Origin of the sequence: Imperialibacter sp. (assembly GCF_040222385.1) — a bacterium.
GTDB lineage: Bacteria > Bacteroidota > Bacteroidia > Cytophagales > Cyclobacteriaceae > Imperialibacter.
Window position 1 is genome coordinate 1 of sequence record NZ_JAVKDF010000037.1, and the last position, 57,671, is coordinate 57,671.

The 57,671-nt window shown below is 45.9% G+C and carries 45 protein-coding genes (1 of these 45 running past the window's edge); 30 read left to right on the plus strand and 15 right to left on the minus strand.

The features are described from left to right. On the plus strand, nucleotides 1–1,981 hold a 1,981-nt coding region (locus tag RIG68_RS18910; protein WP_502880667.1), incomplete at its 5' end, for a WD40/YVTN/BNR-like repeat-containing protein. Nucleotides 1,982–2,180: 199 nt separating this feature from the next. Here RIG68_RS18910 and RIG68_RS18915 read toward each other — a convergent pair. From RIG68_RS18915 to RIG68_RS18940, 6 genes are all read right to left on the minus strand, one after another. Further along, the gene (locus RIG68_RS18915; protein WP_152001031.1) at nucleotides 2,181–2,744 is read right to left on the minus strand and encodes a TIGR00645 family protein; all 564 of its coding nucleotides are present in this window, start codon (nucleotides 2,742–2,744) and stop codon (nucleotides 2,181–2,183) included. Between the two features lie 116 nt (nucleotides 2,745–2,860). Next, nucleotides 2,861–3,253, minus strand: coding sequence for an RDD family protein (locus RIG68_RS18920; protein WP_152001030.1), 393 nt, complete (start codon nucleotides 3,251–3,253; stop codon nucleotides 2,861–2,863). Nucleotides 3,254–3,271: 18 nt separating this feature from the next. Continuing rightward, nucleotides 3,272–4,045: a TMEM175 family protein gene (locus RIG68_RS18925; RefSeq protein ID WP_350125801.1), complete on the minus strand. Its 774-nt coding sequence runs from the start codon at nucleotides 4,043–4,045 to the stop codon at nucleotides 3,272–3,274. An 86-nt stretch (nucleotides 4,046–4,131) separates the two neighbouring features. Next, nucleotides 4,132–4,428: an SCP2 sterol-binding domain-containing protein gene (locus RIG68_RS18930; protein ID WP_152001028.1), complete on the minus strand. Its 297-nt coding sequence runs from the start codon at nucleotides 4,426–4,428 to the stop codon at nucleotides 4,132–4,134. 12 nt (nucleotides 4,429–4,440) lie between these two features. Further along, nucleotides 4,441–5,532 carry a glutaminyl-peptide cyclotransferase gene (locus tag RIG68_RS18935; RefSeq protein ID WP_350125804.1) on the minus strand — a complete coding sequence of 364 codons (1,092 nt, stop codon included), beginning with the start codon at nucleotides 5,530–5,532 and terminating at the stop codon, nucleotides 4,441–4,443. A gap of 3 nt (nucleotides 5,533–5,535) precedes the next feature. Continuing rightward, a complete protein-coding gene (locus RIG68_RS18940) occupies nucleotides 5,536–6,096 on the minus strand; it encodes a DsrE family protein (protein ID WP_152001026.1) in 561 nt (186 codons plus the stop codon). Between the two features lie 134 nt (nucleotides 6,097–6,230). Here RIG68_RS18940 and RIG68_RS18945 point away from each other — a divergent pair, with 134 nt between their 5' ends. Beyond that, nucleotides 6,231–7,076, plus strand: coding sequence for a universal stress protein (locus tag RIG68_RS18945; RefSeq protein ID WP_152001025.1), 846 nt, complete (start codon nucleotides 6,231–6,233; stop codon nucleotides 7,074–7,076). A 78-nt stretch (nucleotides 7,077–7,154) separates the two neighbouring features. Here RIG68_RS18945 and kbl read toward each other — a convergent pair whose 3' ends face one another. Both kbl and RIG68_RS18955 read right to left on the minus strand, forming a co-directional pair. Next, the gene (gene kbl, locus RIG68_RS18950; RefSeq protein ID WP_350125807.1) at nucleotides 7,155–8,345 is read right to left on the minus strand and encodes a glycine C-acetyltransferase; all 1,191 of its coding nucleotides are present in this window, start codon (nucleotides 8,343–8,345) and stop codon (nucleotides 7,155–7,157) included. 6 nt (nucleotides 8,346–8,351) lie between these two features. Continuing rightward, nucleotides 8,352–8,630: a hypothetical protein gene (locus tag RIG68_RS18955; protein WP_350125810.1), complete on the minus strand. Its 279-nt coding sequence runs from the start codon at nucleotides 8,628–8,630 to the stop codon at nucleotides 8,352–8,354. A gap of 148 nt (nucleotides 8,631–8,778) precedes the next feature. Between RIG68_RS18955 and RIG68_RS18960 the strand changes: the two genes are divergently transcribed. Beyond that, a complete protein-coding gene (locus RIG68_RS18960) occupies nucleotides 8,779–9,717 on the plus strand; it encodes an NAD-dependent epimerase/dehydratase family protein (RefSeq protein WP_350125813.1) in 939 nt (312 codons plus the stop codon). On the opposite strand, the gene RIG68_RS18965 is transcribed toward RIG68_RS18960, so the two are convergent. Next, on the minus strand, nucleotides 9,704–10,879 hold the full coding sequence (locus tag RIG68_RS18965) for a T9SS type A sorting domain-containing protein (protein WP_350125816.1): 1,176 nt from the start codon (nucleotides 10,877–10,879) through the stop codon (nucleotides 9,704–9,706). The genes RIG68_RS18960 and RIG68_RS18965 overlap by 14 nt on opposite strands. A 394-nt stretch (nucleotides 10,880–11,273) precedes the next feature. Here RIG68_RS18965 and RIG68_RS18970 point away from each other — a divergent pair, with 394 nt between their 5' ends. From RIG68_RS18970 to RIG68_RS19050, 17 genes are all read left to right on the plus strand, one after another. Continuing rightward, nucleotides 11,274–12,056, plus strand: a complete 783-nt coding sequence (locus RIG68_RS18970) for an enoyl-CoA hydratase/isomerase family protein (RefSeq protein WP_350079036.1) — start codon at nucleotides 11,274–11,276, stop codon at nucleotides 12,054–12,056. Nucleotides 12,057–12,074: 18 nt separating this feature from the next. Then, nucleotides 12,075–13,583, plus strand: a complete 1,509-nt coding sequence (locus RIG68_RS18975; protein WP_350125820.1) for a lipopolysaccharide biosynthesis protein — start codon at nucleotides 12,075–12,077, stop codon at nucleotides 13,581–13,583. A 21-nt stretch (nucleotides 13,584–13,604) separates the two neighbouring features. Next, nucleotides 13,605–14,039, plus strand: coding sequence for a dUTP diphosphatase (gene dut / locus RIG68_RS18980; RefSeq protein WP_152001018.1), 435 nt, complete (start codon nucleotides 13,605–13,607; stop codon nucleotides 14,037–14,039). Nucleotides 14,040–14,131: 92 nt separating this feature from the next. Further along, the gene (locus RIG68_RS18985) at nucleotides 14,132–15,895 is read left to right on the plus strand and encodes a tetratricopeptide repeat protein (protein WP_350125823.1); all 1,764 of its coding nucleotides are present in this window, start codon (nucleotides 14,132–14,134) and stop codon (nucleotides 15,893–15,895) included. Next, complete coding sequence (lolB1, locus tag RIG68_RS18990; RefSeq protein WP_152001016.1) at nucleotides 15,885–16,652, plus strand: lipoprotein insertase outer membrane protein LolB1; 768 nt, start codon at nucleotides 15,885–15,887, stop codon at nucleotides 16,650–16,652. Before RIG68_RS18985 ends, lolB1 begins: the two co-directional genes overlap by 11 nt. Continuing rightward, the gene (locus tag RIG68_RS18995; RefSeq protein ID WP_152001015.1) at nucleotides 16,639–17,832 is read left to right on the plus strand and encodes a murein hydrolase activator EnvC family protein; all 1,194 of its coding nucleotides are present in this window, start codon (nucleotides 16,639–16,641) and stop codon (nucleotides 17,830–17,832) included. The genes lolB1 and RIG68_RS18995 overlap by 14 nt, the downstream gene beginning before the upstream one ends. 95 nt (nucleotides 17,833–17,927) lie before the next feature. After that, a complete protein-coding gene (locus RIG68_RS19000) occupies nucleotides 17,928–18,140 on the plus strand; it encodes a Sec-independent protein translocase subunit TatA/TatB (RefSeq protein WP_152001014.1) in 213 nt (70 codons plus the stop codon). Continuing rightward, nucleotides 18,137–19,570 (plus strand): Asp-tRNA(Asn)/Glu-tRNA(Gln) amidotransferase subunit GatA, encoded by a 1,434-nt coding sequence (gene gatA / locus RIG68_RS19005; protein WP_350125826.1) that lies wholly within the window; start codon nucleotides 18,137–18,139, stop codon nucleotides 19,568–19,570. The genes RIG68_RS19000 and gatA overlap by 4 nt, the downstream gene beginning before the upstream one ends. Before the next feature lie 10 nt (nucleotides 19,571–19,580). Then, entirely contained in the window at nucleotides 19,581–21,017 is a 1,437-nt protein-coding gene (locus tag RIG68_RS19010; protein WP_350125829.1) for a lytic transglycosylase domain-containing protein, read from the plus strand. Between the two features lie 78 nt (nucleotides 21,018–21,095). After that, nucleotides 21,096–22,193, plus strand: coding sequence for a DUF4837 family protein (locus RIG68_RS19015; RefSeq protein ID WP_350125832.1), 1,098 nt, complete (start codon nucleotides 21,096–21,098; stop codon nucleotides 22,191–22,193). Nucleotides 22,194–22,256: 63 nt separating this feature from the next. Next, complete coding sequence (locus tag RIG68_RS19020; RefSeq protein ID WP_350125835.1) at nucleotides 22,257–24,536, plus strand: NADP-dependent malic enzyme; 2,280 nt, start codon at nucleotides 22,257–22,259, stop codon at nucleotides 24,534–24,536. Nucleotide 24,537: 1 nt separating this feature from the next. Then, the gene (gene ruvA, locus RIG68_RS19025) at nucleotides 24,538–25,134 is read left to right on the plus strand and encodes a Holliday junction branch migration protein RuvA (protein WP_339814832.1); all 597 of its coding nucleotides are present in this window, start codon (nucleotides 24,538–24,540) and stop codon (nucleotides 25,132–25,134) included. 55 nt (nucleotides 25,135–25,189) lie between these two features. Then, nucleotides 25,190–32,338 carry a T9SS outer membrane translocon Sov/SprA gene (sov, locus tag RIG68_RS19030; RefSeq protein WP_350125838.1) on the plus strand — a complete coding sequence of 2,383 codons (7,149 nt, stop codon included), beginning with the start codon at nucleotides 25,190–25,192 and terminating at the stop codon, nucleotides 32,336–32,338. Between the two features lie 58 nt (nucleotides 32,339–32,396). Continuing rightward, nucleotides 32,397–32,777, plus strand: coding sequence for a glycine cleavage system protein GcvH (gene gcvH, locus RIG68_RS19035; protein WP_152000108.1), 381 nt, complete (start codon nucleotides 32,397–32,399; stop codon nucleotides 32,775–32,777). Between the two features lies 1 nt (nucleotide 32,778). Beyond that, nucleotides 32,779–33,168: a VanZ family protein gene (locus RIG68_RS19040; protein WP_350125841.1), complete on the plus strand. Its 390-nt coding sequence runs from the start codon at nucleotides 32,779–32,781 to the stop codon at nucleotides 33,166–33,168. Nucleotides 33,169–33,232: 64 nt separating this feature from the next. Further along, a complete protein-coding gene (locus RIG68_RS19045) occupies nucleotides 33,233–33,907 on the plus strand; it encodes an energy transducer TonB (RefSeq protein ID WP_152000106.1) in 675 nt (224 codons plus the stop codon). 160 nt (nucleotides 33,908–34,067) lie between these two features. Further along, nucleotides 34,068–34,910, plus strand: coding sequence for an energy transducer TonB (locus RIG68_RS19050; RefSeq protein WP_350125844.1), 843 nt, complete (start codon nucleotides 34,068–34,070; stop codon nucleotides 34,908–34,910). 16 nt (nucleotides 34,911–34,926) lie between these two features. Here RIG68_RS19050 and RIG68_RS19055 read toward each other — a convergent pair whose 3' ends face one another. The 3 genes from RIG68_RS19055 to RIG68_RS19065 are packed head-to-tail and all read right to left on the minus strand — an operon-like array spanning nucleotide 34,927 to nucleotide 40,172. Further along, nucleotides 34,927–35,793: a YicC/YloC family endoribonuclease gene (locus RIG68_RS19055; protein WP_350125847.1), complete on the minus strand. Its 867-nt coding sequence runs from the start codon at nucleotides 35,791–35,793 to the stop codon at nucleotides 34,927–34,929. Between the two features lie 57 nt (nucleotides 35,794–35,850). After that, complete coding sequence (locus RIG68_RS19060) at nucleotides 35,851–39,102, minus strand: translocation protein TolB (RefSeq protein WP_350125850.1); 3,252 nt, start codon at nucleotides 39,100–39,102, stop codon at nucleotides 35,851–35,853. After that, nucleotides 39,102–40,172 (minus strand): NAD(P)/FAD-dependent oxidoreductase, encoded by a 1,071-nt coding sequence (locus RIG68_RS19065; RefSeq protein WP_350125853.1) that lies wholly within the window; start codon nucleotides 40,170–40,172, stop codon nucleotides 39,102–39,104. The genes RIG68_RS19060 and RIG68_RS19065 overlap by 1 nt, the downstream gene beginning before the upstream one ends. Before the next feature lie 56 nt (nucleotides 40,173–40,228). Between RIG68_RS19065 and RIG68_RS19070 the strand changes: the two genes are divergently transcribed. The 8 genes from RIG68_RS19070 (at nucleotide 40,229) to RIG68_RS19105 (ending at nucleotide 49,678) form a co-directional block, all read left to right on the plus strand. Then, nucleotides 40,229–40,876: an MBL fold metallo-hydrolase gene (locus tag RIG68_RS19070; RefSeq protein ID WP_350125856.1), complete on the plus strand. Its 648-nt coding sequence runs from the start codon at nucleotides 40,229–40,231 to the stop codon at nucleotides 40,874–40,876. Further along, nucleotides 40,873–41,565: a CDP-diacylglycerol--serine O-phosphatidyltransferase gene (gene pssA / locus RIG68_RS19075; RefSeq protein WP_350125859.1), complete on the plus strand. Its 693-nt coding sequence runs from the start codon at nucleotides 40,873–40,875 to the stop codon at nucleotides 41,563–41,565. The genes RIG68_RS19070 and pssA overlap by 4 nt, the downstream gene beginning before the upstream one ends. A 74-nt stretch (nucleotides 41,566–41,639) precedes the next feature. Continuing rightward, nucleotides 41,640–45,029 carry a type IX secretion system sortase PorU gene (gene porU, locus RIG68_RS19080; RefSeq protein ID WP_350125862.1) on the plus strand — a complete coding sequence of 1,130 codons (3,390 nt, stop codon included), beginning with the start codon at nucleotides 41,640–41,642 and terminating at the stop codon, nucleotides 45,027–45,029. A gap of 10 nt (nucleotides 45,030–45,039) precedes the next feature. Next, nucleotides 45,040–46,311 carry a type IX secretion system outer membrane channel protein PorV gene (gene porV / locus RIG68_RS19085; protein ID WP_350125865.1) on the plus strand — a complete coding sequence of 424 codons (1,272 nt, stop codon included), beginning with the start codon at nucleotides 45,040–45,042 and terminating at the stop codon, nucleotides 46,309–46,311. 15 nt (nucleotides 46,312–46,326) lie between these two features. Continuing rightward, the gene (locus tag RIG68_RS19090) at nucleotides 46,327–47,595 is read left to right on the plus strand and encodes a M16 family metallopeptidase (RefSeq protein ID WP_350125868.1); all 1,269 of its coding nucleotides are present in this window, start codon (nucleotides 46,327–46,329) and stop codon (nucleotides 47,593–47,595) included. Between the two features lie 101 nt (nucleotides 47,596–47,696). Beyond that, nucleotides 47,697–48,398, plus strand: a complete 702-nt coding sequence (locus tag RIG68_RS19095) for an HAD hydrolase-like protein (RefSeq protein ID WP_350125871.1) — start codon at nucleotides 47,697–47,699, stop codon at nucleotides 48,396–48,398. After that, nucleotides 48,395–48,958, plus strand: a complete 564-nt coding sequence (locus tag RIG68_RS19100) for a phosphonate degradation HD-domain oxygenase (protein ID WP_350125874.1) — start codon at nucleotides 48,395–48,397, stop codon at nucleotides 48,956–48,958. The genes RIG68_RS19095 and RIG68_RS19100 overlap by 4 nt, the downstream gene beginning before the upstream one ends. Nucleotides 48,959–49,021: 63 nt before the next feature. Next, complete coding sequence (locus RIG68_RS19105) at nucleotides 49,022–49,678, plus strand: hypothetical protein (protein WP_350125877.1); 657 nt, start codon at nucleotides 49,022–49,024, stop codon at nucleotides 49,676–49,678. Here RIG68_RS19105 and RIG68_RS19110 read toward each other — a convergent pair. The 3 genes from RIG68_RS19110 to RIG68_RS19120 all read right to left on the minus strand — a co-directional run bounded on the left by RIG68_RS19110 (nucleotide 49,667) and on the right by RIG68_RS19120 (nucleotide 52,793). Then, complete coding sequence (locus RIG68_RS19110) at nucleotides 49,667–50,989, minus strand: DUF5690 family protein (RefSeq protein ID WP_350125880.1); 1,323 nt, start codon at nucleotides 50,987–50,989, stop codon at nucleotides 49,667–49,669. The two genes, RIG68_RS19105 and RIG68_RS19110, sit on opposite strands and share 12 nt — an antisense overlap. Nucleotides 50,990–50,992: 3 nt before the next feature. Continuing rightward, entirely contained in the window at nucleotides 50,993–52,123 is a 1,131-nt protein-coding gene (locus RIG68_RS19115) for a TIGR03364 family FAD-dependent oxidoreductase (protein WP_350125883.1), read from the minus strand. A gap of 85 nt (nucleotides 52,124–52,208) precedes the next feature. Further along, nucleotides 52,209–52,793 (minus strand): helix-turn-helix domain-containing protein, encoded by a 585-nt coding sequence (locus RIG68_RS19120; protein WP_350125722.1) that lies wholly within the window; start codon nucleotides 52,791–52,793, stop codon nucleotides 52,209–52,211. Between the two features lie 454 nt (nucleotides 52,794–53,247). Here RIG68_RS19120 and RIG68_RS19125 point away from each other — a divergent pair, with 454 nt between their 5' ends. Both RIG68_RS19125 and RIG68_RS19130 read left to right on the plus strand, forming a co-directional pair. After that, a complete protein-coding gene (locus RIG68_RS19125) occupies nucleotides 53,248–56,493 on the plus strand; it encodes a SusC/RagA family TonB-linked outer membrane protein (RefSeq protein ID WP_350125886.1) in 3,246 nt (1,081 codons plus the stop codon). Between the two features lie 37 nt (nucleotides 56,494–56,530). Then, nucleotides 56,531–57,671: the 5' portion of a SusD/RagB family nutrient-binding outer membrane lipoprotein gene (locus RIG68_RS19130; RefSeq protein WP_350125889.1), read on the plus strand. The gene runs 416 nt beyond the window's last position; 1,141 of the gene's 1,557 nt are visible here — the first part of the coding sequence; it begins with the start codon at nucleotides 56,531–56,533; its stop codon lies off the right edge, out of view.

The window sequence follows — 57,671 nt, forward strand, 5'->3', positions numbered from 1 at the left end:
GTATTATCCTGAGAATCTGCCTTTAGGGCAGTTTTATCACATCAGCGTGGATAACGATATTCCGTTCAATATATATGGTGGTTTGCAGGACAATGGATCTTGGACGGGGCCGAGCAGTGTATATGTCAGAGGACGGGGCGACAATAATAACCTCATATATAACTCCGAGTGGACTCGCATAGGCGGAGGCGATGGTTTTGATGTGATTCCAGATCTGGAAAACTCACGTTACGGATTTGCCCAATCACAAAAAGGAAATATTCAGCTATATGATAAGGTAACAGGAGACTCCGAATTTAGGCAGCCTGTGCATCCTGAAGGCACCTTTCTTAGATTTAACTGGAATGCCGGTGTAGCAAGGGATCCGCACAACGCCAACGGCGTTTATATGGGAAGTCAGTTTCTGCATTATTCGGCAGATAAGGGGAAGACCTGGGAGATTATCTCGCCCGACCTCACCACCAACGATCCAGCAAAGCAAAAGCAACTCGAAAGTGGGGGCATCACCTATGACGTAACTGGGGCAGAAAACCACACAACGATTTTGGCGGTGTCGCCAAGTAGCCTCAGCAAGGACATAATATGGGTGGGAACCGACGACGGCAATGTTCAGCTAACGAGAGACAAGGGAAAAAGCTGGACTAACGTTGCAGTGAATATTAAAGGCGTTCCTGCTGGCTCCTGGGTTAATCAGGTTCACGCATCCAGCTACAATGAAGGGGAAGCTTTCGTGGTGATTAACAACTACCGGAGGAACGATTGGACACCCTGGGTGTTTCAAACGAAAGACTTTGGAAAGACTTGGAAGCGCCTGGTAAATGAAAACTTCGTAAGAGGGTTTGTTCATTCCTTTGTGCAGGATCCGATTGAGCCCGGGCTTATGTTCGTCGGAACTGAATTTGGGCTGTATATGACAGTTGATGGGGCTGCCAGTTGGGTGAAATGGGAAAATGGCTACCCAACGGCATCAACAATGGATTTGGTCATTCACCCAAGGGATCATGACCTGGTGATTGGCACATACGGGCGTTCAGTATATGTGCTCGACGATATTCGTCCGATGAGAGCGCTAGCCAGCCAGGGAAAGCAATTGTTGGACAAGTCAATAGCGTTGTTTGATGTCCCCGATGCCTATGCGGCGAGCACAACCAGAGGAGCCAAAGGATACAGCGCCACTGGTGACGGGCTCTTTGCTGGTGAGAACAGACCTTACGGAGCGCTGATTTCCTTTTATTTGAAAGAGGTGGCCGGAAAAAGAGATAGTGTCAAGATAGAAATCCTCCAGGAGGGGAAGGCTGTTCGTACGCTGTATGCCAATGCCAAAAAAGGATTCAACCGAACCTCGTGGGATCTTCGGTACAAAGAGGTGAGAGAACCGGACACATCAAAGCCAAAGCCGGGAACTGCCGATGGTGGTGGCTTTACAGCCGTGCCCGGCACTTATACTGTGAAAGTGGTTCATGGTGAAGACATAGCGACAACAGAGGTAAAAGTTCTTGTTGATCCCAGAGTAACACCAATAACTCCTCAGGAACAAGAGAGAAAGCTGGCAATGATCGACCGTTGGGAGGCTTCCGTGAACCAGCTAACTGTTGCCGTGGATAACCTCAGGGAAGCCTTGGCTGCTGTTGAAAGAGTTGATAAGCTGCTGGCGGATAGAGAAGACGAAGCTTCTAAGGTGCTTAAAAGTGCCGGGAAAGACATCAAAGCAAAGGTGAAAGCACTAAGGGAGCCTATTTTTGGCAAGGAGGACATGCAGGGAATCTACAGAGACCCCACAACTGTGGAGGCGATCATCAACCTGGCAGCCAATCACCTTGGAGATACCTATATGATTGCCACCCCGACGCAGGAGACGATTTTGAGCCAGGCCGAAGAGGCCGTGAAATCGCCGATAGCCAACATTAGTAAGTTTGTGCAGACCGACTGGGAAGCCTATAAAGAAAAGGTAAAGGAGGAGCAGATTCAGCTAATCGAATGAAGATACCGCCTCAGGGTTGAGTAATGACTCAAGAGGAAAACGAGTTAGGTTGTTTCGGATATTCAATAATTTATCTAAATTGAATAGGTATTTAACCAACCTAATCTAAATGGGAGCCACCGAAAGGTGGCTTTTTTTGTGAAAAAGAAAGGGCGCTGAAGAATTCAGCGCCCTGACAAATATTTTAAATGGTTTCTTATTAGTGGCTGTCATCGCCCTCAGCAGCGCCATGACCGTGGTATGAGTGCTGGATTTTCTCAGTGTAGGCTAAAAGCAAAGCGGAAATGATGAAAGTTAGGTGGATGGCAATTTCGACTATGATACCTTCATTGCCTTCCATGTCTCTCGCACCTCTAACATCAATAAATGTTTTGAGCAGGTGAACACCTGAAATCGATGCCAACGAAGAAGCCAGCTTAATTTTCAACTTGCCAGCATCAAGGTCTTCAAGCCATTGAGGCTTATCTTCGTGGTGATCAACGTCAATTTTACTCGTAAAAATGGAGTAGCCACCAACAATGACCATCACAATGAGGTTCATTACCATGCTTATGTCTACTAAACCTAAAATGCCAAGCATCACCTGAGCCTCTGTATAGCTAACCACCCCGTCGTAGAGGTGATAGAGTTCTTCGAAGAACTTATATAGGTACATGAAAGAACCGAAGATAAGCCCCAGATACATAGGAGCTTGCACCCAGCGCCCCCAGAAAATGATCTTTTCAAAAAACTCTTCAAATTGCTTAACGCCTGATCTCGCCATGGTGAATAGATTTATTCCTTATATTAGGTGGGTCGTTTAAACCACAACGAAACTACGTTGTTTTATTAAATTTATCCAACTAATTATTTTACTTTTTGATTTAGCTGTTTGGGCGGTTATTCGGAACTCGACACCACTTTGCTTTTGGAGACGATGTCGTGAAATGACCTGGCATCACGCCGTAGGTAGATCATAAAAAAGCCAGCTGAAATGGGCAACAACGAAACCCATTTGCACAAATTTCTCACAACAGCATTTTTAAAACTAACAGGTCTTCCGTTGTCCATTCGGATGCTTAATCCCGCCATTTTTTTGCCTACAGTGGCTTTGAGTGCCGATGCCTCCATTCCCACAGCATAGCCATGGTACAATAAAATACAAACTGCCCAAAACCAGTTAGAGTCCGTTTCCCATAGCCCGTCGAGTATGAATAGAAACGGCAACAGGAAGGTGATATCGATGGACTGAGCAAGTAGCCTTTGGTCAAATGTGGCGGGGACAATAGACATAGTGAGAGGTAACCACACCTAGTTACTAGTGGCGCTTGAAGGGGGCTTATCAAATTTACGTCCTATGAAATAGGAGACAGGCCCAATCAAAGCGTAGATAACCCCGGCAAAAAGTCCGGAGAACTCCCAGTCGATCAGGAAGCCAAGTAAGGCAATGAACAATGAAATGAGGCCGATAGCAACTATGCCGGTGTAGTGAGCCACAATGGATTTGGTAGCGTGGAGCTCCGGTTCACTCAAGTTTAGTGATTCACTGTTTTTGATAGCGTGCCGATACATTAGAACGAACGTTATATATATCGACAGAAAGCCGCAGTCATAGATAATCATCAGCTCTGGCATATCGTTCCAGGGGATCATCTGCGTGCCCATTTGGTTCAACTCCCTGAAGTATTCATTGCTTATCAGCAACGCCTTGGCGAGAAGGGTGAAATAGGAGACCAGCCAGGTGCTGAGGAATTTGAGTGGGTATATAAAGAATAGTACGATGAGCATCATAAAGGTATTCAGCACAATGATTCTCATGTCTCTCAGTCCATAACGCATAAAGAACTGGTAATGGCCATGCCAAATCCACATAACCGCCCCCATACTTAAGGCAAAAGGAATTACATCTGAAATAAACAAGGTCAACTCATCGAAATTTCGGGGAGCCTGGGTAGACAAAAGAGACATAGTAATAGCCAGGGCAAACACGCAGTCGCTTAGCTGCTCCAGTCGGGAGGCATCACGACCTCTTGCCGTGAAAACACCATACATCGGTTCCCCTTTCTTCTTGACTAACTGTCTCATCTAACTATTGGGTTGGTTATTCCTCAAAATACAATGTCTCGCTTACTTTGTGCCGAAAACTTTCGGGGAAACGTTTCGGCCAACTATTAAAAAAGGGAGGTCAGTTTCATGGCAATGGTCATATCGCCTTCAATTTTCATCATACCTCCCATAAATGCGCTCATGGGATCCAGGTCTCCGTCAAGTAGCTTCACAAAGTCCTTAAGTTCCATTTTAATGGTACACTGTGCAGTCGTGTCGTCATTTGAAACCTTTGTTGGGGTTACGGTATCGTCCAAAAGAATAACCCCCTCCTGAAAAACAAATTTCACTGAGCTACCAATGGTTCCCCCGTTTTCTTTTGCCATTTCTACCACTCTGCCAGTTGCTATGTCCAGACTCATAATTTAATTGATTTAGGATTGAATTTTAAATAGTTCTATTTGATACAATTTGGGCCACCATTTGCCGGTAACAAAGAGTCTTTTCTCTTTTTCATCCCAGGCAATTCCGTTCAGCACGTCGAGTCTTCTGCTGTACCCTTGCTTATTGAAGATTCCTTCGAGCGAAACATCGCCTACCACCGCACCGCTGAGCGGGTCAATCATCACGATCACATCTGTCTGGTACACATTGGCGTAAATCAGGCCACCTACTACTTCAAGCTCATTCAGGTACAATACCTTTTCCTGGTGATTGTACACCTGAATCCTCCTTGTTTCTGTCAGTGTTACCGGATCAAGAAAGTAGAGGTACTCCGTGCCATCGCTCATTACGAGCTCCGTGTCGGTTGATGCGAGCCCCCAGCCTTCTGTAGAATAATTGAAGGTTCTCTTTTGTTCAAACGATTCCAAATCGTACACAAAACCAATTTTTGATGTCCAGGTCAGCTGGATCAGGCTGTTGTCCCAAAAAGCAAGGCCTTCGCCAAAGTACCTGCTGTCCAGCGGTGTTTGCTGTAGCACTTTGCCCGTTGAAATGTCGACTTTTCGAAGCGTGCTTTCGCCCCTTGTTCCTGTGCTTTCATACAGGAAGCCGCCATGATAAAGGAGACCTTGAGTATAAGCATCAGGGTCGTGTGTGTAAGTTTCAATCTTTCTGAAATCAAATTTTTGGGGAGGCGTTTCTGCAAGCAAGATCAGGGGCAGGGCGTGCTGTTCTGTTCCGCCATTGTTCAGAAACAGCTTCGCTGTTAGCGTTTGTTTACCCAAAGGAAGCGGTGCCAACGACGCAGACAGGCTCGTAGCTTGCGAAGAGGCAAGACGGACGGATTCAAAGAAAATGACCATAGAGTCAACTCGAACGGAGTCACCATCAATTGACACGGAAATTTCAAGGGTGCTTTGGGGTGTTAATGCCCCCGGCGAAGTAGAGATAGAAGTAAGGGGGATTGGCTTAGGGGCGGCTGGTTGACTCGCTGATTCCTTGCTGGAATTCTCAGAGCCACATGATCCCAAAATTGTTACCAGTGCGAGAATCAGCGTAGTGGTTAAAAAGAGCTTCCGCATAGGCTAATAACTAAGCACGGCGTAGCCTTTCAGCTGATAAGTTGTAACCAAAGTAACCGCCGACAGGCTGATGGCAATGCCGGGGGTCAGCTCTCTGGCATCAATTTTTCTTGCCTTCAGCGACTGCCCGCATACGTATAGCTTTATTCCTCCTTCTAAAAGAGATCGGATAAGGTCGGTGTTTGGATTGGGCGTTCCGTATCTGTTTTCGTGTGAAATATCGGACAGAATGGAGATGGTTGCTTCCCCGTGGATCACAGCTACTATATCAATGTTCTCTTTCGGCACTCCCCCCATGCCATGCAGGTTGGCAATTCTGGCCAGGTTGTTCAGCGATGCGTTGATCGATTTATGGCCTCCGGCTCCCTCTTTGATATCCACAACAATTTTGTATTGCAGAGTAGGGTCGGGAAACTCTGTTGCTTCCTGAATGTCAAAGATTCCGCCGTGACCTGTTACAATGGGGTAGTGCGCTTCTTGAGCATAGGCGGCAATAGACAGTAGATTGGCAATTAAAAAGCAAACAAAAGATTCCAGGTAATAGCTTTTTACAAAATTCTTCATTTGCCAAAAATAACTATCTTATGATATTTTCAACCCCGATTAAATGATAAAGTTCAGAAGGTCAGCCGGGTGAATGTCATAAATGCGAAATATTACGTTATTTAGCTTTATGCTTTGCAATAATTGACACTATCATGAAAAAGATACTCGTCCCAACTGATTTTTCTAAAGAAGCAACCTTTGCCTTAGAGTCGGCCTATCCCTTGGCACAAAAAAAAGGTGCTGAGATAGTCTTGGTCAATGTGATAGAAGATCCGCATGACTATAGTTTTAACACAATGGGTATTGCGGGGTACTCCCCTGAGGAAAACATCTATATTGTTCAGCTAATAAGGAAAACCGAAGAACGTTTGAAGGCATTGGTGGCCGACCCTGCCTATGCCGGGGTTTCTATGAGCTTCGAGGTTAAAATTGGGAAGACTTTTGACAAGATATTTGAGGTGATCGAGCGCCTGAATCCTGATTTGGTAGTGATGGGTTCCTCAGGTTCTTCCGGTCTCGACGAGGTCTTTGTCGGTTCAAATGCGGAGAAATTGAGCAGGTTTTCGAGCGTGCCCGTGATAACCGTGAAGGCCCGACGGGACTTGGTAAATATCAAGAACATTGTTTATGCGTCAGATTTGCGGGAAGAGCAGGGCATCATCATGAATGACCTGAAAGCGTTGCAGAAGCTGTACGGAGCAAAACTTCATATATTAAAGGTGTTTGAGCCTGTTTGGGTCAACGACCAGGAAGTGAAGGAGCGAATTCAGAAGTTTGCGGATTATTATAAACTTGAGAATTACACAGTTAACACTTTTCATGATCCGGATGAAGCGGAAGGTATTCTGCTATTTGCCGGTCAAAACAATGCTGATTTGATTGCCATGGCTACCCACCCCAGAAAAGGACTTGGGGTGCTACTTGGAGGAATGATCTCCAAAAATGTGATTAACCACACACAGATTCCGGTCTGGACCAAGGCCATAAAGAAAAAATAGGTGACGCAGGGTAAAATTAAGAAAGCCGATCATTTCAATGATCGGCTTTCTTAATTATGAGGTGAACAAAAAAGGGCTCTACTTCAAAACGCCCAGTTCTTTTCCAACTTCAGTGAAGGCAGCAATAGCTTTATCGAGGTGATGTTTATCGTGTACCGCCGAAATTTGCACCCGAATTCTTGCCTTCCCTTTGGGCACCACGGGAAAATAGAAACCAATAACATAAATGCCCTTTTCGAGCAGCTTTTGTGCAAATTGTTGTGAAAGCACAGCGTCATAAAGCATAATGGGCACAATGGGGTGCTCGCCAGGCTTGATGTCAAAACCGACAGTGGTCATTTTCTCACGGAAGTATTTGGTGTTGGCCTCCAGCTTGTCTCTTAGCTGGGTGGTTTCAGAAAGCAAGTCGATAACAGCAATGGAGGCACCAGTGATGCTTGGTGCCAATGTGTTGGAGAAAAGGTAGGGCCTGGAGCGTTGCCTCAAAAGCTCGATTATCTCTTTTTTTCCACTGGTGAAGCCGCCTGATGCTCCGCCAAGTGCTTTCCCCAAAGTGCCGGTGATAATTTCAATGCGGCCCATCACTCCTCTGAATTCATGCGTGCCACGGCCCGTTTTTCCCATGAAGCCAGTTGAGTGGCATTCATCGATCATGGTAGTTGCTCCATATTTATCGGCCAGGTCACATATTTCATCCAATTTGGCAATGGTACCATCCATTGAGAAAACACCATCGGTAACGATGATCTTGTTTTTACAGCCAGCAGCGGCTTTCAATTGCTCTTCAAGATCGGCCATGTCACTGTTCTTATAGCGAAACCTTTGGGCTTTGCACAGCCTTACGCCGTCAATAATAGAGGCATGGTTCAACTCGTCAGATATAATGGCATCTTCCGGCCCAAACAGGGGCTCGAAAACGCCACCATTGGCATCGAAAGCTGCGGCATATAGGATCGTGTCTTCAGTGCCCAGGAATTCCGATATTTTTTTCTCCAGGGTTTTGTGGATGTCTTGTGTGCCGCAGATAAATCTGACTGAAGACATGCCAAAGCCATGCGAGTCGATGCTTTTTTTGGCCGCTTCCAGTACTTTTGGGTGTGCTGATAGCCCCAGGTAGTTGTTGGCGCAAAAGTTGATCACCTCCCGGCCGTCTTGCGTTTTGATATCAGCTCCCTGAGGAGTGGTGATGATTCTTTCTGTTTTGTAAAGACCAGCCTTTTTGATCTCTTCAAGTTCGGCGGTCAGTTTTTCTTTCAATGAATCGTACATAGCTTCTTATTCCTTATTTTTTGGGGCAATGTTAAGTTTCGGTCTCATCATTTTCGCTTTTGGCACTTCTTTCTTTACGTCCTCAGCCGTTTCCACAATGGGGTATTTTCTTCTTATTCCATTGATCAGGAATATTTTTTGTGCAGTAAAGCTATCGGGGTGAACCTGATCAAAAATATTCTTGAGTTCCATGAAACGCTCCTGTTCGCCAAGGGCGAATCCTTTAGCATCTATTTTTTTTGACGTCAGGTACTCTTTGAAAGTCATGGCTTGTCCTTTGGGCAAATATAAGTTGTTTCACCCGCTGGGGAAAACTTTTGCGGAAACGGATGGAGATTTCAAAATAGCCAGCATGTGTTTGTTGAAAGCACTTTTGCTTGTACTCAATATTACTAATTTTGCCGACACAACATTAACCCTTCAATATTTACGAATGAGTACGATCCTTATTATAGGTGCCTGCGGCCAGCTTGGCACGGAGCTGACGGAATCGCTAAGAGCCCGGCATGGAAACGACAAGGTCATTGCAACCGATGTTTCGGCACCAAAGGAAAGCCTGCTATCGGGGCCTTTTGAACACCTGGATGCCATGGACGGCAAAAGGATTGCGGAACTGATAGCGAAATACAGGGTTGACCAGATTTATCACCTGGCGGCAGTGTTGTCAGCAAAAGGTGAAGCCGATCCCATGTTTGCCTGGAACCTCAATATGACCAGCCTGCTCACAGTGTTGGAAATAGCGAAAGAACGAAAGCTGGAGCGGGTATATTGGCCAAGTTCTATAGCCGTTTTTGGCCCCAATTCTCCCATCAACCATACACCTCAGAACACCATTATGAACCCCAACACGGTTTATGGTATCAGCAAGTTGGCGGGCGAAAGGTGGTGCGAGTACTACTTTTTAAAATACGGGGTCGACGTTAGAAGTATTCGTTATCCCGGTCTTATTGGCTACAAGGCCAAGCCAGGTGGTGGCACCACCGACTATGCAGTTGACATTTACTACAAAGCCAAGGAAGGCAAGGACTTCAATTGCTTTTTGCGTGAAGACACCCTGCTGCCTATGATGTACATGACGGATGCCGTGGATGGCACCATTCAGCTAATGGAGGAGGAGTCTTCAAAAATCAAAATCAGATCCAGCTACAACCTGCACGCCATGAGCTTCGCTCCAAAAGACATCTACGAAGCTATAAAATCAGAAGTTCCTGGATTCAGCATTTCGTACGAGCCGGATTTCAGGCAGAAAATTGCTGACTCGTGGCCCAACAGCATCGATGATAGTCATGCGAGGGCCGACTGGGGATGGGAGCCGAAATATGATCTGAAAAGAATGACGACTGAAATTCTGGCCAGTCTTATCCTTGATTAACCATTAGCCTGTAGGTAGAAGAATACTTTCCAGCCTGGATGGTTACCAAATAAATCCCCGTGGGCAAGGTTTGGTCGAAGGTGGTAGATACATGGGCGGAAGTGATTTCACTTGTTGTTACTACTCTGCCCTGTAGATCGGATACGGTCATTGTCACGTCATAAGCCGTGTAAAGAAGCTCTTCGGGGATGTTAAGTTGCAATTCGGTTCCGTTGTTAGGGTTCGGGTACATGGCTACTGTGCTGAAGTCAGGAGCAACCTCTACTGCGATTGTTTCGAATATTTCTGAAGAACCATCAAAGTCAATGGCATTCAAGCGGTAGTAGTTGATGCCCATTTCAGGATTTGTATCAGTAAATGAATATTGGTGTTTTTCAGAAGTAAACCCGTTTCCTTTTTCAGTAGCAATCACGTCAAAGTCTTTTCCGTCAAATGATCTTTGTATTTCGAAGTTGTCAAAATTTTCTTCTGACACAGTTTCCCACGAAAGCTTAACCGTATTTTTCAAGTTTACGCCTTTGAAGTAACTAAGTACGATGGGCAGGGGAGTGGCTCCGTTGTTGTTAACGAAATCTTGAATTGACTGAGACTTAGAGCTTAGTGACGAGTTGTCTGCATTGGCCGCTCCCGTGTCTCCATTTCCGCTGATTGTTCCTGTTACTACCAGATTACCAACGCCTCCATTATTATCAGTATATTCTTGGTTACCGCCTGTTAAAGACATGTTGCCGTCGATGATAATCAAGCCACCGTTATCAACGGTTACTTTGTTGGCGGCTGAAAAATCGCCAAAAACAACCAGCACGCTACCTGTCATCATTCTTAAGCTGTAGCTGTTGGTTGCAAAACTCATATTGCCGTAAACAACCAGAGTATCCTTGATAACTATTTCCTTGCTGTTATTTCCGATGTTACGGAAAGAGAGGGCTCCGTTTCTTGTGATGTATTTCTCAATTCTGATTTGTACATCTCCACTTGCGTTATATGTGTCGCCAATATCCGTTACGGGAACTGCCGCATTATCTGTCCAGTTTGCATTGGTTGTCCAAAGGTAGAAGCCACTAGTTTTTGTTTGCGCTCTCGTCACCTTTTGAGCGGTAGCTAATGAACCACTTATGGTGATGATGATCAGAGACAAAACGATTTTTAATGTATTTTTCATAGTTGCTAAATCTTCTTCCTTTCGGACAATACAAAGGTCAATCATTGCTATTGAACCGCAAAATTTCTTGTGTGACGTATAAAGGCGTTTGTCGACTTTTTTGACGATTTCATAGAAAGCCTCGTTTCTCAACCTTTGTTTTAGGTACAAATAAGCCTTTGCGATTGAATTTCGATAGCCAGAAACTGATGTAATATTTTTCTGAAAAATGAACAAAAGCGATCTTTTTTTTTAAGCGGAGCGGGTATTTGGTACACGGTGTTTTAACCGTCTGCCATACGCCTGGATAAGTGTCGAACAGGGGGCGGATTTTGAACTTTGGCAAAAAAGTAAATTATTTGATGTCCAATACAGCCGGAAACGCTTCGGAATTTGAAGCTTAAAATGGAATCCTATGAGTAGTTATAAGAACATACTAGTTGAGCAGAATGGATCAGTAAAGACCATAACAATTAACAGGCCCGACAAATTGAATGCCCTTAATCAACAAACTATGGAGGAGTTGAGGAAGGCGTTTCAGGAAATAAACGATGCCAAGGATGTAAGAGGGGTTATTGTTACAGGGGCTGGAGAGAAGGCATTTGTAGCAGGTGCCGACATCAAGGAGTTTTCGGAAATCAACGAACTCAACGGGCGAAAGTTCGCTGAGAGTGGCCAGGAAATTTTTAACCTTATCCAAAACTGCCATGCCCCCGTTATCGCAGCGGTGAATGGCTTTGCTCTGGGGGGAGGTTGCGAGCTGGCCATGGCGTGTCATATACGGATAGCATCAGAGAATGCCAGGTTTGGGCAGCCAGAGATCAATCTTGGCATCATACCGGGCTACGGCGGCACCCAACGGCTGACTCACCTAATAGGTAAAGCAAAGGCAGCGGAGCTGATGCTAACTGGTGAAATGATCTCTGCGGCAGATGCGCTTACTTTGGGCCTTGTAAATTACGTCGTTCCTGCCGACAAGCTGATGGAAAAGACCAACAGCCTGATGGCAAAAATCCTTGAAAAGGCGCCTCTGGCGGTTGGAATGGTGATAGACTGCGTCAACGCAGTTTATAATGCCGACGAAGATGGATATCAGACAGAGGCCAATTCTTTTGCCAGGTGCTGCGGCACAGAAGACTTCGTTGAAGGAACAACTGCCTTTCTTGAAAAGCGCAAGCCTGTTTTTAAGGGCGAATAAGGTAACTTCGGGCTTTATATGGGCCAACTAAAAAAACTTGCAGGCCAAACTGCGATATACGGAGTCAGTAGCATTGTGGGCCGCCTGCTTAACTGGCTGCTGACGCCATTTTACACAGGTATTTTTGAGCCAGGCGAGTATGGCCAAATGACCATACTCTACGGTTATTCGGCATTCCTGCTCATTATTTATACCTATGGCCTGGAAACAACCTTCTTTAGGTTTTCGACCAGAGACATTACTAAAGGGCAGAACACATATGGTCAGGTAATGACCATGATAGTGCTGACTACCTTGGTTTTCACAATTGCGCTTTGGGCCTTTGCTCAGCCAATAGCTTCATTTATTGAATACCCGGATCATTCGTCATGGATAAGGTGGTTTGCTGCGATACTGGCAGTAGAAGCTGTTATGTCGATTCCCTTTGCCAAGCTTCGGCTGGAGAACCGGCCAATCAAATTCGCCAGTATTAAGATTCTCGTCATTCTGGTCACGATCCTGCTAAACATCTTTTTGCTCGTGATCGCTCCAGCAGCCATTGCTGGTGAGTACCTCGTTTTCTTGAAACCGCTGATAGCACCATGGTACGACCCCTCTCTTGGCATTGAGTACATTTTTATCGCCAACTTCCTGGGCACTTTCTTGCTGGTGCCGTTGCTGGCAAAAGAGCTTATGGTTGCAAGGTTCAACTGGAACCGGAAATTGATCAGGCAAATATTGGCGTACAGCCTACCAGTGGGAGTAATGGGATTGGCAGGCACGGTCAACGAAACATTCGGCCGATTGATGATCAAATACCTTTTACCAGATGGTTTCTACGGTAGCGGCGGCGCTGATTATGCCACAGGGGTTTATGGCGCCTGCTTTAAGCTGAGTGTGTTTATGAACCTGGGTATCCAGGCCTTTCGGTACGCCGCCGAACCCTTCTTCTTTTCAAGCGCCAGTGACAAAAACTCTCCCGAGCTGTTCAGTAAAGTGATGAAGTGGTTTGTCATTTTCGGGGCACTGGTGTTTTTGGGCATTTCTGTCAATTTAAATTGGCTGGGGCTACTTCTTCGCCAGTCGGAATACCGTGAAGCACTGTTTATTGTGCCCTTTTTGCTCATGGGCTACCTGTTTCTGGGTATTTATTATAACCTTTCCGTGTGGTATAAACTCACCGATCAGACATACTATGGTGCCTATATTGCGTTGCTTGGTGCACTAATTACTGTCGTGGGAAATGTATTATTGATCCCTGTTATCGGGTATTTGGGCAGTGCAGTCGTCACCACCCTCACGTTTATGGTGATGGCGGTAGTTAGTTATTACCTGGGGGAGAAGCATTACCCGGTTCCTTACAAGGTGCCCAATGCATTTTTCTATCTAATTCTTTCTTCAACACTTGTTTTCGGTGCAAGCCAAATGCACTTCAGCTCATTTTTGCTGGAACTGCTTGTGAACAATCTGGCCGTTGTGTGCTTTATTGTTATTGTGCTGATCAAGGAAAGAGCGGATTTGCCTCGACCTAAGCGTTTTATTTCTTAATTTTGCAGCCTTGTTTTACTTATGAAGGTAAAAATAGTTAACAAATCGCCGTTTTCACTTCCTGAATATCAGACCAAGTTATCGGCAGGGCTTGACTTGAGGGCTGTTTTAGAAGAGGGCATCAGACTTGCTCCTTTGGAACGAAAATTGGTGGCCACTGGCCTTTATATAGAGTTGCCACCTGGGTTTGAGGCGCAAATTCGTCCCCGAAGTGGCATGGCATTTAAGCAGGGAATTACCGTTCTCAACTCGCCTGGCACCATCGATGCAGATTACAGGGGGGAGTTAAAGGTGCTTTTGGTAAATTTGTCCAACCAGGAAGTCACGATTGAGCATGGCGACCGTGTGGCTCAAATGGTTATAGCAAAGCACGAAAAAATAGAGTGGGTAGAAGGCGAAGCCTTAACTGAGACAAAAAGGGGCGAGGGTGGATACGGAAGTACGGGTAAAAACTAATAGATGCCTGCGAAAAATATAAAGACCGAGATACCCAAAGGTCAAGTTTAGACGTATTACAGATTCCCGGCGTCCGTTTTGAAAGAAAGAATATGGTAAATGCAGATCACATCGTTAAAAGAGTTATAGCCACAGGAGCCCTTGCGCTTCTTTTGGTAGCGCTTTCCTTTGATTTGCAGGCCCAGGGAAAAAAGAAAAAGTCCAGAGATGGAGTGCCCAGCGAAATATCTGAAAACGACAGGTTTCAGGCTGAGTATTACTTCGTAGAGGGGGAGAAGTTTTTTATGCTGGAGGACTATGCCAAAGCGTATGAGCTGTTCAGTCTCTCCAACGACATTGACCCGAAAAGCTCGGGTGTTCACTACAAGATGGCGCAAATTCTGGCTGAGTCTGGTGACTTCGAAAAAGCACTTACCCATGCCAATGAAGCGATAAATCTCGACAGTGATAACAAATACTACTTCCTGCTAACTGCCGAGATTTACACTAACATGTCCAACTTTCAGGAGGCAGCCAGCCTCTACGAAAGAATGATAAGCACGCTACCAAACAACGAGTCGTATCTTTTCGATTTGGCGGCGTTGTATATCTATCAGGACAAGCTTGACAAGGCCCTCGATGTGTATAACAGGGCGGAAGATTTCTTCGGCGTATTAGAAGAGATCACTTATCAAAAGCAGCAAATTTTTATTCAACAGGGAAAGATAGATTTGGCCATCGCAGAAGGTCAAAAGCTGATTGATACCTACCCCGACGAGTCGGACTACAAGCTCACACTCGCTGAAGTGCTTATTTCAAATCAAAAAGAGAAAGAGGCAATTCCCTACCTGGAAGCAGTGCTGAGAGACAACCCGTCCAATGCGCAGGCCAGTGTTCGGTTATCTGAAATTTATAGAAAGAACGGGCAAACTGAGAAGGCCATGGAGTCGCTTCACAATGCTTTTTCTAACCCGTCGCTTAATGTAAATGCAAAGGTGCAGCTACTGGCCGGTTACATCGCTCAGCTTCCCAACCCCGAACTTGAAACTGCCGCTAAGGAGCTCGCTGTAGATTTGATTGAAGCCCACCCCGACAATGTGGATGCTCAGGCCATTTCCGGTGACCTGGAGTTCAGGCTGGGCAATAAGGAGAAAGCCAGAGGTTTTTACCTGAGAGCACTCGAACTCGACAACAATAACTATAACCTTTGGCAAAATGTGATTTCCATTGAAATGGAGCTGGAAGACTATCAGGGTGCTGCCCAGCATGCTGAGCAGGCTATCGAAATTTTCCCCAATCAGGCACTGCTTTATTATTTTGGAGGCACAGCTTATCTTGTAAAAAAGGATTATAGAAAGGCTGCTAATAACCTTGAAGCAGGAAAAAAGTTGGCAACATCCGATCCTGACCTTTCAGGCTTTATCATCGGGCAGCTTGGTGATGCTTACAATGGTTTGGAAGACTATCCCAAGTCTGACGCAGCCTATGAAGAAGCATTGAAAATCAATTCTGACAACGATTATGTCCTCAATAACTACAGCTACTATCTCTCTTTGAGAAAGGAAAAATTGGACAGGGCTCTTGAGCTGTCGAAGCGTTTGGTAGAGAAGAATCCCGATAATGGGACTTATCTTGACACTCATGCCTGGGTACTGTATGTGAGAGGTGACTACAAGGAATCGAAATTTTACCTTGAAAAGGCCTTGGCTGACGCTGAAAATGTTAGTGGTACAATCGTTGAACACTATGGTGATGTACTTTTTCGATTGGGTAAGATTGATGAAGCAGTGGAGCAATGGAAAAAAGCAAAATCAATGAAGGACACCACGAAACTAATTGATAAGAAAATTGCCGACAGGAAACTATATGAAGAATAGACTGCTGCCCCAAGCAGGTTTAATTGCCCTGATCCTTTTCGTTTCCTGCAATAAAAAGCTGGCCTACTTCGATTTTTTGGAGAGGAACAAGCTGGATGTTCAAGAAATAAACTTTGACTACTTCTCCACGAAAACTAAGATCAACTACACGGAGGGTGACAATAAAATTAACGCCAGCGCTAATATCAGGATAAGAAAGGACAGCATTATTTGGTTTTCACTTACTCCGGCACTGGGGATAGAAGCTGCCCGGGGCATTATCACCAAAGATTCACTTGTGGTCGTCGATCGGCTTAACAAAGTTTATTTTGTTTATACTTATGCTTCGCTGAGCGAGAAGTATAATTTTAATATCGACTACCAACTTCTTGAAGCAATTTTTTTGGGTAACCCACCTAGGAATATCAAAGAAAATGAAAGGGTGGTAAGAGAAACCGACTATGCGATGGTAGAGCAAAAGGAAGGAGAGGTTACGTTTAATAACTACATTTCCACCAAAACCTCCAAGCTGGAGAAGCTGTCAATTGTGGACCTCCCAACCACCAACACGCTGAATATTACTTACTCTGATTTTCAAGTAGTTGATGAATTTCATATTTTTCCGTTCCAATCGTTGATTTCACTGGTGTATAATAAGCCAGGTACAGCCGAGGCTTTCAATACGCAAATAGAAATTGAGCACAACAAAGCTGAGGTTGAAGACGGCAAAAAAATGAAGTTTCCGTTTAATATTCCCCAAAAGTATGAGCGGAAGTAGTCGCTTATCAATCCTGTTGCTCCTGGCGCTGATTTTCTCAGTGCAGGTCTCTTTTTCCCAAAAATCGAAGAGCCAGTTAGAAAAGGAGAAGCAGGAAAACCTTCGGCGAATTGAAGAAGCTCACTCCATTCTACAGGAAACAGAAACCCAGAAAAAGAGCACTTTAGGCCAATTGAGTGCTATTTCAAGGCAAATTGAAGCCAGGGAAATGCTGATCAAATCCATCAGTGAGGAGGTCGACTTGCTGGGCACCGACATAGATGAACTGAGTCAGGTTGTGAAATCGTTGGATGGTGACCTGAAGGCACTCAAGCAAGAATATGCCTCCATGATTTACGCCGCCTCGAAGTCGAGGCATGGTTTCGACCGCCTAACGTTCCTCTTTTCAGCGCAGACTTTCAGCCAGTTTTTGCGTAGGCTAAGCTATCTCTCTCAATACGCTGAGGCTCGAAAAACGCAAGCGGTTCAGATCAAAAAGGTAACAGAGGCCTTGAATGGGCAGAAGAACGAGTTTGAAGCCAAACGCACCGAACAACAGAAACTGCTTGCAAGTCAGGTTGCAGAAAACAAAAACTTGTTGTCTTTGAAGACCAAGCAAAGTTCGGTTATCAAAGATTTGAGCAGCCGGGAAAAGCAGCTAAAAAACGAGTTGGCGCAGAGGAAACAGGCCATCGACAAACTGGATAACCTTATTGCGGAACTCATCAAAGCGGAGCTGGAAAAGGAGCGGGTAGCCAAAAGTCCGGTTACCTCGCCGCTGATTTCCTCAAACTTTGAGGGTAGCAAGACAAAATTACCTTGGCCGGTGTCTTCTGGTTTTGTTTCTTCCAGATTTGGGAGACATCCACACCCGGTACTTAAAGGTGTAGAGGTTGATAACCAGGGTATTGACATCCAAACCGGCCAGGACGAAATCGTAAAATCAGTTTTTGATGGAACTGTAGCTACCGTGGCTTTTGTTCCTGGAATGAACAGTGTGGTGATCATCAAGCATGGAGATTACTATACCTTGTATGCCCGGCTGAAAAAAGTAAACGTCAAAAAAGGACAAGAAGTAAAAATTGGCGACATAGTGGGGGAGGTGTTCACCGATACTGACGGGATCTCTGAGATACAATTTCAGGTTTGGAAGAACAACCAGAAGCTAGACCCCGAAAAATGGCTCATGACCAAGAAATGAGGGATGGGGTTCTTTAAATATTTCCAGTATGAACCCTTGATCCCAAATTATTCTCTTTAACTTTACGTTATTACAATACACTAAAAAATAATATTATGAACACAATTTTTGCCTTTGGGATGCCTGGTGGCTGGGAGTTGATAGTTATAGTGTTCATCGTCCTGATTTTCTTCGGAGCTAAGAAGATTCCTGAACTTGCGAGAGGCCTTGGAAAGGGAATTCGTGAATTTAAAGATGCGACAAAGGAGATCAAAGATGAGATTCAAGAAGGAGTAAAGGAAGTAAAGGAAGATAAGCCTAAGTCTTGAAAACATATAGATCGCTAGCCGAGATTCAGAAGGCGATAGCATCTGGAAACATCACCTGCAAGCAGCTGGTAGAGCAGTACTTGCAGGTAATCAACGAAAAAAGTCACCTCAACGTCTTTCTTGAAGTTTTTGCTGAAGAAGCAATAGCCAAAGCAGATGTCGTCGATGAAAAAATCCGTGCCGGAAGGCAGGGGCGCCTGGCAGGTATGGTTATCAGCCTCAAGGACGTGCTGTGTTATAAGGGGCATAGGCTCCAGGCAGGTAGCCGTATCCTTGAAGGGTTTGTTTCGCAGTTTACCGGCACGGCTGTGCAGCGGTTGCTCGATGAAGATGCCATTGTCATCGGCAGAACCAACTGTGACGAGTTTGCTATGGGTTCTTCCTCGGAAAACTCCGCATATGGCCCGGTTGTGAATGCTGCCGGCGAAAAGCGGGTGCCTGGAGGTTCTTCAGGAGGTTCGGCTGTTTCTGTGCAGTCCGACATGTGCCTGCTTTCCCTTGGCACCGATACAGGGGGCTCGGTAAGGCAGCCTGCGTCGTTTTGTGGTATTGTCGGCTACAAGCCCACCTATTCCAGAATTTCCAGATACGGACTTTTGGCGTACGCCAGTTCTTTTGATACCATCGGTACTTTTGCCCATACCATTGAAGATACAGCACTTACGCTGGAAATAATGGCTGGCCACGATGACTATGACAGCACAGTCTCGCATGAATCGGTACTGCCCTATTCCACGCTGCTTTCCAACAACAAAAAATACAAAATAGCCTATTTAAAAGAGCCACTGGCCTCGCCGGAAATAAGTGCACCTGTAAAAGGTGCTGTGGAGGACGCTATCACCTGGCTGAAGAAGGATGGTCACACAGTTGAGCCTGTCGAATTCAATTATCTCGACTATGTGTTACCTACTTATTACATCCTTACCACGGCCGAAGCAAGCTCCAACCTTTCCAGGTACGACGGCGTAAAATATGGCTATCGGAGCAAATCGCATGTGAACCTCGAGACGATGTATAAGAAATCGAGGTCAGAGGCTTTTGGCAAAGAAGTACAGCGAAGAATTTTATTAGGTACCTTTGTACTAAGCGCCAGTTATTACGATGCCTTTTATACCAAAGCGTTGAAGGCACGAAAATTGATTCAACAAGCAACTAGAGATATACTTAAGGAGTACGATTTTATTATTTTACCTACATCCCCGACTGTTGCATTCAAATTGGGTGAGCATACCAAAAATCCATTGGAAATGTACCTCGCCGACCTCTTCACTGTGCAGGCATCGGTAGCTGGAGTGCCGGCTATTTCAATTCCGTATGATGAAGACAATGAGGGAATGCCCATTGGCTTGCAACTGATCGCTGACGCTTTTCAAGAGGAAAAGCTTTTGGCGTTTTCCCGGCACATTCTTAATGCCAGGAACAAGGGATAAAAAAATTTGTATGAAAAAGCTATTGACCATTGTTTGTGGACTTTCTATCAGTCTGTCGGCTCACGCCCGGCAGGGGGATGTCGAATTTGGAGTAGTTGAGGCAGATACACTGTCTCTGGATGTGGTCGACACAAGAACTATTCTTCCCTACGACTATTCTCCTGACTTCACCTACGAAATGGTGGAAGAAAGGCTTGCTGGCCTAAATTCAGGAGTGCCAATTCAGTTGAATGAAAGAGTTTTTTCGTTCATCGATTATTTCACTGTTCGCAACCGTGATTACATCAGATCGGTGCAGCAAAGGGCGGAAGTATATTTCCCCATTTTTGAGAAATACCTGAAGGAATACGACCTGCCAGAAGAGCTTAAATACCTTTCTATAGTAGAATCTGGACTGCGAACCAACGCCATTTCCAGGGTGGGTGCTGGTGGCTTGTGGCAATTTATGCCAGCTACGGGGCGTTTTTACAAACTGCACCAGGACTGGTACATCGACGAACGAATGGATCCAGAGAAAGCCACAGAGGCGGCTTGCAAGTATTTGAAGCAGTTGTACGGGATGTTTGGAGATTGGGATTTGGCACTTGCTGCATACAACTCCGGCCCAGGAAACGTAAGAAAGGCCATTAGACGGTCGGGCTATAAGAAGACGTTTTGGGAGGTGTACCGCTATCTGCCAAGAGAAACACGTTCGTATGTGCCTCAGTTCGTCGCCATTCTCTATACAATGAACTTCAATGAGTTTCATAACCTGTATCCGGATGAAAAGGAATACATGATGGCTTATGACACTGTCATGATCAACCAGTATTTGCACATTGAAACTTTTGCTAACCTCACAGGTTTGTGCACCGATGATATTCTTAAGCTGAATCCACATTTGATCAGGGGAGTTATTCCAGAGACGGTCAGCAACTATCCGTTGAGAGTCCCATCCGATAAAATGGATTTTGTCTATGAAAACATGGACTTCTTGCTTGATTCGGCCGGTAAAGTTGGAAAAGAGCACTTGGAAAAACTGGCGCAGAATATGCCTGGCAGCACTTATGGAAGAGAAAATGTCAGGTACCGTGTGCAATCTGGTGACGTGTTGGGCACTATTGCACAGCGTTACCACGTTAGAGTTTCTGACTTGAGGGAGTGGAACAGGATTTCAGGGAATATGATCAGGGTAGGACAAACCCTCAATATTTGGGTGCTGCCCAATTATCAGTCGAAGCCCAACCTGTATACGCCATCTTCTACAATCGCCAAAGTGCCTACGCAATCGACAGTTATATCGGCATCGGTCGGTGCTGACGGGTCAAAGTACCACATGGTGCAATCGGGCGATACCTTGTGGGATATCTCAAAGAAGTATGGTAACGTGTCTATTGAAAAAATTAAACAGCTCAATAATTTGAGTTCTAGTAAAATACATGTTGGGCAAAAACTACTGATTGAGTAGCCCAGGGTAGCGACGAAAAGTTTATAATTGTTAATTTAGAGGGCCGCAAGGCCCTTACGAATTTTAATAGAATATCTCATGACTCGAATAGTTCAATTTATATTCGCTTGTTTCATGTTTTCTGTGCTGCTGTCTTCCTGTGGCTCAAAGGACAAATCAGATAACGGCAACTCTCTTCTACAGGTAGCTCGTGGCGATGCTGCGGAAATCATTCTGGTGATGGATAGTGCCCAGTGGAACGGGCCTTTGGGAACGGAGATGAGGCGAACCTTTGAGTTGATTATTCCGGGGTTGAATAGAGAGGAACCACTTTTTGATCTAAAGCAGGTAGCGCCAAAATCGCTAAATGGGGTGCTAAAGAGCGCTAAGAACATGATTTTTGTCACCACGCTTAATAATAATACGAGGGCAGGAAAGATCATGAAGGGTTATTACACTGCTGAATCGCTGTCAAAAATAAACGAGGATCCGAACCTGTTCTATTTTACGAGGAAAGACAATTATGCCCGGGGCCAGGAAATACTCTACCTGTTCGGAAAAGACGATGAATCGTTGATCCGCAAGCTTAGGGAAAATGGCGACATTTTGAGGCAGTACTTTGAGGAGGTAGAGAATAAAAGGCTGCAAGCCGACCTTTTCAAGATTCAGGAGAAGGATTTGGCAGACGTGCTTTATGATCGCCATAACTTTAAACTCAAAATCCCTTATGGTTACGAGCTAGCGCAAGATAAGGGAAACTTCGTTTGGCTGAGGGCGCTGGATTTAGAAGTGGACAAGACGATCTTCGTTTACTATGAGCCTTACACTAACCAGGAAGTGTTCAAAGATATTACTGCGTTAAGATCGAGAATTACTGAAAAGTATTTGCGTGACATTGAGAAAGACGATATCTACATTACCTATCAGGATGTACTGCCCTTTATTACCAAAGACATCAATTTTAAAGGGAGCTACGCCGTGGAGACCAGGGGCCTTTGGAAGACAAGTGATTCAACCAATGGAGGGCCTTTTATCAGCTATACTTTCGTCGACGAGGCACTGAATAGGCTCTATTATATCGAAGGGTATGTGTATGCACCTTCTAAGGATAGAAAAAGGGACTTTATCAATGAATTTCAGGCGATATTGCAGTCTTTTCAACCTGCCCAATCAGAGGCATCTGCTGCTGGTCGTTAATTGTTTATGTAGACAGCCCCTATTAGCTTTGCTTTTTACCCATTAACCTGACACCTAACTTTTATGGCAATTAAAATTCGCAAGGAAGACGCCCTTGAATACCATTCTTCCAGCCCCGCCGGAAAAATTGAAATACGTCCAACAAAGATGATGAGCAGCCAGGTTGACCTGGCTCTGGCCTACTCTCCCGGAGTGGCAGAACCGTGCAAAGAGATAGCGAAAAACAAAGAAGATGTGTATAAGTACACCGCCAAAGGCAACCTCGTAGGGGTTATCTCCAACGGAACGGCTGTGCTTGGACTCGGCAATATTGGCCCGGAGGCTTCAAAGCCAGTGATGGAGGGCAAAGGGGTGTTGTTCAAGAAATTTGCGGGCATTGATGTTTTTGATATTGAAGTGGACGAAGAAGACCCTGACAAGTTTATTCAAATTGTGAAGGCGCTGGAGCCGACTTTTGGCGGCATCAACCTTGAAGACATAAAGGCTCCTGAAAGCTTCAAAATTGAGAGGGTACTGCGGGAACAAATGAAAATTCCTGTGATGCACGATGATCAGCATGGCACAGCCATTATCTCAAGTGCAGCCTTGCTGAATGCGCTGCTTGTGGTGGGTAAAAAGATTGAGGATTTGAAAATAGTTGTCAACGGAGCTGGTGGAGCCGCTATGGCTTGCACAGATCTATATGTTGGACTGGGGGCGAGTAAGAAAAATATAGTGATGCTCGACAGCAAGGGTGTGCTCAGGAAAGACAAAATCGACCCAGAGTCAATGAAAGCCAGGTACGCTACTGACAAGAAAATAGACACCTTGGATGAAGCGATTGTTGGGGCTGACATGTTTTTGGGTCTTTCCACAGCCGATGTATTTACGCCAGACATGTTGAGGAAAATGGCTGATAAGCCTATTGTTTTCGCTTTGGCTAACCCCGATCCGGAGATCCCTTACCAACTGGCCATGGACACCAGGAACGACATTGTGATGGCCACCGGTCGCTCCGATCACCCCAATCAGGTAAATAATGTATTGGGCTTCCCCTACATTTTCAGAGGGGCGCTGGATGTAAGAGCAACTGCCATCAACGAAGAAATGAAACTGGCAGCGGTAAAAGCACTGGCTGAGCTGACAAAAGAGGCTGTGCCTGAAATGGTTATCAAAGCCTACGGCAATAAACCGATCACCTTCGGAAGCGAATACCTGATTCCAAAACCGCTGGATCCAAGGCTCATCACTACTATTTCGCCGGCGGTTGCAAAGGCCGCCATAGACTCAGGTGTGGCGAGAGTGAAAATTGACGACTGGGAGGCCTACAAAGTAGAGCTACAGAGCCGCATAGGTATTGACAACCGTTTGATGGCCAGGGTGATTGCAAGGGCACGGCGAGCACCCAAGCGGGTGGTATTTGCGGAGGCTGATCATCCTAAGATACTGAAGGCAGCCCAAATGGTGATTGATGAGGGAATCGGCTACCCTATTTTGCTGGGAAACAAGGCCAGAATAGAAGCCCTGGTTTTGGAGAACAAACTCGACCTGCGTGACACGCCCATCATTGACCCTTATCATGAAGCCGACACGAGGCACGAGTATGCGGCCATGCTTTTTGAAAAAAGAAAGCGCAAAGGTATCACCATGGTCAATGCCAGGCAGTTGATGTACGACCGCAATTACTACGGTGCTATGATGGTTGAAACCGGGGCTGCGGACGCACTCATCTCAGGCCTTACGAACGATTACCCAAAGACCATCCTTCCGGCACTTCACATCCTGGGTGTGGAGGAAGGGATTAACCGGGTGGCAGGCATGTACATAATCAGCAATGCCAAAGGCACTTATTTCTTTGCTGACACTACGGTGAATCTTAACCCTACCGCTGAGGAGCTGGTTGAAATTGTTGGTCTGGCGGCGAGGGCAGTGAAGTATTTTGACTACGAGCCCAAAGTGGCCGTTCTTTCATATTCTAATTTTGGATCGTCGAGAGGTGGTGTGCCTGAAAAAACCAGGAAGGCAGTTGAGTTGGCGAAGAAAAAATACCCGGACCTTATCATCGATGGGGAGCTTCAGGCCAATGTGGCGTTGAATGCAGAACTGCTCAGCGAGGTGTATCCTTTCTCTTCATTGAATGGGCACTCGGCAAACACACTTATTTTCCCAGACCTGGCATCAGGTAATATTGCCTATAAGCTGTTGATGGAGTTGGGTGGAGCAGAGGCAATAGGGCCGATTCTGGTAGGTATGAACAAAGCCGTTCATGTATTGCAGGTGGGCAGCTCTATCAGGGAGATATTTAATATGGTGGCTATTGCGGTCATAGATGCCCAGTCGCAAAGCGCAAAAGCCCAACAATAGGATGATAACATACCTTAAAGGCAAGTACATCGAAAAGGAGCCGAATCACACAGTGATGGAGGTTAACGGCATTGGCTATGAGGTTAGAATCTCATTGAACACCTTTAGCCAGATCAAGAACCTGGACAGCGGCATCTTACAAACTCACCTTCAGGTAAAGGAAGACGCCCATATTCTATTTGGGTTCGCCGAAATGCAGGAAAAGCAACGGTTTCTGGATTTGATCTCTATCAACGGCGTGGGGCCAGGCACGGCTTTAATGATTCTGTCCTCCCTTACTCCGTCCGAAATTCACGAGGCGATTGTGAGTGAGGACGTGAATTTGATCCAGAGAGTGAAGGGTGTTGGGGCCAAGACTGCACAACGCATAATCCTGGAACTCAAAGACAAACTCAAGAAGGAGGACGTCTTTGAAAAATCTCCATCCGGCACCGGCGTACGAAGCAATAGTTTGCGAAATGAAGCGTTATCAGCTTTGCTGGTTTTAGGTTTTCCTAAAGCACAGGCAGAGAAAAATATCGATCTGATCATCAAAGAAAAGGGTGGGGGAGTTACTTTAGAAGAGTTGATCAGGTTGGCCTTAAAAAATTCCAGATAGAGTTTTACCATTTTGACGTTTGAGGAGGAGATTTTTAAATACTACTCTAGTACTCTTGTGTATTTCGCTTGTGCTCAGCGCTTTACTTGCTAATGCTGAGCGCTCTTTTTTTATATTGGAGGATGCCGATAAGTATTTTCTTTTCAAACAGGACACCATACCAGACTCACTCAAAGGCCCCTACCAACCCTCAAAGGCTCCTACGTTCGAACCTGTTGACAGGTTTGGAGATCCTTTTTCCAACAGAATAAGTCCTTCCCCTCTCCAGCTAAAAAATCCTGCAAGCCTCACACTCGATGCGGAAATTGATACGTCGATGAATTACACCATCTATGAAAGGATAGGTGATGTGAATTATCGACCAACCACCACCATGACCTTCGAGGAGTTCAGCAAATGGAAGGAAGAAGAAATGCTGCGGGAGTATTGGAGGAGCCGATCAAGGGGCCTCGATGGCGAAAGTGCTGTGAGCGGCAGGAGGCTTATACCTAAGCTGTATACCAGCCCTCTGATTGACCGGATTTTTGGTGGCAGCTATGTCGACATTCAGCCTAATGGGTTCGTAACGTTGGATTTTGGGGGCAGGTGGCAGAGGATAGATAATCCGCAAATACCAATCAGACAGCAAAGAAACGGTGGCTTTGAATTTAATCAGCAGATAAGCCTTAACCTGGTGGGTAAAGTAGGTGATAAGCTGGCGATCACAGCCAACTTCGACAACAACAACTCTTTCGATTTCCAGAATAACCTGAAGATGGAGTATACCGGGTATGAGGAGGATATCATCAAGAAGATTGAGGTGGGTAACGTGAGCATGCCCATCAGCAACAGCCTTATTTCCGGTGGGCAAAGCTTATTTGGTGTGAAGACGCAATTGCAGTTTGGAAAGTTGTTTGTGACCAGTGTTGTTTCCCGCCAGCAAGGTCGTAATGATGTGATCACCCTTGAGAGTGGATTTCAAGGACGGGAATTTGAGGTACGAGGTTCAGACTATGATGATAACAGGCACTTTTTTCTAGGCCATTTTTTTAGAGACAACTATGAAAAATGGCTTGGCAGCTTGCCTCAGGTAATATCGGGAGTAAATGTGACCAGGGTTGAAATTTACGTACTGAAAAGAAACGGAGATACCCAAACGCTGAGGAGTTTGCTGGCCTTTCAGGATCTTGGTGAGAGTGATAAGGTCTACAGGAAAGACAACCCATTGATTGGTACTCCACGTGCAGGTTACCCAGCAAGTAACGACGCCAATGGACTATTTGAATCTCTAAAAAAAGACCCCTCAATAAGGGATGCCAATCAAGTAGACGGTATTCTGGAGTCAGGATACAACTTCCAGAACTCTGTTGACTATGTGAAAATTACCTCGGCCAGAAGACTTGATGAGAAAGAATTTGTACTGAACAAACAGCTTGGTTACATCTCCCTCCTAAGAAAGCTGACAAATGACGAAGTGCTGGCAGTAGCCTATGAATATACCTACAACGGTCGAACCTTTAAGGTAGGTGAGTTGATGGAAGACTATCAGAACTTGTCGGAAAGTGAGCTGTTGCTATTGAAAATGCTCCGCCCGAATAAGATCAACACATCGACTCCAACCTGGGACTTGATGATGAAAAACATCTACAACCTGAACGCCAGCCAGGTCGATAGGGAGGGATTTACGCTGAGAATCCATTATCGTGATGACTTGACGGGCATCGACAACCCAAGTTTGCATGAGGGAGCCCTTACGAAAGACCAGCCGCTTATCCACCTTCTCAAGCTTGACCAGCTCAACCCCAACAACGATCCGCAACGGGACGGCAACTTCGACTACATCGAAGGAGTTACCATCGACTCGAGGAACGGAACCATTATCTTTCCTGTGCTTGAGCCATTTGGAAAAACCCTAAAAACTTACTTCGACAAGGACAACGAGCAAAACCTCATCCAGAAGTATGCTTACGACACCCTTTACCGAACAACAAAAGCTGATGCTGAGCAGGTGTCGTCCAAGAACAAATTTTTCATTTTGGGTAAGTTTCAGGCAGGGGCATCCAATGAAATCGTGTTGCCGGGCATCAGTATTTCACCCAATTCTGTGGTCGTCACTGCTGGCAACACGCTGTTGACCGAAGGCCTGGACTACACGGTTGACTATAACCTGGGAAGGGTAAGAATCATTAACGAAGGGATCCTGAACTCCGGGAAGCAGATCAATATTTCATACGAAAAAGCCGATGTTTTTAACTTTCAAACCAGGTGGCTTACAGGAACACGCTTTGATTACAAGCTCACTGAGAATCTAAACCTTGGCGCCACGTGGCTCCACCTGAATGAACGTCCCGGAGGCATTACAAGGTACAGTGTGGGTAACGAGCCAACAAAAAACTCGCTGTACGGCTTCGATTTGAACTGGAGCAAGGAGTCGAGGTTCCTGACCAAAATGGTCGATGCACTCCCTTTCGTAGATACAAAGGAACCCTCCCGAATTACCTTCACTGGCGAGGTCGCTCAAATCAATCCAGGCACATCGAATGAGGTAGGAGGCGAGGGCACATCTTACATCGACGACTTTGAGTCGGCGGTAACACCCTACAACATGGGCAATTTTCAAGCCTGGAAGCTTGGGGCGACTCCGCAAACACCCGGGAACCGGTTTGACTTAAGCAACCAAACGGCTGACAAGCTTGGCTCCGCTTTCAAAAGAGCAAAAATTGCGTGGTACGTTATAGACAACGTTTTTTATCGAAACGGAGGGCCGAACTCTCCCCCTAACATTACAGAGAAAGACAAGGACAACCACTACGTTGCCGGCATTATCCCTCAGGAAATCTACTCTCAGAGAAGCCGGAATATAGTTAACACCAATGAGCCGATATTTGACATCGCCTATTTCCCTTCGGAAAGAGGACAATACAATTACAACCCCGATCTGGATACCGATGGCTTGCTTAAAAACCCGGAATCAAACTGGGGAGGCATTACCAGAGCGATTACGTCAGACGTTGACTTTGATAAGACTAACGTCGAATATATTGAATTCTGGATGCTGGATCCATTTATCGACGACAATGACGGACGAGGTAAGGTGCTCGACGGCTTGTTCAACCAGGCTAACACTACCGGCGGCGAATTGATCTTCAACTTAGGTAGTGTCTCAGAAGATATAATCAAAGATGGTTTGCATGGGTTTGAGAACGGGCTGCCTGCCGATGGCGGAGTCAACAAGGTGACGACTACAGAATGGGGAAAAGTAACACAGCAACAGTATCTCACTGACTATTTCGACAACGAGGCATACGCAAGACCTAACCAGGATGTTGGTCTTGATGGCCTTAAAAATAGCGAAGAAGCCAGTTTTTTTAACGACCGCTTTTTAAGCCAACTACAAGTTTCGGGTACTGCAAGAAATAAGATTCTTGAAGACCCTTCAGGTGATAATTTTCAGTACTACTTAGGTGCCGAGCAGGATGCCCGTGACGCAAAGATTCTGGAACGTTACAAAAACTACAATGGCATGGATGGTAACACGCCTATTCAGACTGCCAGTGGTGAGAACTTTACCCCTTTGGGTAGCAACCTTCCAGAGAATGAGGACTTGAACAAGGACAACACTATCAATGAGTTGGAGGAGTATTACGAATACAAAATCCCACTTAAAAAGGGACAGCTCGAAGTAGGCAAAGGATATATTGTTGATAGGGTAGTGGGGGGTGAAGGTGGCGAACGCACCTGGTATCTCTTCAGGATTCCTGTTCGGAACCCTAGTAGAATCCAGGGCGATATCTCAGGGTTTAAAAGTATCAAATACATGAGGATGTATTTGACGGGCTGGCGGCAGCCTGTCGTACTGAGAATGTCCAAATTTCAGCTGGTAGGAAGCCAGTGGCGGAAGTTCACCGAGAGCCTTTATGACAGAAGCTATAACGAGGTTCCTGAGCAGTACTCTTCAGATTTTACGATTTCGGTAGTGAGCATTGAGGAAAATAGCAAAGCCAGCGAGGGAAAGTCGCCCTACACTTTGCCTCCAGGAATCAATCGTGACAGAGACAACACCACCGTTATTCAGCGTGAGAACAATGAACAATCGATTCAGGTTTGTGTCGATAACCTGGAAGACAGAGATGCCAGGGCTATATTTAAGAACGTCAATTTTGACCTGATCAATTATGGTAAAATCAAAATGTTCCTGCACGCCGAGGGGGACGGGCTTAACGATGATGACGTTTCCGGCTTCATTAGGTTTGGGACGGATTTTGACCAGAATTACTATGAGATTGAGGTGCCTTTGAAGGTAACACCTTCCAATGTTGAAGGCTCGTCAGGCGAAGCACTACAGCGACTTGTTTGGCCTGCCGAAAATGAGATCGATATTGAATTCAACCAGCTCTATGCAGTCAAATCAGCCCGAAACCGGGCGAAATTCAATGTAGAACTGCCCTATACGGAGCAGGTTGGGAACTACAAAGTAACAATTGTTGGGAGGCCGGATATGAGTTCCGTGCTTACCATGATGATAGGTGTGAAAAACCCGGAGTCACCCGACCAGCAGCCTAAATCAGTCTGTATTTGGGCCAACGAGTTGAGGGTAACTGACTTTGACAACACCAAAGGGTGGGCAGCCAACACCAGATTGAATGCACAACTGGCTGATTTTGCCACCGTTTCCGGTTCAGCCAGGATCACCACTGTAGGCTTTGGAGGAATCCAGCAACGTATTTCGGAAAGAACAAGGGAAGAGACCATTAGCTATGATGTTTCAGCCAATGTGAACGTGGATAAGTTGCTACCAGGCAACACGGGCATCAAAATCCCTATGTTTGCCAGTTACGAAAATACCGTGGCTACGCCCAAATGGGATCCGCTCGATCCGGACATACCTTTGGAAGCCTCACTTCTAAGCATTGACACCCAGGAAGGGCAGGAAAATTACAGGCAAATAGTGGTGGAACAAGCGACACGACGAAGCTTGAATTTCACAAATGTGAGAAAGGAAAGGGTAAACCCGGACGCCAGACAGGATTTTTATGATGTTGAAAATTTCTCGGTTAATTACTCCTATAGCGATGTGATGAGCAGCAACGTGAATACCGAGAGTTATTTATTGAAGAACTATAGAGGAGGAGTTGGGTACAACTATTCGACGCAGGGGCTGGTGCTGGAGCCATTCAAGAACTCGGAGGCTTTGAAAAGTCCCTACCTGAAATTCATAAAGGACATTAATGTATCACCATTGCCTAACAATATTTCCATCAGGGGAGATTTAGACAGAAGGTTTGCCAGAACTCAGCTTAGAAATGCCAACTTAACCACTGTAGGCCTCGATCCATTTTATGAGAAGTATTTTACTTTCAGCAGAATGTACAGCGTTCGGTGGAGCGTCTTTAAAAGCCTGACCCTTGATTATAATGCCAAGGCAAGAGCTATTATTGATGAGCCCGAAGGTGATATAAGCACGCAGGCTGCGAAAGATTCCATCTGGACCAATTTAAAAAACCTTGGCCGGATGAAGAACTTTGACCAAAATGCCAGCGCCAACTACAGGCTGCCCTTCGATAAGTTTCCTGTCACCGACTGGGTAAGTGCCGATTTGCGTTATGCCGTTGGCTATACATGGACGGCGGGGTCTGTCACCCAGGCCGATACGCTGGGTAACCTGATCCAAAATACAAGGGAAAGGGCTCTGAATGGAAAGGTTGACCTGGTAGGTCTTTATAATAAAGTCCCTTATTTCAAGACGATAAATGCCCCACCTAGACGCCGGCCGACAGGACCTGCTCCCAAAGGGCCCCGGACAAAAGTTGATACAACTGAAGCAAAAAAGTCCGAGAATAAAGCTTTTAAAGGGCTTTTGAGACTGTTGATGTCGGTCAGGTCAATCAACGGTACGTACAGCATAAGGGAAGGCACCATGCTGCCAGGCTTCAGGCCAAGGGCTTACTTATTTGGCCTGGACAGCGGCTTTAATGCACCAGGTACTGACTTCATTTTCGGCAGCCAGGATCCCTCCATCAGATACAGGGCGGCGGAAAACGGCTGGATCGCCAAGAGCACATCGCTTTCGGCACCTTTTACTCAGAACAATACGACAGATTTGCAGCTAAGAGCTAATATTGAGCCATTCACAGATCTCAAAATTCAGCTTGACGCAAAGAAGACTGTGACAGGTAATTTTCAGGAAATATACCGATACGACGATGAATTGGAGAGCTTCCGTTCGCTGACACCATCCCGATCGGGCAGTTACAATATTTCTATTTTAACTATTAACACAGCCTTTATAAAAGATGACACCGCCAATATTTCGTCTGTTTTCAAGCAGTTCGAGAACAATAGGGCCATTATAAAAAGCAGACTCGACGCTTCAAATAGTGCCGGAGAGTATGCGCTCAATTCTCAGGATGTGTTGATCCCTGCGTTTTTAGCTGCATATACAGGTCATTCTGCCAACGACGCTTCGTTGTCACCGTTCCCGAGGATTCCAATACCTAACTGGCGGGTGGATTATGCCGGTCTGTCACGCATACCCAAGCTTGCGCAGGTTTTTTCATCCATCAATCTTACCCATGCCTACACCTCAAGTTTGAGTATCAACAACTTTAGTAATACACTCGCTTATACTGACTCCCTATCACCACTCAATGCCGATAATTTTGACCTTACCAACCAGATAGAGAATTACCCAATGGCTTCTCTGAATGGTGAAAACGGTTTGATTCCTATTTATGTGCTTGGCCAGGTGTTGGTGTCCGAGCGGTTTGCTCCTTTTCTTGGCATCAATATCAGAACCAAGTCGAGAGTAACGGCCAGGATAGAGTACAAGAAAGAGCGGAATCTTGCACTCAACCTCTCCAACAGCCAGGTGACGGAGCTCAAAAGCAACGACGTAACGCTGGATTATGGCGTCACCAAGTCGGATTATGAACTGCCATTTAAGGTACAGGGGAGAACTGTGACGCTTAAAAACGACATTACTTTCAGAGTGGCAGTTACTGTTAGAGATACGAAGACATTGCAAAGAAAAATTGATGATGAGCCGACGATAACGGCGGGAAATATTAATTATCAGGTACGACCAACCGTAAGCTATATGCTTAATGATCAGCTCAATCTTCAGTTCTACTTTGAAAGAAACCTTAACCAGCCAAGAATTTCGAGCTCCTTTAAGAGAGTGACAACTGCCTTTGGCGTGCAGCTCAGATTTAGTTTGGCACAATAACTTTTCACTTAAAACAGAAGAGTGTACTTTTGCTCACTTTAAAATAAAAGAGATATCCATGAACATTCCCGAGAATTTGCTTTATACCAAAGACCACGAGTGGGTTAAAGTTGACGGAGATATAGCCACAGTTGGCGTCACTGATTTCGCTCAAAGCGAACTTGGCGATATAGTGTACGTCGAAATAGAAAAAGAAGGAGAAGAGGTAGCCATTGCCGAAGTATTTGGCACTGTTGAGGCTGTAAAAACTGTTTCAGACCTTTTTATGCCATTGAGTGGAGAAGTGACAGAGGTAAATGCTGCCTTGGAAGCGCAGCCGGAGCTTGTAAACAGCGATCCGTATGGCGAGGGCTGGATGATCAAAGTAAAAGTTTCGAATATTTCGGAGAAAGAAGAGCTTTTGTCAGCGGCTGCTTATAAAGAGCTTATCGGGCAGTAAGGTGTTAAGACTCTTTCAAAGCCTTAAGTATATATGGGTGGCTTTGATCCTCTACCTGACCTTAAGCCAGGGCGGGGGTAGTGGGTGGTTTGAGTTTCTTAAATACCCAGGGGTTGATAAGATTGGCCATTTTGGCCTGTTCTTTGTCTGGTCCCTGCTTTTTTTTCCGGAACTTGTTATGCCGGAGACATTGTTGATAAATGAAAAGCCCCTAAGGTTTTGGATTGTTGCAACTAATTCCTTAGTTTTAGGGATACTGATTGAGATTGCTCAAAGCTTTATTCCATACAGGAGTTCAGAATGGCTTGACTTGCTTGCGGATGTTTTGGGCTCGGTGACTGCTTTGCTGGCAGTAAATTTTGTGCGGCGAAAGAAATCTAATTTGAATTAAATTTCTTAATCGCTACATTTGAAATTACTACGAATAGATTAACTAACTACTAAATTTATTTTCAATGGAGGCCAAAAAGAGCGAGAAAGCAGATCTTGAGAGAAAGACCGGACTGTTTTTCAACATAGGCCTGGCTGTGAGTTTACTTCTTGTCATTACCGCTTTCGAGTGGAAGTTTTATGACGATGGTAACTTGGTTGACCTTGGTCAGGTGGATGATAACTTTGAAGACTTAATGGAGATACCTCCAACCGAGCAGCCACCACCACCACCACCGGTGATTCAGCAGCCTGAAATTATCGAGGTGCCTGATGAGGAAGAAATCGAAGAAGAAATAGAGGTAAACCTTGACGTTGAAATCACTGAAAACACGGTGATAGAAGACGTGGTGTTCGAAGAAGCACCTGAAGAGGAGGTTGCCGACGAAATATTCACGATTGTGGAAGACCAGCCTGAGCCCAATGGCGGTATGGCAGCATTCTACGCCTACGTTGGTAAGAACATGAAATACCCCAACCAGGCACGTAGAATGGGTGTGGAAGGAAAAGTGTTTGTTCAGTTTGTTGTGGACAAAGACGGAACTATCACTGAAGTTCAAGCCATCAAAGGTATTGGTGCTGGTTGTGATGAAGAAGCCGTAAGGGTGATTCAGGAAGCAGCCAAGTGGAAGCCTGGTAAGCAGCGTGGACGCCCCGTGAAAGTAAGAATGATTCTTCCTATCACATTCAAGCTTGGATAGTTGAAGACAAAAATTATAGAAGGAAAGCCCCGATATTGGGGCTTTTTTTATGACTAAAATCAGAGGACAGGGCTCTTGTAGATCATATCTATTTAGCTGAAAATGGAGGATTTTGGTATTGAAGTTTGGCGGATGGCCAATCAATTTAATACTCAAAGCCATGAAAATTTCACAACCCATACCCGCAGAAAACCGTGATTCAAGCAGGGACATTCGAGGCGCAGTAGATACCCCGGAAAACTATTTCCTTAAGTCACCCAAGGCAGATGCTCTTGTCAGGAAGCATAGGCAGGCAAATCTGATAGGTGAGCTACTGGATCACAAAAGGAGTAAGGCATTAAGAGACCACGATTTGAGCAATCTCTTCTTTGTAGTGGGACTCGCCATTTCCCTATTGCTTGTTGTAGTAGCATTTGAATGGAAGTTCTACGACTCAGGCGATCAAATTGAATTGTCAGGTCTTACGGGAGATGAATTTGAGGATTTGATAGAAATTCCACCAACTGACCAACCTCCTCCACCTCCTCCGCTACAAAACCAGCCTGTAATTATCACTGAAATCAGCGATGAAATTGAGCTTGAGGATATTGATCTCGACCTTGATGTGGAGATCACACAAGATATGCGGATAAGCGACCCTCTGCCGACGGTTATGGACGAGCTGCCCGAAGAGGAGGCTGAGGAAATATTTGTCATTGTGGAAAATAAGCCTGAGCCAAAAGGTGGAATGCAGGTGTTTTACAAGTACTTGGGCGAAAACCTGGTTTATCCCCAGAATGCCAGAAAAATGAACATTTCGGGTCGGGTTTATCTCCAGTTTATTGTGGAGAAAGACGGCTCCATCAGCAATATCGAAGTAGCCAAAGGTATTGGAGGCGGTTGCGATGAAGAGGCTGTAAGGGTGCTTTCCGGGGCGCCGCCATGGAACCCTGGAAAACAACGGGGCTTGCCAGTGAAAGTTCGGATGACTATACCAATCTTTTTTAGTCTCGGGGAGGGGTAGTAGGCCCAAGAGAGAGCTAGAGAATATTAAGAAGCTGTTCTTTGATTTTCTCCAGCTCTTCTTTCATTTCAATTACAAGGCGTTGCACGATGGCGTCATTTGCCTTGGATCCGATAGTATTTATCTCTCTACCGATCTCCTGTGAAATGAACGCCAGCTTTTTGCCGTTTGACTCAGGGCTACCGAGTGCTTCGATAAAAAAGTTGAGGTGGCTTTCCAGCCTGACTTTTTCCTCAGCTATATCGAGCTTTTCTATATAGTAGATCAATTCCTGCTCGAAACGATTTTGATCCACCTTTTCCTTGCCCACCACGTCAGTGAGGTTCTTTTCAATTCTTTCCTTGATCCCCTTGATTCGTTCAGGGTCTCTTTTAGCTACTTCGCCAAGGTTGTGACGGATGACACCTATGTAGGATACAAAGTTGCCATACAGTACTTCGCCCTCTTTGTCTCTAAATTTATCGCAGGCCTCAAGTGCCTTTCTCATTGTTTGAAGAACTTCTTCTAAAGAGATTCTTGCGTCTTCTGTGTCTTCCTTTTGCTGCAACACCTCTGGCATTTGCATAGTTTGCCTGAAAAGTGACTCATCAGAAACAGCTAAGCCGGTAGAGATGCTTTTTAATTGCTGATAGTATTGTTCGAAGAAGGCGCTGTTGACCGAGTACCGAACCTCTTCTTTTTTATTTTCTTCGTAATCAAAGTTGATGTTCACTTTCCCTCTGATGAGGATTTCCGAAATCAAGGTTTTCACCTCCATCTCGTATTCTTGAATGGTCTTTGGAAGCTTTAGTGATAAATCCAGGAATTTGGAGTTAAGGGTTTTTACTTCGATGGATAACTTGCACTCACTGTTTTCAAAAGAGGCACTTCCGTACCCTGTCATGGATTTTATCATCCCGAAATTTATGACAATTATCTAAAATGATAAGCTTTTAACTTTTTAAAAGTCGAATCCGAGTGTCAGGTAAAATCTTCTCTTCTGAACCTCGTAGTCTTCAATCGGGTAAGCCATATCAAGCTTGATATAGTACCCCAGCAGGTAGGTTCTCACACCGAAGCCATAGCTGGCCAGCCATGCTGATTTCGAATTGCGTATTACTGCCTGGAACGGAGACCCGGGAACCTTATAGGTGATGGTGTTTACGTTATTGTTTTCGTTAAATGGCGAGGCACCTGTCCAGGCAGATCCAAGGTCGTAGAAAGAAGTGAATTGGAGGTTTCTGAGAAAGTTAGATGAAATGGGGCCTCTGTGGAAAAACCTTACAACAGGAAATCTAAGCTCTGCGTTGAACAGCAATACATTGTTCCCATTTAGCTTGTTATAATTAAAACCTCTCAAGTTAGTGACGTAGCGCAAAAAGAGAATATCGCTATTGTCTACTCCGTACATGGGCAGTATAGGGTCACGCTGACCGGTGGTGTCGGTTCTGTTGAACAGCCAGTTGTCCATGCCTCCCAAAACGTATGTTTTGGCATCGTTGCCAAAAAACCTTCCATACATGAAGCGGGTAGCAAAAATCAGCTCCCTGTAAATTTTCTGGTAGTGCCTTACATCTACCTCAATGTTGTTGAAGCTTTGCGCCGTGGAACCCAGATTTTGTGAGAGGTTAAATGCAACTTTTGCTCTTGTTCCCTCAATGATATTTGTGCCATGCGAAATCGTGTTGTCAAACACTATTTCTGACTTGAAGCCTGCGTAGGATGTGCTTATGTCGGTGGGGAAGCTTGGTGGAGAGGTGCTGAGCGTCCGGTAGTCTAGCTCCAGAAATCTTGTGGTAGAGAAAAAGGGCTGAAACGCTATCCGTGTATATACACTCAGCGGCAGACTTGCTCCTAGTGTGTAGGTGTTAAGTACATATTTTTGGTTGGCGGCTTCCAGCTGGTTATTTCCATTGGATTCTCTGCGAATAACCTTTCTGTCGTAGCGCATTTTAAAATCGACCCTGTATTTCAGGAATTGGTACTCACCAAAAATATCGCCTTGCCTCAGATTGGCAATGGCCAGCGCCCCGCCATAAAAATGATGATCTTCCGTCATGTCATTCATGCGGGTTTCGAGCAACATGCCAAACTTTCGCAATGGGTCGATGACAAAGGAGGTAGTTACATTGTTGGCGCTGAAGCGTGGCTCGTAAGGAACCGGCCCCAGAATCTTACTTTTTCTTTCCACCCCTCTGAAGTTGGAAAGGAAGGAGCTCGACTCGCTTCGTTGTTTGATCACATCATTGTCAAACTGATAATTTTCTGTATCGATGAGATCAGGTATGCCAGCAAGGGCCGGATCATTTAATACGCTTTTTTTCTCAGCCTCCTTTTGGATTTGTTCCGCTTTTTCAGTCTTGACGCTGTCCACTATTTGTTGCTGAGCCGCCTTTCGTTCTCCAAGCCGCTGTGTTAAAAAGCGAGCCTGTTGCACGTCTTGCCTTAGCGTTTGCCGGGTAAAGGTCGGGCTGCGGTAGTCGAAGCCCTCAGATTTGTAAATTTTGTCTACGCCATCATTCAGCATAATGGCAGTCAAAGTTTTGCTCGCCGGATCAACATCGTACGACTTGATGCTTGTATTGAAATTCGATACCTGGCTGTAAATACTGTCTTCCCTGTTATATCTGTAAAGGTTAATGATACCCTTTTGATCGCTTAGGTACAGAATATTATAGGTATCGAGCGGCTTGGGGAGGTAGTTGCTGCTTATGTTGTTTGTTAGCCTCACTACCACATTTTTGGTAGTGTCGAGGTCATACAGAAAAAGGTTGTAGTGGCTTGGGAGGTCTTTCAAAGTTTTAGACGCCGATTTGAGAGAATCTGTTGGCCTGTTGCTGCTGAACACAATGGCATCAGTGCCAGGTAAAAAGCTCGGTGTAATGTCGTCCCACACGTCATTGGTAAGGCGGCGTAAAGCGTTTCTGGTAAGCGAAACCAGGTAGAGGTCGTTTTGGCCATTGATGTCGCCGCTAATAACCGCCAGCTTGCCATTGCCATTGAAGGCGATATTGTGAACCTGTGAAAACCTCTCCAGCGGCCGTCTGATCAATGACTTGCCCAGGATGTCGTACTGTACGTACTCATAAAGGCCATACTTGACATCCACTATACCGAGCGTAACATTGTCCACCCAGTTAAGCATCGGCACTTTCAGGTCCACGTCCTGATTGATCATTCTGTAGCCACCGGTCATCACTCTTGTGGATTTTCCAGTTTCCAGATTCTTTACAAAAACCCGGTATTTGCCGTTATCATTGATCACGTATGACAGGTGCTTGCCGTCGGGACTAATCGAAACAGTGGTAAAATCTTTGTCTTTTTTGCGGTGAGTGATAAAGCTCCCTTCCTCGGGCGACCGATACTCACCTTCAATAGTTGTGTTGGCATTCAGGTAGTAGTTTTGCCAGTCGGAGAGAAAGGTTTTGAATGGCACACCCAGCGTGCTGGCAATACTGTTTTCCTCATTTCGAATGATCCTGGTAAGGTTCAGGATGTTAGAGATATTGCTTCGCCCGTATTTTACTACTATGTAGTTCCAGATCGATTGTCCTATAAGCCCTGCCTGGTCGTAAGAGTATTTATTCAGCTTTTTGAACCGGCCATTTTTTTGCTGGAAGTCACGCATGAAGTCATCCATTTCGATCGACCAGCCGTTGGTTACGTACATGGCAGCACCTTCTATAAACCACTCAGGCAGGCTAAGCAGGTAGGTGTTCTGAAACATGTCTGTGAGGCTCCCGCCAAACATCATGTCTTTGATGAGCATGCGGGAAATCTGATGCAGGAGCTCTTCTTTGAAGCCAAGCATGGTGCCGGGGTAAGCGACCTCTACCTGTAGCTTGATGAAGTTGGTTTTGCCGCCGACTGCAAAGGTCTCGTCATTGACGCCAATATTGCTTTGCTGAAGGTCGGCTACTGAGTTGTAAAGGAAAATTTTTGTTTTGGCATAAGGCGCATAGCCCAGAATGTCGGTAAGCTTGTCGAACTCAACTTCGAGAAACTCCGCAGCAGCTTTGGCGTAGTCTTCACCACCCTGGTAGAAATAAATATCAAAATTTTCGGCGCTGTAAAAAAACCACTCGAAGTTTTTGTACTGAACCCTGTTTTTTCCAAATCCACCCGAAATATTCTGGGCCGACAGATCAGAACAAAAAAGAATAAAGCCAATTAATAAGCCAATTTTCCAATAGCGCTCCAGTTGCCTGTTCATCATCCTACATTTCTCTCAAAATATAAAGAAAAATATCTTTCAATACTGACTTCCTTGCTCAATGGTTTTTGACCGACAAGGTAGTCTGCCATTTCCCTGGCAAAAAAGGGACTTAAAGATACGCCTTTTGTTCCTAACCCATTGAAAATATGAATGTTTTCATGAGCTGGATGTTTTCCTAAAAAAGGACGCCTGTCTTTGGTAGAGGGTCTTATCCCCACCATGTGATTGGTTATTTCAACGCTCCCTTTGTATAAGTGGTTCAACTTTTCCAATATCTCCTTTTTTCCTTGTTCAGTTGGCAAATAATCGGGTTGCCGCCAATTGTAAGTTGACCCCACTCTCCAACGTCCATTGCCTGCCGGTAGCATAAAACACCCCCTGTTAAAAATGGTGTTGCCCTCAAAGGAGGTGTTTACCTCCAGAATTTCGCCTTTTAGCTCATGCAGTGGCAGCCATGAGAACAAATTTCCTTGTTGCGCCCCAACTCCCTGCGCCAAAATCAAATTGCTCGCCTTCAGGCCTTTATAACTTATACTAGTATTTGTAATGGAAAGGTTGTCTTCATGAAACATTTCTTCGGTAAAACACCCTTTAGCTTGCAGGTATTTTTTTGAAGCTTCCAAAAACATTGTCGTATCGATAAATCCAGCCTTCCTGAGATGAACCCCGCCATATGGATCGTGAAACAGTTGAGAATTGTGAGGTTGGCTGGTCACTTCGGCTACGTAAGCTGCGAACTGTGGATCGGCTGACTTGGCCATCCAGTCATTTTGCTCATCGATGGTGGTAAAAGGCCTGTAGATACCGATTGGGTGAACAAACTTTGCATCGAGCATCGGTTCCAGGCTTTGATAATAGGGCTCTACGATTTCAAAAAGTGAATCGGCCCTCCATGTTTTTACCAGTCTGTTACCTGTTATGGGGTTGTAAAGTCCCGCTGCCACTTTGGAAGCACATGGCTGCTTGGAGTCTGCCATCACCATTACTTTCTTACCTTTTGCCAGCAGTTCAAACGCCAGCGTAGTGCCGGCAAGCCCCCGGCCGATAATAAGAAAATCAACTTCCATCAATTTTGTATTTTGAGCCTCAAACCTACAAATTTGCCTCCTAAAGCAAACCTCGCATGCTCAAAATAAAAGCCTTTGCCTTCAACCCGTTTCAGGAAAACACTTATGTGTTGCACGATGAGACAAAGGAATGTGTAATCATCGATCCGGGTTGCTTCGACACATCCGAAAAACTCGAGCTGACAGATTTTATTGCTTCCAATGGACTAAGGCCCGTTAAGCTACTCAATACCCATTGCCATATCGACCACGTGTTGGGCAATGCTTATTGTAAAAGGAATTTTGGCATTGAGCTGTATGCCCACAAAAAGGACGAGCCGGTGCTAAGGGCCGTAAAGGCGTATGCTTCCAATTATGGGTTTGCTGGCTACGAGGAAAGTGAAATCGACCACTATATTGATGAAGGGGATGTGGTGCAATTTGGCTCGACCAACCTCGAGGTTCTTTTTGTGCCGGGTCATGCACCGGGCCACGTGGCATTTTACCATGCCGACACAAAGCAGCTGATGGGAGGGGACGTACTTTTTCGCCAGAGCATAGGAAGAACCGATCTTCCCGGAGGCGACCATAGCACACTCATCAAAAGCATTCATGAAAAGTTATTTACCTTGAGTGACGATGTGGAGGTTTTCCCAGGCCACGGAGAAACGACCACTATCGGATATGAAAAAGTTTACAACCCTTTTTGTGGCTTAAAAAGATGAATATAAAAGCCCAGGTACCTAATATTCTCACAGCTGGCAATCTGGTTTGCGGCTGTATTGGCATTGTGATGGTGCTGTCAGGTAAAGTGGAAATGGCACCCGTGGCAGTGGTGTTGGCAGCTGTATTTGATTTTTTTGACGGCTTTGCTGCAAGAGTGCTAAAAGTGTCAAGTGATATTGGCAAGGAGCTGGATTCTCTGGCAGACATGGTTAGTTTTGGTGTGTTGCCTGCAGTTACTGTTTACCAGCTGCTTAAAGCAAACCAGTCCAATGAGTTTCTCCCATACATCGCATTCTTAATCGCCGTTTTTTCGGCCTTTAGGCTGGCTCAATTCAATATTGACACTCGGCAGTCGGACAAGTTTATTGGCGTGCCCACGCCGGCAAATGCGCTTTTTTTCACCTCCCTGGTTTGGACTGCCAGTGCCTTCCCAGTCGTGGTTAATACCTATGTGCTTGTTGGCTTAACTGTGCTTTTTTCCTGGTTGCTCGTTTCGCCCTTCGAGATGATTGCCCTCAAGTTCAAAAGCTTTGGCTGGGCAGGGAATCAACCGAAATACCTCGTTATACTAATGGCCATGCTGGTGATTGTTGTTGGCGGATACACGCTACTTCCTCTCGTAATTTTGCTGTACGTTTTTACTTCTATCCTCAGCCATTTATTTCAAACTAAGTCGCCTGCAAGCTAATTTCTTAGCTGAATGCTCTTATTTTTGGAGAATAATTTCGCTGAGCCAACGTTTCTCTATGGCCTGAATACCCAATGAAAAAACCGATCATTCTTATTGCTTCACTTATTACCCTTCTAGCCTGTGAGGTTAGCTTGGCGCAAAGTGTGTTGAGCGAAGGGGAGTGGCTAAAAATTGGAGTGACGGATAAAGGGGTGTATAAAATCGACCGTGACTTTCTTCAAAAAGCAGGTGTTGATGTGTCGGCGATTGACCCCAGGAAACTAGCCATATACGGCAATGGAGGCGGGGGTATGTTGCCCCAAAGGAATGCTACTCCCAGACCTTTCGATTTGATCGAAAATGGTATTCAGGTGATAGGCGAGGGGGATGGGCGTTTCGATGCCTCTGACTACCTGCTGTTTTATGGCAACTATCCCCACGAATACTCTTTTGACGCTGGATGTGACTGTTTTCGATACGAAAGAAATCTATATTCAGACACCACCTACTATTTTCTCAGGATTGATGGCAGCGAAGGAAAAAGAATGATTACCCGGGAGTCGCTTGGAACCCCTGGAGTGAAAGTAGATGCCTACGACGACCTGTTTGCGCATGAGGTTGACATCAATAAACTTGGGAAGTCGGGCAGGCATTGGCAGGGCGAAATTTTTAGCTCATCGGGCAACGCCACTTTAACCTTCGAGGGAGGAAAAGGCGCTTACCTGCCAGGCACTGAGGTAACAATGATCTCCTCAGTTGTCACGCAAAGTTTTGGAGCCAGTTCTTTCGATATTAGGGTAAACGGAAATGTCATCTTCAATCAGGCTGTTGGCGCCAGGGGAGAAGGCGACTACGACCCTTTGGGGGTTCAGAGCGTTGATACAATCCGGCTGCCTGTTTCTGCTATTGGTTTGGTGGAGAACACCTCAGTCGAATATACTTACAACCGCTTTTTTGGGAAGACCTCGTTGGGCTATCTCGACTACTTCTTTTTGCAGGGGAAGAAGATGCTCAATTACCGCCCGGGTGGGTTGGTGTTCAGAAATAAAGACATTCAGGGCGTCGCTTCCTACAACGTTGCTAGCGCCACGGCTGTGGATAGGATTTGGGATGTGACCGATCCCAGGCAGCCAATCAGTCAGCAGTTCAGCAAGGAGAATGCCGTGGCTAGCTTCACGGTCGATCAAACTAACATGTTTGAGTTCATAGCAGCTGATCCGGCCTCGCTGAAATCACCGGTCTCTGCCAAAAAACTATTGAATCAGGAGCTGAAAAACGGGCAGGTTCCGGATTTGGTAATTGTCGCACACAAAAACTTTTTGTCGGAGGCGAACAGGCTGGCCAACTTCCGGCGGTCGAATGACGGGTTAGATGTCAGGGTTGTCACCGTTCAGCAGGTATACAACGAGTTTTCTTCCGGTATGCAGGATATTTCAGCCATCCGGGACTATATGAAGTATTTGTATGATGTGGTGCCCGGAAAGCTGAAGTACCTGCTGCTTTTTGGAGACGCCTCGTTCGACTACAAGGCAAGAACCGAAAACCACAACTTTGTGCCTGTGTATGAATCCAGGGAATCACTTGATCAGATTTTGAGCTTTTCCTCCGACGACTACTTTGCATTTCTGGACGACCATGAGGGTGAGTGGGTTGAGCAAACCAGCGGAGACCATATAGCCGATATAGGCGTTGGGAGGCTGCCAGTGTGGGCGGTGAAGCAGGCTGTGGAAGTGGTTGATAAAATTATTGGCTATAGCACTGATCCCTCCGGGGTAGGCAGCTGGCGGAATGACCTCTACTTTGTGGCAGACGATGGCGACTTCAATATTCACCTTCGGGATGCAGACCGGCTGGCGGACTATGTGGACACTGCCTATGTTCAGTTCAACATAAAAAAGATTTACCTCGACGCTTTTAAACAAGTCTTAATAGAGAGTAAACCCCGTTCTCCGGAGACCTACGAGGCTATCAGACAGGCCGTGGACAATGGCGCCTTTATCATCAACTACAGTGGTCATGGCAATGCCACGGTGCTAACCGATGAAAGGATCGTTGTCTATGACTCGCTGAAAAAATGGAAGAATGGCTCAAGGCTGGCGCTGTTTGTGACCGCCACCTGTGAGTTTGGCAGGTACGACGACCCAACAGTTGCCAGTGGGGCTGAGGAGCTGCTGCTGAATCCCCAGGGTGGAGCGATTGCTTTGCTAACGACTACCCGGCCTGTGTACGCTCACACCAACTATGTGCTGAATCAGGCTTTTTACCTTTCCATATTCTCAAAAATTAATGGAGAATATCCACGCCTGGGCGACGTTATCAGGGAGACCAAGAATAACAGTCTCCGGGGGCCGGTGAATCGCAACTTTGCACTATTGGGCGACCCGTCCATGAGGCTCAACTACCCAGCCTACAACCTGAAAATAAGTGAATTAAACGGTGTGCCAATAGACGGTGTGCCCGATACCGTGTCGGCAATGAACAAGGTAGTTGTGAAAGGAATTGTGGTGGATGGGTTTGATCAGAAGGTAGTCGATTATAACGGGAAGCTGACGGTCAATATGTACGACAAGCCGACCACGTTTGCCACCCTGGGCGATGAAAGCCAGCCAACGAACTATGAGCTGTGGAACAATGTGGTTTACCGAGGCAAAGTGTCAATAACGAACGGTGATTTTTCATACGAATTTGTAGTCCCTAAAAATATTTCCTACCAGCAGACAAGAGGAAAAATCACCATGTATGCCCAACCCGAAAGCGGCCTTTTGGATGCGAACGGCGCTACAATTGACTTTTACCTTGGAGGGTCGAAACCGCCCGCCTTCGCCGACACTAAGAGTCCGGCCATACAGGCGTTTATCAATGATGATTCATTTCGGTCGGGCAACAGGGTAAATGCCAATCCACTACTGATGGTAAAATTGGCAGATGAGAGCGGAATTAATATTTCAGGGAAGGGTATAGGGCAGAACATCACCTATCAAATAGATGAACAGGAGCCAGTTATCCTGAACGACTATTATGTTTCAAATCTGGATGATTTCACCAGTGGAACAGTCCTTTACCCTCTTGGGGCACAAACCAAAGGCAAACATCGCTTGAAAGTGAGAGCATTCGATACTTTTTCCAATGCTGCTGAAAATATCATAGATTTTGTAGTTTCGGAGGACACTAAAGTGAGGATAAAGAACGTTCTGAGTTTTCCTAATCCCGCCACAGAATCCATTACCTTTAGGCTGGAACATGACCGGGGCGATCATTTGTTGAGCATAAGCATGGAGTTGGTGGATCAACGTGGTGCGGTAGTCGACAAAATGGAGTGGCAGGCCAACAATTCAGGGGGTTTTGTCGAAAGCCCTGAGTGGAACAGGAACTATAATGGCCGAAGAATCGAAAATGGTATTTATATTTACCGACTGATTGTAGTTGATGAAGAAGATTTAAATCAAAATATTGCTTTTGGCAAACTAATACTCACCAATTGATTTTTATACATTGAAGATACATACAATAGAAAAGCCTTCCCTGAATTCTTCCAGGCACGTGAATGCAGGTGTATTTGTTGCTTTTGGCTTAATGTTTTTGAGTTTTTATAGCTATGCACAGCCTGGTGCAGTTATTTCTGGGCAGGATACCAGTCGGCGTGTAATTTCCACGGCCGTGCCTTTTCTTGGGTTTGCGCCTGATGCCAGAGGAGCCGCCATGGGTGATGTTGGGGTAGCTACTTCCGCCGACGCCAACTCGGTGCACTGGAACAACGGTAAGCTTGCTTTCATTGAGCAGGACATGGGTTTTGCCATTTCCTATACTCCCTGGTTGGCCAAAATTGTGAACGACATGTCGTTGTCGTACCTGTCGGGGTATAAAAAAATAGACCGGGTGCAGACTGTCGCAGTTAGCATGAGGTACTTTGATCTCGGTGAGATACAGTTGACTGACATTACAGGTGCGCCTCTCAATACCTTCAATCCAAGAGAGTTTGCTGTAGATGCAACCTATTCAAGGAAGCTAAGTGAAGAGCTGGGGCTGGGTGTCACCGGTAGGTTTATCCACTCTAATTTGTCGGGAAGCTTTTCTTCATCACCAGATGCCAAAGCAGGTACCAGTGTGGCCGTAGACGTAGGTTCATATTATACAAAGGATCTGGTGCTCAGCGGGCGCAACTCCAACATATCGGCAGGTGCTCACATCTCAAATATCGGACAAAAGCTTACGTACAGCAGTGTCGACAACGAAGATTTCATTCCCATCAATTTCCGGTTGGGTGCGGCTTTTAAGACCGATTTGGATGCCTTTAACACCATCACTATTGCTTTGGATTTCAATAAGCTGATGGTTCCTTCTCCACCGATTTACGAAACTGATGGTGATGGCAACTTCATTCCCGATCCTAACGACCCAAATAAGTTCAAGATCAAAAGTGGTAAAGACCCCTATCGCCCGCTACTGAGCGGCATGTTCGGGTCCTTCGGCGATGCACCTGACGGCTTTCCCGAGGAGCTGAATGAGATCATCTCTTCGATAGGCGTGGAATACTGGTACAAGGACGTGTTTGCTGCAAGAGCTGGCTACCACTATGAAACGCCACAAAAGGGCGACAGGAAGTATTTCACCATGGGTATTGGCTTCCGTTATCAGGTATTCGGAATCGACTTTGCCTATCTGGTACCTCAGGTACAAAATCACCCATTGGCTGAAACTCTTAGGTTTAGCTTGCTGTTTAATTTCGACAAAGCAGAACCTACTTCCACCACTCCTGACTCCTGATCCTCCAAGTTTTTGATGTTAGACAGAACCGCAGCGCCCGAATTTCATATTCCCACCCGCACCGATTTAAAACATGTTACAAGCAGTACGCTTGACAATGGCATTCAATTCCACGAGCTGATACTGGGAGACCAGGAAGTCTGCAGGATAGAGATAGTGCTACGGTCGGGCAACTGGTTTGAAGAAAAGGAGGGTGTCTCCTATTTCACAACCAAAATGCTACTCGAAGGAACAGAGAAGCTTTCAGGGCGGCAAATTGCTGACAAGCTTGACTACTACGGAGCGTATTGGGAAGCGACATCGGGAATGGACTTTGTTACCCTTACAGTTTATTCCCTAACCAAATATCTGGAGGAGGTTGTACCGTTCTTCCTGAGCGTCGTTGTAGGTGCCTCGTTTCCGGAAAAGGAACTGGAGACCCTTAAAAAGGTGCGGATACAACAAATAAGGGTGAATAAACAAAAAACATCTGCGCTTGCGTCGTCAGGGCTAAGGCACCTCCTTTTTGGACAGAGCCATCCGTATGGTAAGGAGCTTTCAGAAGAGGAGGTGGGAAAAGTGACCTCTGCTGATTTGAAGGAATACCATAAGAACAGGCTGTGGGGCCAGGCAGAAGTATTTGTATCTGGCAAGCTTTCCGGCGAGGAGCTTTCGAAGCTAAAAGGCTTTTTTGGTGACTTCCCTTCAAGAGCTGTTTCGTTGCCAAACTATCCGGTGGTTACTGCCCCTGCGGTGAGGGAGATACTGCCTGTGAATGAGTCGGTGCAGGCTTCGCTTCGGCTGGGGAAAATGGCCCATGACAAGCATCACCCAGACCACTACCATTTGATGCTGCTCAATGAGGTTTTTGGCGGGTATTTTGGCTCAAGGTTGATGAAAAACATCAGAGAGGACAAAGGTTATACTTACGGTATTTATTCTTCGCTCTCTTATCTCCAACATGCTGCTTTTTGGGTGATTGGAACCGATTTGAAACGGGAAGTGGCCATTGCATCCATCGACGAGATTCTAAAGGAAATGAGGCTGCTCAGAACCGAGCCCGTACCTTCTGAAGAGCTTGAAACTGTGAAGAACTATATGATAGGCACCTTTTTGTCAAGTATCAGCACCTCCTTCAGCCTGATGGACAAATTCAGATCCATTCACTTCGCCGGATTAGATTATGAGCACTACAACAGGCTGCTCACCTCCATTCGAACTGCCACGTCAGAAGACCTGCTGAGAGTAGCCAATGACTCTTTTAAGGAAGAAGATTGGTTGCAGGTAGTTGCGGGAGGTATATAACCTCGGGGTTCTTTACCGCCTCCATTGCAAAACTTAACCATATCTTAATCCCCAGCTTACTTTGAAACGGGTGTTCGGTTGTAAAATTGACGCTTGAATCAATGCAGAAGATGGGATCAATTCAGCTAGTAGTTTTTGACCTGGCGGGCACCACCGTTCAGGACAACCAGGATGTACAAAAGGTGCTCAGAAAGACACTGCAGCGCCAGGGTGTTTCAATTACCATGAAAGAAGCTGCCATGGTAATGGGTATTCCAAAGCCTGTCGCATTGAGGCAACTTCTCGAGTACCACCTTCCTGAGAGCATCAGGGTGACCGATGAAATGATTGATGAGCTCCACGAAGCTTTCGTCTCAGACATGGTCAGTTTTTATAAAGAAGACCCGTCAGTGGAAGAGATGGCAGGGGCTTCTGACACATTTAAAGCGCTGAAGGAATCAGGTATCAGTGTATACGTTGACACTGGCTTTGACAGGAAAACAACCGATGCGCTTATCGAACGGCTTGGCTGGTTAAAAGGCGAACTGCTCGATGGTAGCATTACCAGTGACGAGGTTGAGCACGGCAGGCCGGAGCCAGATATGATCTTTAAGGCGATGAAGTTAAGCAAGGTAACTGAAGCTTCCTTTGTGGCAAAGGTGGGTGATACCGCATCCGACCTTGGGGAAGGCACAGCGGCAGGTTGTGGTTTGGTGATTGGGGTCACAACCGGAGCCTACAGCAGGGAGGAGCTGGAGATAGAGCCACACACGCACATCGCTGACAGCTTACCCAAGGTACTGCAAATAATATTGGAAAAATGAAGACGGAAGAGATTGTAAAGGAGGTGTTCGATTTGTACCGCACATATGGTGATGCCGACTACATCGGAGAGCCCGTTTCGCAGATTGAGCACATGGTGCAGGCGGCGCAGCTAGCAGAGGCCGCCGGTTATGATGATGAAGTGATACTGGCCGCTTTTTTTCATGATATCGGGCACATTTGCAAAATGGACGGACAGGTCGAGAAAATGGGGCTCTACGGTGTTAAAAGCCACGAAGAGATCGGGTCGAAGTTCCTCAGAGAAAAGGGCTTTTCTCGCAAAATATGTCAGCTGGTGGAAAATCACGTGGCGGCCAAGCGCTACCTCACTTTTTCTGACGAGTCTTATTATAACAAACTTTCCGAGGCCAGTAAAAAAACACTTGAGTACCAGGGCGGTCGAATGACCGCCGATGAGGCTGCTGCCTTTAAGCGTGATCCACTATTCGAGCCAAGCATTGCGCTCCGCCACTGGGACGAAGAAGCTAAACTCGAAGACCATCCTATGCCTCCGTTAAGCCATTTCGAAGAAATGGCCGTTCGGCATCTCCTGAAAACTTAACATTGGAAATGACAATGGTGTGTTAAATTAATGTTAACTTAGTTAACGCTTATTTAACACCCAATGAAAATACTGGCAACGGTATTTATTGTAGTATTTTCCTGTTTACATTCTTTTGCAGACCAGAAATGGTCTCAGGGGGTTGTTGTATTAACGTCAGGAGAAGTTAAGGTGGGACTGCTCCAGTACCATCCTAAGTGGGATGCTGTGTCATTCAAGGGAGAAGAGAAAGCTAGTGCAGTTGAGACTTTCCCCGCTAACAAGCTATCTCAGTTCAGTTTTTTTGATGACCATATTGAGGTATGGAGAAAGTTCTACACTTATATAGCCAATAAAAGGGGGTTTAATCAGCCTGTTTTCTACGAAGTGGTCATCAAGGGGGACTTTAGCTTACTGAGGAAGGAAAAATCCATTGAGCCTGTATACGATAATGTAGCATCATCCGCCAATTCAATCAATGATCGAATGCTAAGGGAGCAGGTAGCAGGTTTTGACTTCTTTTTCTGCCACAACGCCAGCATAGTGCCTCTCAGTAATTTCAAAAAATACATGAAAGAGAAAGGCCTGTTTGAAGATTTGGACAATTTTGCAGACACACACCGGCTAAGCTGGAGGGAGAGCTACGACATAGTAATGATGATTAACTACCTAAATTGCTCTTCAGGCAGCGGCGGATGTCAGGAAGACCTTGAACTGACCCGATTGGCCTCATCTAACTGAAAGAACGGCAAGACCGTCGCTGCTCTCATATTTCCTTCTGAAATAGATCATGCAAATTCCCATCAGGAGGGTTCCGGAAACGGAGACTACATAAATCGACTGTGTGAAAAACTCAAGCCAGCTCAAATTGGCGAAGCCGAAGTTCTTGTAGAACAGAATAACCACGCTGCCAAGGTAGCCAAACGAATCGGCCAGGTAAATAAGAAACCCAACGTTTCCGGTCACCTTAAAAGCGGCGATGAGCCTGTCAAAAAGGATGCTGTTAAAAGGGACATAGCCGAGGTAGAGACCGAACCCCACCAAAATCATCCAAAGAGGAGGTGAAATCAGATGGTTTTGGAAAAGCAGTGTGCTGACGCCACTAACCGCAAAACCACCGATGATGATCAGGTAGTTCGCATTTAAAGCCTTATAGTTTTGTTTGATCCCCATCATAAGACCGAGTAGTACAAGCACTGCTATCGAGACTGGAATTTCTGTCAGCGTAAAAATTTCCGCATTGTCGCCGTAGCCAAGCACCTGCCATATTTCAGCGGAAAAGTTATCTCTGAAGTCACGGAAAGCTGTGAGCAGGATGTAAACCAGCGTGAGTAAAAACATACCGCCACCAAAGTCTACTAAAAACTGACGGCGTTGGGCTTTGCTCATCGGTTCCCGCTTGGTTCTCATGGCCACATCTTCGGGGCTTGGCTCTGGAATGCGATCAAGCAGCCAGACAAAACCAAGAAGCGGAAGCAAAAAGAGGCTGCCTGTAACAAAAGGCATCCAGTCTTCGCTCACACCCCAATTAAGCATCACTACTTTACCGATGGTTTTTACAAAACCAGAGGAGAAGATAAAGCTTACCGAAAGACCCGCACCGAGCACCTCAGTAGTTTGCCTGCCTTCGAGAAAGCTGAACACCAGTCCCCAAACCATGCCCAGCGGCAAGCCATTGAGAAATAGAAACAGGATGCCCCAGGGAGCAGGAGCCAGGGCAAAGCCAAGGAGAGCCAGTGCAGCGGAAACGATTAAAAGAAGAATGAAAATGGATCGGCGGTTATTTTTCATCTCCGAGATTACCCGTATGCCTATGAACTTTGATAGCGTGTACCCAAGCACTTGTGCGGTAATCAGTAGTATTTTATAGTCAATCCCCCAGAAGGCTTCATCTTCGAAGGTGGCTACCGCAAAGGGCTTACGGAAAGCGTACATACAGGAGTAGGTGCAAAAGGCAGCCAGGATACAGAATGCGGAAAAGGCAATCTTGTTGGTCGATTGCAGCCAGGTTGTCACTTTCGATTCCAGATGGTTGTTGGTGGAGGTGCTCATTGGCTACAGTGCGTTTGTAAGCTCCTCAGCCAGACCAAACGACAATGTCATTCCGGCTCCACTCAGCCCATTAACGATGGTAGTGTGGTCGCTCACCCTGGCAACGAATTCAGTTTTGCCCTCCAGTTTTGGGTAAATCCCGTGCCACCTTTCCATAATAGCCAAATTGGGTGCTTCAAAGAATGTGCTCAGGTAAGACATGATAAGCTCGTTGATTTCTTCCCTGTCGAAAGGCGAAAGGGATAAGCCGTATTCGTGGGAGTCGCCCAGTACCAACTCCCCGTTTCCGTTTTGAGACACCAGCACATGGATGCCCCACTTGATCAGATCAGGCATATCCGTTTGAGCTCTGGCCCGTAATGCAGGCAGGCTTTTGCAATCCTTGAAAGCACCGTAATGCAGAAGAGTGAGTCCGGCGCAAAGTGAAGGCCCCACTTTCCAGGCATGAGGCTGAGCCCCCGTGCGCATCATTTGCAGTTTGCATTTGGTAATGCCGCTTTGCTGGAAGGTTTCCGGAAAGAGCGTTTCAAAGTCGGCGCCGCTGCATACAAATATTTGCTCAGCCCGCCAGGTAATTTCAGCCGTCGTTACCCGGTTTTTTTCTATCTGCGTCACGGCTGTGCCGAACACCATTTCAACTCCGTATTTTTTCTCAAGGTAGCCGGGCAATTTGCTGATGGCCTCTCTTGGGTCAACTGTGCATTCAGTTGAGCTGAGCAACCCGCCTTTCAAACCCTCAGTTTTAATCCCAGGGCTTAGCTGCTTTGCTTTGTCAGCAGCAACTATTTCGATCTGGAAACCCTCGTTTGAATTTGCCTGGTAAAATTCGTTGATGATATCCCATTCATCCTGACGATGGGCCAACTGGAGGGAGCCATTTTCATTCAGCCATATCCCTGCCTCAGGGGCTACTTCCAGCCAGGTGCTTCTGCTTCGCATAGCCCGGTCGAGTAGTGGGCCGCCGGGCTGACCAATTGGCCAGATCAGACCAAAATTTCTGATGCTGGCTCCCTGGGCCTGCTGCGACCGTTCAATAACGACAACTTTCTTTCCTTTTTTGGCTGAGTGAAAGGCCATCGCCAGGCCTACAATGCCAGCGCCCACCACAATTACGTCTGCACTTTTCTCCTTCATTCTCTGAGTTCGTTAGAACTCCTAAAATGAAAGTCAGCAGTGAAGGCATGATGAAGCTGCCTTTATCTGTTTATTACGAAGTGCCCTATGATATTAGCTCATCATTAAAGAAGAAGTAGACCACCAGCATGGTGCATGGCAATGCTGAGGGATTGGACGGGGCGTGCGGCGTTTTTCCATTGAAGTACAAGCTGTTGCCCTCTTCCAGTAGAACAGCATCACTACCAATATGATAAAGGGCCGACCCGCTGATCATGTACTTGAACTCAAAAGCATCCGTCGTGACCATTTCTCTTTCGGCCCCAGGCTCCAGGGTGAGCAGAACCGTTTCAACCGTAATAGTGGAGATGGTGCGTGTTAAAATGTGGTGGTATTTGAATCCCTTGGTGCCTTCTTTTTCAAATTCATTGTATTCATCTTTTTTGAGCAGCAGGTAAGGCTTTTCCTGCATTCTGTAGATATCGTGAAAGAATGTACCTACTTCTTCCTGAAGGGCATGAACTATTGAGATGAGGACAGGCAGCGATGGGATGGTGCGTCCATTTTCAATCCTCGATAGCAAACCCTTGCTCACATGAGCTTCGGCGGCCACTTCGTAAAGCTTCAGTGCTTTTGATAGGCGGGTCTGTTTCAGCTTGCGTCCGAGCTGCCCTATGATGTTATCTGTCATGATCCAAGCGGTTGAGGGGTCAAAAAAACATGCTCCATTTTTAAAAGCAATAAATCGGTGGGGGATGAAGGAAAGATAACGATGAGGTTAACATTTGATAACCAGCAAGAATTGCACTTTGTGCTGCATTTCTGAAATTTAGTCCAGCAATTCCACTCCCCGATCTATTCAGCCAGTAATTTTGCTATTTGTTTACTATTTGTAAACTACTAGGCAGTAGTAGCTAATATTTAACAATGAATTAAATATTAGTTTAATATAGGTAAATATCGCCCACCTACCTTTGATGTATCGAAAAAGGCAATTCGATTGCCTGAGGCCGATAAAAAAAAGTAAGCCGGAAATGCGCTAACATTCCCGGCCAATACCTCTTCCTGGTCCGCAAAGACGTCCTTCTACAAGGATGGGTGGAGGCTTTGTGCTAAAACGAAAATCGTCTTAACCATTTAAAACTATGAAAAAACCATTACCAGAAAAAAGACCTAATCAAAAAGCTTTAGGGAGCGCTTTTCTTTCCCTGCTTTTGTTGATGGCTTTTTCTTTCAACGCACTGGCACAGTCACGTACTGTAAGCGGTGTTGTGAAAGATGAAGCTGGAGAGCCGCTTATTGGGCTCACCGTATTAGAAAAGGGTACCTCGAACGGAACCATTACAGGGGTGAACGGCGACTACCGCCTCGACCTGATTACTCAGGAGCCAACGTTAGTTTTTTCATTTGTAGGTTACACCTCACAAGAAGTTTCCATTGGCAGCCGGTCGGTGATTGATGTAGCCATGCAACTCGACGTAAAAAGCTTGTCAGAGGTGGTTGTAACCGCACTTGGCGTCGAAAGAGAAACGAAGGCGCTTGGCTACTCGGTGCAGCAGGTGAATGGCGAGGACATTACCGAAGCACGTGAGACTAACGTAGTTAATTCTCTTTCAGGTAAAGTAGCTGGCGTGCAGGTTTCCAATGCAGCAGCAGGTGTGGGTGGTTCTGCCAGGATCACTATCCGTGGCGAATCTTCTTTAAATATCAACGCCAATCAGCCGCTGTTTGTGGTGGATGGAATTCCAATAAGCAACAATGTGAATGGTGCTTCAGGGTCAGGTAACCTCGAAGTGGATTATGGCAACGCAGCTGGTGAAATCAACCCCGATGATATTGCTTCCATGACTGTGTTGAAAGGGCCAGCTGCAGCAGCACTTTATGGCTCAAGAGCGGCCAATGGAGCTATCCTGATCACCACTAAATCAGGAAAAAACCAAAAAGGAATCGGTATAGCTGTTAATAGCAATTTAACGTTTGAAAATCCACTTGTAATGCCCGATTGGCAGGACAAGTATGGTCAGGGTAACAACGGGCAGTTTTCGTTTGTGGATGGCTCCGGGGCAGGTATTGCCGACGGAGTGGACGAAAGCTGGGGCCCCGAATTAAACGGACAATTGATACCTCAGTTCGACTCTCCAAGAAGCGTTGGAGGATTTCGTGGTGGCGATCTTAACGCTCCAGCTGGTAGCACGATTACGCCGACACCATGGGTGGCTCAGCCTGATAATATAAACGACTTTTTTGAAACAGGTGTAACTCGCACAAACAATATTGAATTCAGTACTTCCAATGACTGGGGCAATGTCCGTTTATCTTACACCAATCTGGATCAGAAGGGTATGGTGCCTAATACCGACCTGACAAGAAACTCGGTGTCGCTAAAAGGTGGCCTTAACCTGACCGACAAACTTTCCATCAATTCCACTATTAACTATATCAAAAGCCAAAGCGACAACAGACCAGCAATTAGCTACGGTACTGAAAGCTTAATGTACCTGTGGATTTGGTACGGAAGACAAATCAATACCCAAAACCTGAGTAACTATTGGATGCCGGGTTTGGAAGGCGTGCAACAGTATAACTACAACTACAATTACCACGACAATCCTTATTTCACGACTTACGAGAACACCAACGGGCAGGACAAAGACAGAATCTTCGGAAACCTCTCTGCTACCTACAAATTTACCAAGGAACTTAGCCTGATGGTACGTACCGGTAACGACTTGTACAACGACTTGAGAGATCGCCGCAGGGCATTTTCTACACAAAGGTTCCCGCTTGGTATGTATAGAGAAGATGCTGTATACTTTCAGGAAAGAAATACAGACTTCCTTTTGTCTTACAATAAGAATGTGAATGACGACTGGGCTTTTGGTCTTTCAATCGGGGGCAACCAAATGAGCCAAAACAACAGGTTCCAGTCGACAGTAGCACCGCAGCTTTTGATCCCGGGCATCTATAATTTCTCAAACTCTGCCGTTCAGCTCCAAGTGTCTCAAAGCAGATCAGAGAAGCGTATCAACAGCTTGTATGGCTATGGTCAGGTGGCTTTCAAAAATATGATCTTCCTGGATATAACCGGCCGTAACGACTGGTCCAGTACATTGCCTGTAGACAACAACAGCTACTTTTACCCTTCAGTAACATTGAGCGGGGTAGTGAGTGACATGTTTACCATGCCTACTTTCCTTTCATTTGCCAAGTTAAGGGCTGCTTACGCTGAAGTAGGCAATGATACCGACCCATATAGCCTTTCAAATGTATATGGCTCTGGCACTGCCTGGGGATCAATTCAGTCTAAATCTGAGTCTTCTGTCCTTCGCAACGCTGAACTGAGGCCTGAAAGAACTTCTTCTTATGAAATAGGCGTGGATTTGAGATTCTTCGAAGGGCGCCTTGGAGTAGATTTCACTCACTACGACAACAAAACGAGAGACCAGATCATCCCTATCACGCTCGACATTGCCACCGGGTACTCCAGCAGAATTATCAACGCTGGTGAAATTCAAAATTACGGACAGGAATTGATGTTGATGGGAACGCCTATTAAGAAGGAAAATGGCTTCAAATGGGATGTGAATGTAAACTTTACCAGCAACCGCAGCAAAGTGATAAAGCTGGCAGAAGGTATCGAAGCATATACGCTAACTGAAAGAAATGGTGCCTACATCCAGGCTCGTGAAGGTGAAAGAATGGGCAACATTTACGGCGTTGGTTTTGCGAGGGTAGAAGACAAGAGCAGTCCTTTCTACGGTCAAATCATCCACTCGGCTGAGGGCACTCCTTTGAGAGACCCCGAGTTGAAGCTACAGGGCAACTATAACCCGGACTTTATGGTGGGTATCAACAACAACTTCTCTTACAAGGGCATTTACGCTGGTTTCCTGTTCGATATCCGTCAGGGAGGCATTGTGGTGTCAAGAACCAAAACAATTGGTAGCACTTCAGGTCAGCTGGAAGAAACATTGTACGGACGTGCCAATGGTTATGACCTTTCTCTGGAAGGCAACGGCATTGTTAGCCCGGGTGTGATTGATACTGGAGATGGAAACTACATCCCCAACGAGATCAAAATACCAAGCCGTGACTGGCATAACCGTTACTACGAGCGGAATAACGTAGAGGCTGCCAAGTACGATGCGTCTTTTGTGAAGCTTCGTGAAGTGAGAGTGGGATACAGCTTCCCTAACACTATGATGGGTCGTCTTCCTTTCAGAGATGTTCGCTTCTCTGTGGTAGGCAGAAACCTGATGCTTTGGACTGAAAACCCTCACTTCGACCCGGAAACACTTTCTATGTCAGGTGGCACACTTCAGCCAGGTGTTGAAAACATGGCTTATCCTTCAGCCAGAAGCTTTGGCTTTAACCTAAGCTTCAAACTTTAAGATGGTTCATCTTTTAAAACTTCAAAGGAAAAAAGAAATGAAAATCAAAAGCAATTCTATAAAATCAATAGCACTGCTGGCTGGTCTTTTTGTGGCTACATCATGCGATAAAGACTTCCAGGAGGTTAACACAAACCCTAACAGTCCTGAATCTGTACCAGCTTCATTGTTGCTTCCCACTATCATCAGAAACCCCGTGAACGAAGTGGCGGGACTGGCGTGGGGCTACGGCAACGTGGTGATGCAGTATTCTGCAAAAATCCAGTTCACCAGTGAAGACAGGTACCTATGGGGCCCGGAAGGAGACCCATACAATAATTTCTACAATGCCATGCGTGATGTAAATAACATCATCATACTGTCAGAGGAAGCTGGACAGCCGCAATATATTGGCATCGCTAAAATCATGAGGTCATGGATGTACTCTTTCATGACAGATGCCTATGGCGATATTCCTTATTCTGAGGCGACAAGCGCAAAAGAAGGTACTAACCTTCCGGCGTTTGATACGCAGGAGTCAATTTATCAGGGCGTGTTGGCAGAGTTGGCAGAAGCCAATACCATTCTGGCTAGTGCTACTGGTTCGGTTAGTGGCGATATCCTTTTTGATGGCGACCTGATGAAGTGGAGAAAATTTGCCAATTCATTACGCCTGAGAATTTACATGCGTTTGTCGGACCGAAATGACCCATCTTCAGGGATGCAGGCGATCCTTGGTAACCTTGAGGCAAATCCAATTTTTGAAAGCAACGACGACAACGTAGCGTTGGAGTACTTGTCAGATGCGCCTAATCAGCAGCCGCAGTATACCAATCGTTCGGGCTCTTTTGATGAGTACAGACTGAGCGTCAACATGGAGACCATTCTGAAAGACCTGAATGATCCAAGATTATTTGTGTATGCTCAGCCTACCAACGATTCAGGTGCAGGTGTTGTGGGCAGCCATGCTGATTATGCAGGCGTCCCTAATGGCCTGGCTGATGCTCAGGCTTTGGCTTATTCGCCAAGCGGGGATCCTGAAAAAGTCGGCTCCAATTTCATTTCAAGAATCGGACTTATGTTCGCATGTCGTGCTTGTAACCCTGACAGAGCCTCTCCAACGGCCGCTGAAGCGATGCTAATGAGCTATGCTGAGCTTCAGTTCATTTTGGCGGAAGCCAGGGAGCGGGGCTTTATCT

Coding starts and splice junctions, on each gene's coding strand:
- RIG68_RS19095 (WP_350125871.1), top strand. CDS start 47,697: ATGCAGAAGATGGGATCAATTCAGCTAGTAGTTTTTGACCTGGCGGGC.
- gcvH (WP_152000108.1), top strand. CDS start 32,397: ATGAACATTCCCGAGAATTTGCTTTATACCAAAGACCACGAGTGGGTT.
- ruvA (WP_339814832.1), top strand. CDS start 24,538: ATGATAACATACCTTAAAGGCAAGTACATCGAAAAGGAGCCGAATCAC.
- RIG68_RS19060 (WP_350125850.1), bottom strand. CDS start 39,102: ATGAACAGGCAACTGGAGCGCTATTGGAAAATTGGCTTATTAATTGGC.
- RIG68_RS18970 (WP_350079036.1), top strand. CDS start 11,274: ATGAGTAGTTATAAGAACATACTAGTTGAGCAGAATGGATCAGTAAAG.
- RIG68_RS18965 (WP_350125816.1), bottom strand. CDS start 10,879: ATGAAAAATACATTAAAAATCGTTTTGTCTCTGATCATCATCACCATA.
- RIG68_RS18920 (WP_152001030.1), bottom strand. CDS start 3,253: ATGTCTATTGTCCCCGCCACATTTGACCAAAGGCTACTTGCTCAGTCC.
- RIG68_RS18960 (WP_350125813.1), top strand. CDS start 8,779: ATGAGTACGATCCTTATTATAGGTGCCTGCGGCCAGCTTGGCACGGAG.
- RIG68_RS18930 (WP_152001028.1), bottom strand. CDS start 4,428: ATGAGTCTGGACATAGCAACTGGCAGAGTGGTAGAAATGGCAAAAGAA.
- RIG68_RS18985 (WP_350125823.1), top strand. CDS start 14,132: ATGGTAAATGCAGATCACATCGTTAAAAGAGTTATAGCCACAGGAGCC.
- RIG68_RS19065 (WP_350125853.1), bottom strand. CDS start 40,172: ATGGAAGTTGATTTTCTTATTATCGGCCGGGGGCTTGCCGGCACTACG.
- RIG68_RS19120 (WP_350125722.1), bottom strand. CDS start 52,793: ATGACAGATAACATCATAGGGCAGCTCGGACGCAAGCTGAAACAGACC.
- RIG68_RS19010 (WP_350125829.1), top strand. CDS start 19,581: ATGAAAAAGCTATTGACCATTGTTTGTGGACTTTCTATCAGTCTGTCG.
- RIG68_RS19125 (WP_350125886.1), top strand. CDS start 53,248: ATGAAAAAACCATTACCAGAAAAAAGACCTAATCAAAAAGCTTTAGGG.
- pssA (WP_350125859.1), top strand. CDS start 40,873: ATGAATATAAAAGCCCAGGTACCTAATATTCTCACAGCTGGCAATCTG.
- lolB1 (WP_152001016.1), top strand. CDS start 15,885: ATGAAGAATAGACTGCTGCCCCAAGCAGGTTTAATTGCCCTGATCCTT.
- RIG68_RS18935 (WP_350125804.1), bottom strand. CDS start 5,532: ATGCGGAAGCTCTTTTTAACCACTACGCTGATTCTCGCACTGGTAACA.
- RIG68_RS18915 (WP_152001031.1), bottom strand. CDS start 2,744: ATGGCGAGATCAGGCGTTAAGCAATTTGAAGAGTTTTTTGAAAAGATC.
- dut (WP_152001018.1), top strand. CDS start 13,605: ATGAAGGTAAAAATAGTTAACAAATCGCCGTTTTCACTTCCTGAATAT.
- RIG68_RS19105 (WP_350125877.1), top strand. CDS start 49,022: ATGAAAATACTGGCAACGGTATTTATTGTAGTATTTTCCTGTTTACAT.
- RIG68_RS19050 (WP_350125844.1), top strand. CDS start 34,068: ATGAAAATTTCACAACCCATACCCGCAGAAAACCGTGATTCAAGCAGG.
- RIG68_RS19020 (WP_350125835.1), top strand. CDS start 22,257: ATGGCAATTAAAATTCGCAAGGAAGACGCCCTTGAATACCATTCTTCC.
- RIG68_RS19045 (WP_152000106.1), top strand. CDS start 33,233: ATGGAGGCCAAAAAGAGCGAGAAAGCAGATCTTGAGAGAAAGACCGGA.
- RIG68_RS18975 (WP_350125820.1), top strand. CDS start 12,075: ATGGGCCAACTAAAAAAACTTGCAGGCCAAACTGCGATATACGGAGTC.
- RIG68_RS18940 (WP_152001026.1), bottom strand. CDS start 6,096: ATGAAGAATTTTGTAAAAAGCTATTACCTGGAATCTTTTGTTTGCTTT.
- RIG68_RS19000 (WP_152001014.1), top strand. CDS start 17,928: ATGAACACAATTTTTGCCTTTGGGATGCCTGGTGGCTGGGAGTTGATA.
- RIG68_RS18925 (WP_350125801.1), bottom strand. CDS start 4,045: ATGAGACAGTTAGTCAAGAAGAAAGGGGAACCGATGTATGGTGTTTTC.
- RIG68_RS18945 (WP_152001025.1), top strand. CDS start 6,231: ATGAAAAAGATACTCGTCCCAACTGATTTTTCTAAAGAAGCAACCTTT.
- RIG68_RS19110 (WP_350125880.1), bottom strand. CDS start 50,989: ATGAGCACCTCCACCAACAACCATCTGGAATCGAAAGTGACAACCTGG.
- RIG68_RS19015 (WP_350125832.1), top strand. CDS start 21,096: ATGACTCGAATAGTTCAATTTATATTCGCTTGTTTCATGTTTTCTGTG.
- RIG68_RS18995 (WP_152001015.1), top strand. CDS start 16,639: ATGAGCGGAAGTAGTCGCTTATCAATCCTGTTGCTCCTGGCGCTGATT.
- kbl (WP_350125807.1), bottom strand. CDS start 8,345: ATGTACGATTCATTGAAAGAAAAACTGACCGCCGAACTTGAAGAGATC.
- RIG68_RS19100 (WP_350125874.1), top strand. CDS start 48,395: ATGAAGACGGAAGAGATTGTAAAGGAGGTGTTCGATTTGTACCGCACA.
- RIG68_RS19090 (WP_350125868.1), top strand. CDS start 46,327: ATGTTAGACAGAACCGCAGCGCCCGAATTTCATATTCCCACCCGCACC.
- RIG68_RS19115 (WP_350125883.1), bottom strand. CDS start 52,123: ATGAAGGAGAAAAGTGCAGACGTAATTGTGGTGGGCGCTGGCATTGTA.
- porU (WP_350125862.1), top strand. CDS start 41,640: ATGAAAAAACCGATCATTCTTATTGCTTCACTTATTACCCTTCTAGCC.
- RIG68_RS19055 (WP_350125847.1), bottom strand. CDS start 35,793: ATGACAGGGTACGGAAGTGCCTCTTTTGAAAACAGTGAGTGCAAGTTA.
- RIG68_RS19070 (WP_350125856.1), top strand. CDS start 40,229: ATGCTCAAAATAAAAGCCTTTGCCTTCAACCCGTTTCAGGAAAACACT.